47 protein-coding genes and 2 pseudogenes (1 of these 49 only partly in view) are annotated in these 57,671 nt (G+C 58.6%); 37 read left to right on the top strand and 12 right to left on the bottom strand.

The window, feature by feature from the left end; translation table 11 throughout:
- Positions 1-173 precede the first annotated feature (173 nt).
- From rnc to acpS, 5 genes are all read left to right on the top strand, one after another.
- On the top strand, positions 174-854 hold the full coding sequence (gene rnc, locus BWI95_RS00520) for a ribonuclease III (RefSeq protein ID WP_076768826.1): 681 nt from the start codon (positions 174-176) through the stop codon (positions 852-854).
- Positions 851-1,762, top strand: coding sequence for a GTPase Era (gene era, locus BWI95_RS00515; protein ID WP_054804444.1), 912 nt, complete (start codon positions 851-853; stop codon positions 1,760-1,762). Before rnc ends, era begins: the two co-directional genes overlap by 4 nt.
- A 10-nt stretch (positions 1,763-1,772) precedes the next feature.
- The gene (gene recO, locus BWI95_RS00510) at positions 1,773-2,480 is read left to right on the top strand and encodes a DNA repair protein RecO (RefSeq protein ID WP_023481189.1); all 708 of its coding nucleotides are present in this window, start codon (positions 1,773-1,775) and stop codon (positions 2,478-2,480) included.
- A 65-nt stretch (positions 2,481-2,545) separates the two neighbouring features.
- The gene (gene pdxJ, locus BWI95_RS00505) at positions 2,546-3,277 is read left to right on the top strand and encodes a pyridoxine 5'-phosphate synthase (RefSeq protein WP_054804447.1); all 732 of its coding nucleotides are present in this window, start codon (positions 2,546-2,548) and stop codon (positions 3,275-3,277) included.
- Positions 3,277-3,657, top strand: coding sequence for a holo-ACP synthase (acpS, locus tag BWI95_RS00500; RefSeq protein ID WP_054804448.1), 381 nt, complete (start codon positions 3,277-3,279; stop codon positions 3,655-3,657). Before pdxJ ends, acpS begins: the two co-directional genes overlap by 1 nt.
- Here the strand turns inward: acpS and BWI95_RS00495 are convergent.
- From BWI95_RS00495 to BWI95_RS00485, 3 genes are all read right to left on the bottom strand, one after another.
- Complete coding sequence (locus BWI95_RS00495) at positions 3,654-3,914, bottom strand: YfhL family 4Fe-4S dicluster ferredoxin (RefSeq protein WP_042711614.1); 261 nt, start codon at positions 3,912-3,914, stop codon at positions 3,654-3,656. The two genes, acpS and BWI95_RS00495, sit on opposite strands and share 4 nt — an antisense overlap.
- 56 nt (positions 3,915-3,970) lie before the next feature.
- Positions 3,971-4,819 carry a MurR/RpiR family transcriptional regulator gene (locus BWI95_RS00490; RefSeq protein ID WP_023481181.1) on the bottom strand — a complete coding sequence of 283 codons (849 nt, stop codon included), beginning with the start codon at positions 4,817-4,819 and terminating at the stop codon, positions 3,971-3,973.
- 135 nt (positions 4,820-4,954) lie between these two features.
- On the bottom strand, positions 4,955-6,211 hold the full coding sequence (locus tag BWI95_RS00485; RefSeq protein ID WP_076768825.1) for an MFS transporter: 1,257 nt from the start codon (positions 6,209-6,211) through the stop codon (positions 4,955-4,957).
- Between the two features lie 166 nt (positions 6,212-6,377).
- Between BWI95_RS00485 and yfhb the strand changes: the two genes are divergently transcribed.
- Both yfhb and tadA read left to right on the top strand, forming a co-directional pair.
- The gene (gene yfhb / locus BWI95_RS00480) at positions 6,378-7,013 is read left to right on the top strand and encodes a phosphatidylglycerophosphatase C (protein WP_034813854.1); all 636 of its coding nucleotides are present in this window, start codon (positions 6,378-6,380) and stop codon (positions 7,011-7,013) included.
- Positions 7,014-7,073: 60 nt separating this feature from the next.
- Positions 7,074-7,568, top strand: coding sequence for a tRNA adenosine(34) deaminase TadA (gene tadA / locus BWI95_RS00475; RefSeq protein ID WP_054804450.1), 495 nt, complete (start codon positions 7,074-7,076; stop codon positions 7,566-7,568).
- 471 nt (positions 7,569-8,039) lie between these two features.
- On the opposite strand, the gene mltF is transcribed toward tadA, so the two are convergent.
- Positions 8,040-9,590 carry a membrane-bound lytic murein transglycosylase MltF gene (mltF, locus tag BWI95_RS00470; protein ID WP_076768824.1) on the bottom strand — a complete coding sequence of 517 codons (1,551 nt, stop codon included), beginning with the start codon at positions 9,588-9,590 and terminating at the stop codon, positions 8,040-8,042.
- A 301-nt stretch (positions 9,591-9,891) separates the two neighbouring features.
- On the opposite strand from mltF, the gene purL reads away from it, so the two are divergent.
- From purL to glnB, 5 genes are all read left to right on the top strand, one after another.
- Entirely contained in the window at positions 9,892-13,749 is a 3,858-nt protein-coding gene (gene purL, locus BWI95_RS00465; RefSeq protein WP_415859163.1) for a phosphoribosylformylglycinamidine synthase, read from the top strand.
- Between the two features lie 543 nt (positions 13,750-14,292).
- Complete coding sequence (qseE, locus tag BWI95_RS00460) at positions 14,293-15,729, top strand: two component system sensor histidine kinase QseE/GlrK (RefSeq protein ID WP_034813851.1); 1,437 nt, start codon at positions 14,293-14,295, stop codon at positions 15,727-15,729.
- Complete coding sequence (gene qseG, locus BWI95_RS00455) at positions 15,726-16,460, top strand: two-component system QseEF-associated lipoprotein QseG (RefSeq protein ID WP_054803481.1); 735 nt, start codon at positions 15,726-15,728, stop codon at positions 16,458-16,460. Before qseE ends, qseG begins: the two co-directional genes overlap by 4 nt.
- Positions 16,457-17,794, top strand: a complete 1,338-nt coding sequence (glrR, locus tag BWI95_RS00450) for a two-component system response regulator GlrR (RefSeq protein ID WP_023481176.1) — start codon at positions 16,457-16,459, stop codon at positions 17,792-17,794. Before qseG ends, glrR begins: the two co-directional genes overlap by 4 nt.
- A gap of 74 nt (positions 17,795-17,868) precedes the next feature.
- The gene (glnB, locus tag BWI95_RS00445) at positions 17,869-18,207 is read left to right on the top strand and encodes a nitrogen regulatory protein P-II (protein WP_023481188.1); all 339 of its coding nucleotides are present in this window, start codon (positions 17,869-17,871) and stop codon (positions 18,205-18,207) included.
- Positions 18,208-18,244: 37 nt separating this feature from the next.
- Here the strand turns inward: glnB and hmpA are convergent, their stop codons facing one another.
- Positions 18,245-19,435: an NO-inducible flavohemoprotein gene (hmpA, locus tag BWI95_RS00440; protein WP_076768822.1), complete on the bottom strand. Its 1,191-nt coding sequence runs from the start codon at positions 19,433-19,435 to the stop codon at positions 18,245-18,247.
- 316 nt (positions 19,436-19,751) lie between these two features.
- Between hmpA and glyA the strand changes: the two genes are divergently transcribed.
- Both glyA and BWI95_RS00430 read left to right on the top strand, forming a co-directional pair.
- The gene (gene glyA, locus BWI95_RS00435) at positions 19,752-21,005 is read left to right on the top strand and encodes a serine hydroxymethyltransferase (protein WP_023481167.1); all 1,254 of its coding nucleotides are present in this window, start codon (positions 19,752-19,754) and stop codon (positions 21,003-21,005) included.
- Between the two features lie 186 nt (positions 21,006-21,191).
- Complete coding sequence (locus tag BWI95_RS00430; RefSeq protein ID WP_023481229.1) at positions 21,192-22,346, top strand: 3-phenylpropionate MFS transporter; 1,155 nt, start codon at positions 21,192-21,194, stop codon at positions 22,344-22,346.
- Here the strand turns inward: BWI95_RS00430 and csiE are convergent.
- Positions 22,336-23,607, bottom strand: a pseudogene (gene csiE, locus BWI95_RS00425) (stationary phase inducible protein CsiE); the annotation flags it as partial. The gene BWI95_RS00430 and the pseudogene csiE overlap by 11 nt on opposite strands.
- 137 nt (positions 23,608-23,744) lie before the next feature.
- On the opposite strand from csiE, the gene BWI95_RS00420 reads away from it, so the two are divergent.
- Complete coding sequence (locus tag BWI95_RS00420) at positions 23,745-24,383, top strand: DUF1007 family protein (protein ID WP_076768821.1); 639 nt, start codon at positions 23,745-23,747, stop codon at positions 24,381-24,383.
- A complete protein-coding gene (locus tag BWI95_RS00415) occupies positions 24,374-25,354 on the top strand; it encodes a nickel/cobalt transporter (protein ID WP_054803482.1) in 981 nt (326 codons plus the stop codon). Before BWI95_RS00420 ends, BWI95_RS00415 begins: the two co-directional genes overlap by 10 nt.
- 252 nt (positions 25,355-25,606) lie before the next feature.
- Here BWI95_RS00415 and suhB read toward each other — a convergent pair whose 3' ends face one another.
- Complete coding sequence (suhB, locus tag BWI95_RS00410) at positions 25,607-26,410, bottom strand: inositol-1-monophosphatase (protein WP_054803483.1); 804 nt, start codon at positions 26,408-26,410, stop codon at positions 25,607-25,609.
- Positions 26,411-26,527: 117 nt separating this feature from the next.
- On the opposite strand from suhB, the gene trmJ reads away from it, so the two are divergent.
- The 12 genes from trmJ (at position 26,528) to BWI95_RS00350 (ending at position 37,686) form a co-directional block, all read left to right on the top strand.
- On the top strand, positions 26,528-27,259 hold the full coding sequence (gene trmJ / locus BWI95_RS00405; protein ID WP_054803484.1) for a tRNA (cytosine(32)/uridine(32)-2'-O)-methyltransferase TrmJ: 732 nt from the start codon (positions 26,528-26,530) through the stop codon (positions 27,257-27,259).
- Positions 27,260-27,435: 176 nt separating this feature from the next.
- Positions 27,436-27,927 carry a Fe-S cluster assembly transcriptional regulator IscR gene (iscR, locus tag BWI95_RS00400; protein ID WP_054803485.1) on the top strand — a complete coding sequence of 164 codons (492 nt, stop codon included), beginning with the start codon at positions 27,436-27,438 and terminating at the stop codon, positions 27,925-27,927.
- A gap of 119 nt (positions 27,928-28,046) precedes the next feature.
- The gene (gene iscS, locus BWI95_RS00395) at positions 28,047-29,261 is read left to right on the top strand and encodes a cysteine desulfurase (protein WP_023481252.1); all 1,215 of its coding nucleotides are present in this window, start codon (positions 28,047-28,049) and stop codon (positions 29,259-29,261) included.
- A 30-nt stretch (positions 29,262-29,291) separates the two neighbouring features.
- A complete protein-coding gene (gene iscU / locus BWI95_RS00390; RefSeq protein WP_023481244.1) occupies positions 29,292-29,678 on the top strand; it encodes a Fe-S cluster assembly scaffold IscU in 387 nt (128 codons plus the stop codon).
- A 17-nt stretch (positions 29,679-29,695) separates the two neighbouring features.
- The gene (iscA, locus tag BWI95_RS00385) at positions 29,696-30,019 is read left to right on the top strand and encodes an iron-sulfur cluster assembly protein IscA (protein WP_023481184.1); all 324 of its coding nucleotides are present in this window, start codon (positions 29,696-29,698) and stop codon (positions 30,017-30,019) included.
- 72 nt (positions 30,020-30,091) lie between these two features.
- Positions 30,092-30,607, top strand: coding sequence for a co-chaperone HscB (gene hscB, locus BWI95_RS00380; RefSeq protein WP_054803486.1), 516 nt, complete (start codon positions 30,092-30,094; stop codon positions 30,605-30,607).
- 17 nt (positions 30,608-30,624) lie between these two features.
- Positions 30,625-32,475 carry a Fe-S protein assembly chaperone HscA gene (hscA, locus tag BWI95_RS00375; RefSeq protein ID WP_054803487.1) on the top strand — a complete coding sequence of 617 codons (1,851 nt, stop codon included), beginning with the start codon at positions 30,625-30,627 and terminating at the stop codon, positions 32,473-32,475.
- Between the two features lies 1 nt (position 32,476).
- A complete protein-coding gene (gene fdx, locus BWI95_RS00370; protein WP_023481163.1) occupies positions 32,477-32,812 on the top strand; it encodes an ISC system 2Fe-2S type ferredoxin in 336 nt (111 codons plus the stop codon).
- Position 32,813: 1 nt separating this feature from the next.
- The gene (gene iscX, locus BWI95_RS00365) at positions 32,814-33,014 is read left to right on the top strand and encodes a Fe-S cluster assembly protein IscX (protein ID WP_023481246.1); all 201 of its coding nucleotides are present in this window, start codon (positions 32,814-32,816) and stop codon (positions 33,012-33,014) included.
- Positions 33,015-33,113: 99 nt separating this feature from the next.
- Positions 33,114-34,400 (top strand): aminopeptidase PepB, encoded by a 1,287-nt coding sequence (gene pepB, locus BWI95_RS00360; RefSeq protein ID WP_076768820.1) that lies wholly within the window; start codon positions 33,114-33,116, stop codon positions 34,398-34,400.
- A gap of 402 nt (positions 34,401-34,802) precedes the next feature.
- Positions 34,803-35,579, top strand: a complete 777-nt coding sequence (gene sseB / locus BWI95_RS00355; protein ID WP_054803488.1) for an enhanced serine sensitivity protein SseB — start codon at positions 34,803-34,805, stop codon at positions 35,577-35,579.
- Positions 35,580-35,688: 109 nt separating this feature from the next.
- Positions 35,689-37,686: a M48 family metallopeptidase gene (locus BWI95_RS00350; protein WP_054803489.1), complete on the top strand. Its 1,998-nt coding sequence runs from the start codon at positions 35,689-35,691 to the stop codon at positions 37,684-37,686.
- A 126-nt stretch (positions 37,687-37,812) separates the two neighbouring features.
- Here the strand turns inward: BWI95_RS00350 and BWI95_RS23960 are convergent.
- The 5 genes and pseudogenes from BWI95_RS23960 to BWI95_RS00330 form a co-directional block, all read right to left on the bottom strand.
- Positions 37,813-37,923 (bottom strand): annotated as a pseudogene (locus BWI95_RS23960) (hypothetical protein); the annotation flags it as partial.
- A gap of 12 nt (positions 37,924-37,935) precedes the next feature.
- Positions 37,936-38,715 (bottom strand): MurR/RpiR family transcriptional regulator, encoded by a 780-nt coding sequence (locus BWI95_RS00345; RefSeq protein ID WP_023481216.1) that lies wholly within the window; start codon positions 38,713-38,715, stop codon positions 37,936-37,938.
- Positions 38,716-39,558, bottom strand: coding sequence for a 3-mercaptopyruvate sulfurtransferase (gene sseA / locus BWI95_RS00340; RefSeq protein WP_076768819.1), 843 nt, complete (start codon positions 39,556-39,558; stop codon positions 38,716-38,718).
- 95 nt (positions 39,559-39,653) lie between these two features.
- Entirely contained in the window at positions 39,654-41,015 is a 1,362-nt protein-coding gene (locus tag BWI95_RS00335; RefSeq protein WP_054803490.1) for a 6-phospho-alpha-glucosidase, read from the bottom strand.
- Between the two features lie 12 nt (positions 41,016-41,027).
- Positions 41,028-42,572 (bottom strand): PTS transporter subunit EIIC, encoded by a 1,545-nt coding sequence (locus BWI95_RS00330; protein ID WP_054803491.1) that lies wholly within the window; start codon positions 42,570-42,572, stop codon positions 41,028-41,030.
- A gap of 282 nt (positions 42,573-42,854) precedes the next feature.
- Between BWI95_RS00330 and BWI95_RS00325 the strand changes: the two genes are divergently transcribed.
- From BWI95_RS00325 to bamB, 9 genes are all read left to right on the top strand, one after another.
- Positions 42,855-47,819, top strand: a complete 4,965-nt coding sequence (locus BWI95_RS00325; RefSeq protein ID WP_076768818.1) for an alpha-2-macroglobulin family protein — start codon at positions 42,855-42,857, stop codon at positions 47,817-47,819.
- A 1-nt stretch (position 47,820) separates the two neighbouring features.
- Entirely contained in the window at positions 47,821-50,145 is a 2,325-nt protein-coding gene (gene pbpC, locus BWI95_RS00320; RefSeq protein WP_054803492.1) for a peptidoglycan glycosyltransferase PbpC, read from the top strand.
- A gap of 150 nt (positions 50,146-50,295) precedes the next feature.
- Positions 50,296-50,727 (top strand): nucleoside-diphosphate kinase, encoded by a 432-nt coding sequence (gene ndk, locus BWI95_RS00315; protein ID WP_023481239.1) that lies wholly within the window; start codon positions 50,296-50,298, stop codon positions 50,725-50,727.
- Positions 50,728-50,907: 180 nt separating this feature from the next.
- A complete protein-coding gene (gene rlmN, locus BWI95_RS00310) occupies positions 50,908-52,074 on the top strand; it encodes a dual-specificity RNA methyltransferase RlmN (protein ID WP_023481226.1) in 1,167 nt (388 codons plus the stop codon).
- 291 nt (positions 52,075-52,365) lie between these two features.
- Positions 52,366-53,358 carry a cytoskeleton protein RodZ gene (rodZ, locus tag BWI95_RS00305; protein WP_054803493.1) on the top strand — a complete coding sequence of 331 codons (993 nt, stop codon included), beginning with the start codon at positions 52,366-52,368 and terminating at the stop codon, positions 53,356-53,358.
- A gap of 26 nt (positions 53,359-53,384) precedes the next feature.
- On the top strand, positions 53,385-54,503 hold the full coding sequence (ispG, locus tag BWI95_RS00300) for a flavodoxin-dependent (E)-4-hydroxy-3-methylbut-2-enyl-diphosphate synthase (protein WP_023481201.1): 1,119 nt from the start codon (positions 53,385-53,387) through the stop codon (positions 54,501-54,503).
- A gap of 105 nt (positions 54,504-54,608) precedes the next feature.
- Positions 54,609-55,883 carry a histidine--tRNA ligase gene (gene hisS, locus BWI95_RS00295; protein ID WP_076768817.1) on the top strand — a complete coding sequence of 425 codons (1,275 nt, stop codon included), beginning with the start codon at positions 54,609-54,611 and terminating at the stop codon, positions 55,881-55,883.
- Positions 55,884-55,919: 36 nt separating this feature from the next.
- Positions 55,920-56,540 (top strand): YfgM family protein, encoded by a 621-nt coding sequence (locus BWI95_RS00290; RefSeq protein WP_054803495.1) that lies wholly within the window; start codon positions 55,920-55,922, stop codon positions 56,538-56,540.
- A 10-nt stretch (positions 56,541-56,550) separates the two neighbouring features.
- On the top strand, positions 56,551-57,671 hold the 5' portion of the coding sequence (gene bamB, locus BWI95_RS00285) for an outer membrane protein assembly factor BamB (protein ID WP_042713913.1). Its footprint extends 58 nt past the window's final position; only the first 1,121 of its 1,179 coding nucleotides appear in the window; the start codon lies at positions 56,551-56,553; its stop codon lies beyond the right edge, outside the window.

The following is a 57,671-nucleotide window of genomic DNA, read 5'->3' as shown; positions in this document are numbered from 1 at the left end:
ATTATTTCCAGGATTATTCCCTTCTTACTAACGACATCCCTCCTCGTTGCGTATAGAATATTCCCCCGAAGTTTAAGGCTGGCCCTCCGGGTGCCACAGCACACGAAACCGCGTTGGTTCTTCAGGTCGGTTTCGTGTGCTGCATTGTTGACGCATTTATTTATTGGTAACGCATGAACCCCATCGTAATTAATCGGCTTCAGCGGAAGCTGGGCTACACTTTTCAACATCACGATCTGTTGCAGCAGGCTTTAACTCACCGCAGCGCCAGTAGCAAACATAACGAGCGTCTCGAATTTCTCGGCGACTCGATTTTAAGTTTTGTGATCGCCAATGCCCTCTATCACCGTTTTCCACGCGTGGATGAAGGGGATATGAGCCGCATGCGCGCGACGCTGGTACGCGGCAATACGCTGGCGGAAATCGCCCGCGAATTTGAGCTGGGCGAGTGCCTGCGTCTCGGGCCGGGTGAGTTGAAAAGCGGCGGCTTTCGCCGTGAATCGATTTTAGCGGATACCGTAGAGGCATTGATCGGCGGCGTGTTCCTGGATAGTGACATCCAGACCGTTGAGCAATTGATCCTCAGCTGGTATCAGACACGCCTCGACGAAATCAGTCCTGGCGATAAACAAAAAGATCCGAAAACGCGCCTGCAGGAGTTCTTGCAGGGTCGCCATCTGCCGCTGCCCTCCTATCTGGTGGTGCAGGTGCGTGGCGAAGCGCACGATCAGGAATTTACTATCCACTGCCAGGTCAGCGGCCTGAGCGAACCGGTGGTTGGCACGGGTTCCAGCCGTCGCAAGGCGGAGCAGGCTGCCGCCGAACAGGCGCTGAAAAAACTGGAGTTGGAATGAGCACTGAAACTGAAAACACCTACTGCGGATTTATCGCCATCGTTGGACGTCCCAACGTCGGCAAATCCACACTGCTGAACAAGCTGCTCGGGCAGAAGATCTCGATCACCTCCCGTAAAGCGCAAACCACGCGCCACCGTATCGTCGGCATCCATACCGAAGGGGCTTATCAGGCGGTCTACGTCGATACCCCGGGTCTGCATATGGAAGAGAAGCGCGCCATCAACCGCCTGATGAACAAAGCGGCCAGCAGCTCTATCGGCGACGTTGAGCTGGTGATCTTCGTCGTTGAAGGCACACGCTGGACGGCGGATGACGAAATGGTGTTGAACAAGTTGCGTGATGCCCGTGCACCGGTGATCCTTGCGGTGAACAAAGTGGACAACGTGCAGGAGAAGGCGGATCTGCTGCCGCACCTGCAGTTCCTGGCAAGCCAGATGAACTTCCTCGATATCGTGCCGCTCTCTGCGGAAACCGGCATGAACGTTGATACCATCGCCAGCGTCGTGCGCAAGCATCTGCCAGAAGCGATTCACCACTTCCCGGAAGATTACGTCACTGACCGCTCGCAGCGCTTTATGGCCTCTGAAATCATCCGCGAAAAGCTGATGCGTTTCCTTGGCGCAGAACTGCCGTACTCGGTCACCGTAGAGATCGAGCGCTTTATTACCAACGAGCGCGGCGGGTATGACATCAACGGCCTGATCCTCGTTGAGCGCGAAGGGCAGAAGAAGATGGTGATTGGCAACAAAGGCGCCAAAATCAAAACCATCGGTATCGAAGCCCGTAAAGATATGGAAGAGATGTTCGAAGCCAAAGTTCACCTTGAACTGTGGGTCAAAGTGAAATCGGGCTGGGCCGATGACGAGCGCGCGCTGCGCAGTCTCGGTTATGTCGACGATCTCTGAGTAACACCGGATGGAGGGATGGCAGCGTGCCTTCGTTCTTCATAGCCGTCCCTGGAGCGAAACCAGCTTAATGCTGGACGTCTTCACGGAAGAGTCCGGTCGTGTGCGCCTGGTTGCTAAAGGCGCACGCTCCAAACGTTCCAACCTCAAAGGCGCTTTGCAGCCCTTTACCCCTCTGCTGGTGCGCTTTGGCGGGCGTGGTGAAGTCAAAACCCTGCGCAGTGCCGAAGCGGTCTCGCTGGCGCTGCCGTTAAGCGGCATCACCCTCTACAGCGGTCTCTACGTCAATGAACTCATCTCCCGCGTGCTGGAGCATGAGACGCGCTTCTCCGAACTCTTTTTTGATTATCTGCACTGTATCCAGGCGCTGGCTGGCGTAAGTGGTTCGCCGGAGCCGGTGCTGCGCCGCTTTGAGCTGGCGCTGCTTGGCCATCTCGGTTACGGCGTCGATTTTCTGCACTGTGCGGGCAGCGGCGAGGCGGTGGAGGATGGCATGACCTATCGCTACCGCGAAGAGAAGGGCTTTATCGCCAGCGTCGTGGTCGACAACACCACCTTCACCGGGCGACACTTACGCGCGCTCTCCGAGCGGGAGTTTCCGGACAGCGACACGCTGCGTGCCGCAAAGCGCTTTACCCGCATCGCCCTGAAGCCGTATCTTGGAGGCAAGCCGCTCAAAAGCCGGGAGTTATTCCGGCAGTTTGTGCCTAAGCGCTAGCGGCAGGATCACAGACCAGGCGGGGCGAAGACCGCGCCGGAAATTTTGCGAAACTGAGGATTGTCATGGCTGAATTACTGTTGGGCGTAAACATCGATCACATTGCCACTCTGCGCAACGCGCGCGGCACCGCTTACCCGGATCCGGTGCAGGCGGCGTTTATCGCCGAGCAGGCAGGTGCCGATGGGATTACCGTCCATCTGCGTGAAGATCGTCGCCATATTACCGACAGAGATGTGCGTATCCTGCGCCAGACGCTGCACACGCGCATGAACCTTGAAATGGCTGTTACCGACGAGATGCTGGCGATCGCCTGCGAAACGAAGCCGCACTTCTGCTGTCTGGTGCCGGAAAAGCGCCAGGAAGTGACCACTGAAGGCGGGCTGGATGTGGCCGGTCAGCGCGACAAAATGCGCGATGCCTGCCAGCGCCTTGCGCAGGCGGGTATTCTGGTATCGCTGTTTATTGATGCCGACAACGCGCAGATCAAAGCCGCGGCAGAAGTGGGCGCGCCCTATATTGAAATCCACACCGGCTGTTACGCTGATGCTGAAAACGAGGCCGCGCAGGCGAAAGAGCTGGAGCGCATCGCCAACGCCGCGACCTATGCCGCCAGCCTCGGGCTGAAAGTCAATGCCGGTCACGGTCTGACCTACCACAACGTTAAAGCGATCGCCGCGCTGCCAGAGATGCACGAGCTGAATATTGGTCATGCCATTATTGGCCGTGCGGTGATGAGTGGCCTGAAAGAGGCGGTGGCGGAGATGAAACGTTTGATGCTGGAAGCGCGCGCATAATGGCTATCTTAGGACTGGGCACAGATATCGTTGAGATCGCACGCATTGAAGCGGTGGTCGCCCGCAGCGGCGATCGGCTGGCGAAGCGCGTGCTCAGCCCTAATGAATGGGCGCTCTACGAGGCGCACCAGCAGCCGGTGCGCTTTCTCGCCAAACGCTTTGCGGTGAAAGAGGCGGCGGCAAAGGCGCTCGGCACCGGCATTCGCAACGGCCTCGCATTCAATCAATTCGAAGTGTTCAATGATGAGCTTGGGAAACCGAGCCTGCGCCTGTGGGGTGAAGCTGAGCAGCTGGCAGAGCGGATGGGCGTGCGTTCTGTGCACGTCACGCTGGCGGATGAACGCCACTACGCTTGTGCGACGGTGATTATCGAGAGTTAGATTTTGTCAGAGTGGTGCAGCAGCACGAATTTATCCCACAGCTGCTCTTCGCTCTCTTGATGTGCCGGATCTTTCAGGATGGTATTGGGGATCGGGCACACTTTCTGGCAGGTCGGCGTATCGTAATGGCCCACGCACTCGGTGCAGCGGTCGCTGTTAATCTCATAAATGCTCTCGCCGAGCGAAATCGCCTCATTCGGGCACTCCGGCTCGCACATATCGCAGTTGATGCATTTTTTGGTAATTAACAGCGCCATCAGGAAATTCTCAGAAACAACACAAACAGGGCGGGCATTATACGATGATTGCCTGCTCAAACCAGTTTTTTTACCAGCTCCTCGCTGTGGCGAATACGCTCCGGGGCATGCTCCAGATCCTGCTGAACCAGCGCCATAAAGAGCAGATCCGTCAGCATCATCTGGGCGCTGGTGGAGGAGATCGCCGCGCTGCGCGTTGCCTGCTCTTCCGCAATGGTGTAGAGCGAATGGGTCGCGCGCTGCTGTAATGCATTGGGGGTAAAACCGGTGATCGCGAGGATCTTTGCTCCGACGCGTAACGCTTCGTCAGCCGCCAGATTGATCTCGCGGCGTTCGCCCGAGTAGGAGACCGGCAGCAGCAGATCGCCCGGCTCCAGCGCCTGCACCGCCGCCAGCAGCGCGTGCATATCCTGTTCGACAATGGCGTTCAGGCCAATCTTCATCAGCTTCCAGCCAAAATTGCGCGCCACCAGGCCCGACGCGCCGATACCGGTCAGCACGATGCGCCGCGATTCGCGCAGCAGGCGCACGCTCTCCAGCAGCTTCTCTTCGCTGTTCACATCCAGCGAGGCGTGCATCGCGCTCTGATACTCTTTAATCAGCTTCTCGCCGACCACGCGCAGGGCGTCATCGCCGCGAATTTTATTATGCACCGGTACGGAGTAGGGGTTGGGGTTGCTGGCCAGCGCTTCGCTGATCGCCAGCTTCATTGCCGGGAAGCCTTTGAACTCCATCTTCTGCGCGAATTTCACCACGCTCGACTGGCTGACACCCGCTTCCGCCGCCAGCTGCTGCGAGCTTAAATGGCGGGCGCGATCGGGGTTTTCGAGCAGAAATTCCGCCAGCTTTTTATCACTCTGCGCAAGGCCGGGATAGCGCTGGCGAATGCGGATCAAACAGTTCATACGATCTCCGGGGTGTTCACGTAACTCACTGCCTGGTGTATTACGCGGATGAATTAACTATTCCATCCATGGGCGGTGATTATGAATTAAAAATTCTGGCAGCACAAAGTTTCTCCGTGCGGGGTTTGATAGCGATCAACTGGAGAGGCCAGAGCCACTCGCTTTCACCTGTGGCGCGCTCTCAAGACGGCGGATTGCGGGCACCAGACCCGCGCCAATACAGGCGAGGATCACCACCAGCGCCGAGGTGGTTAACACCGTTTCGCTGCCAAAATGCATCGCCAGCGGCCCGGCTGCCAGTTCGCCCACCGGAATGGCAATAAACGATCCCATCGCATCCCAGGCGTAGACCCGCGCCAGCTTCTCCGCCGGGATGTGCGTTTGCAGCGACTGCGCCCACGCCACGCCGAAAAGGCCGAAGACGATCCCGGCGCAAAAGAATGCTGCCATCAGCCAGTGTGCCGGTGCCGCCTGGCCGAGCAGCCAGGTAGGCACGGCGCAGAACGCCATCAGCACCACGCCGATAAAGAGATCGCGTTTAGGCCGCCAGCGCAACGCAAGGAACGAGCCGACAATCAGGCCTATACTCTGCGCGGCGATAATCAGCCCCCACTGGGTTCGCCCAAAAGCGCTGTCGGCAATCACCGGGCCGAGCACCATCACAATTCCGCTGAAAGCGGCGTTAATAAGGGTGAACTGCACCACCACCGACCAGACCCAGGGACGGCTGGCAAACTCTTTCCAGCCGTCGCGCAGATCCTGCAGGATATTGCTGGCCGCCTCTGCGGCCTTAATGGTACCGACGCGAATCGCGTAATAGAGCGGTGCCGAGGCGGCAAAGCCGAGCGCATCAATGGCCAGCCCCCAGCCGGGGCCGACCGCACTGGTCAGGATCCCGCCGAGCGAGGCACCGATGACCGTCCCGCTGTAAATCCCAAGCTGCAGCAGTGCGTTCGCTTCGCGGCGCAGGTGAACGGGCACGGTTTGCGGTACCAGCGCCGAGGAGGCGGGAAGGGCAATGCCCGCCGCCGCGCCATTCAGCGTGCCAAGCAGGGCGAGCAACATGACGCTGGCTGAGCCATCAAGCACCAGCCAGGCGACCGCCCCCTGTGAGAGGGCGGCGACAAGAGAGGAGAGCACCATCACGCGGCTACGGGAGTAGCGATCCGCCAGCACGCCGCCAATCAATAAAAACGCGACGTTAAACAGCGAGCGTGCCGCCACTACAAGGCCAAGATCGGCCGCCGAGCCGCCAATATCGAGCACCGCGAAAGCCAGCGCGATCGGCGCGATACCGTTGCCCAGCACGGTAAGCAGGCGGGCGGAAAAGAGGTAGCGAAAGGCTGGGATCTGTAAGGCGCGTCGCGGCGTTGTGCGGGGTGCTGGAGTCATTGTCACCTGTATTAAGTAGGGGAGAAAACGTGTGGCGCGTATTATTGCAGGTATTGATAACAGGCTGTTACCGGAAAAGTGAGGATCTATCTGTTAGGCTAGTTGTAGTGTAATCGCCAAACGGAGCGTCCCGGCGATGGAGCGTTAACCCACAGAGGAATATCTTTTGGCTACCAGTGAACGCCGCGTTGTATTTTTTGACCTTGATGGAACATTACATCAGCAGGATATGTTCGGCACCTTTTTGCGTTATCTGCTGCGACATCATCCGCTCAATGCGCTGCTTGTGCTGCCGCTGTTACCGGTGATTGGTGCCGGGCTGCTGATAAAGGGCCGCGCCGCGCGATGGCCGATGAGCCTGCTGTTATGGGGCTGCACCTTTGGTCACAGCGAGCGCCATCTCAACGCCCTGCAGCAGAAATTCGCCGACTGGTTCCGCGGGCACGTCACGGCCTTTCCGGTGGTGCAGACGCGGTTAACCAACTATCTGGCCGCCTCGGATGCGGATATCTGGCTCATCACCGGCTCGCCGCAGTCGCTGGTTGAGCAGGTCTATTTCGACACGCCCTGGCTGCCGCGCGTCAATGTCATCGCCAGCCAGATGACCCGCGGCTACGGCGGTTGGGTGCTGACTCTGCGCTGCCTCGGGCATGAGAAAGTCGCGCAATTAGAGCGCAAAATCGGTACGCCGCTGCGTCTCTACAGCGGCTACAGCGACAGTAAACAGGACAACCCGTTGCTCTACTTCTGCCAGCACCGCTGGCGCGTTACGCGCCGTGGCGAACTGCAACAGCTTGAGTAGTGTCGAACGTATTAGGGGTGTGTATAATGCGCCCCGCCTGAATTACTGGAGTTTATACCTTTGTCCAATCCCGAACTGACTCACGAACACTGGATGCGTTATGCGCTGACGCTGGCGAAGCGCGCCTGGGAAGAGGGCGAAGTGCCCGTGGGCGCAGTGCTGGTGCATAACAACCAGGTGATTGGCGAAGGGTGGAACCGCCCGATTGGCCGTCACGATCCCACCGCGCACGCGGAGATTATGGCGCTGCGCCAGGGCGGGCTGGTGCTGCAAAACTACCGGCTGATCGACACCACGCTCTATGTCACGCTGGAGCCCTGCGTGATGTGCGCGGGCGCAATGGTGCATAGCCGCATCGGGCAACTGGTGTTTGGCGCGCGTGATGCGAAAACCGGCGCGGCAGGGTCGTTGATGGATGTGCTCCATCATCCGGGTATGAATCACCGGATCGAGTTTACCGAAGGCGTGCTGCGCGATGAGTGCGCCGCGATGTTAAGCGGTTTCTTCCGCCAGCGTCGGCTGGAGAAGAAAGCCCTGAAAACCGGCAACGCCTGATAGCGGCTCCGCCTTATCAGGCCTACGGGAGCGGTTACAGTTGGTCGGGGTTTTGTAGGCCGGATAAGCGCAGCGCCATCCGGCGGGCAGTGCCTGATGGCGGCTTCGCCTTATCAGGCCTACGGGTGAGGTTACAGTTGGTCGGGGTTTTGTAGGCCGGATAAGCACAGCGCCATCCGGCGGGCAATGCCTGATGGCGGCTCCGCCTTATCAGGCCTACAGAAGTGGTTACAGTTGCTCGGGGTTTTGTAGGCCGGGTAAGCGCAGCGCCATCCGGCGGGCAGTGCCTGATGGCGACTCCGCCTTATCAGGCCTACAGGGTAGTGCGCCTGGTTTTGTAGGCCGGATAAGCGCAGCGCCATCCGGCGGGCAATGCCTGATGGCGGCTCCGCCTTATCAGGCCTACGGGAATGGTTACAGTGGGTCGGGGTTTTGTAGGCCGGGTAAGCGCAGCGCCATCCGGCAACTTAATCAGCGGTTCACTTTCAGTTGCAGCGTATCCTGCGGTAAAACCGAATGGTGACCAAACGCCTCGTCGACGGTCAGCGCGCTGAAGGGCAAGACGCCATAGGTAGGCTGATCAAGCTCGGCGCTCGACACCGCCGGGTAGCTCTGCGCCAGTTTGAGCGTTGTGGCGAGCGCCTTCTCTTTCTCCAGCAGATAACCCACCAGGCTAATCTCATATTTGCGGATATTTTCCACGTAGGCATACGCCTGATACCCGCGGGCATAGCCGTAGCGTAATTTGCTGTAGTAGGCCTTCTGGCTTAACAGCGGCAGGCGCTGTTTCACATCGGCCCAGCTATCCGGATTGCCTTTGGTCTTCACCGTCAGCGCACGGGCATCAAGCATATGCGCATAACCCATGTTGTAGGCCGCCAGCGCATACCAGATCTTCTCATCCTGCGGCACGCTATCCGGCACTTTGCTCATCATATCCTGCAAGTAGCGCGCGCCGCCGCTGATGCTCTGCTCGGCATCGGTTCTGTCGCTCAGCCCGAGGCTCTGCGCCGTATTGCGGGTCAACATCATTAGCCCGCGCACGCCCGTCGGGGAGGTGGCCTGCGTGTCCCAATGGGACTCCTGATAGGAAATTGCCGCTAACAGCTTCCAGTCGATCTGCTGCGCATACTTCTCAAACAGCGGCTGCAACTCTGGCAGCACGCTATCAACGGCGCGTAAAAAGGCGCGGGTATCAACATAATCAAAGCCATCGCCATGCCCGAGATACTTCTCTTCGAGCCTCGCGAGGATCCCCTCGCCATTAATGGTGTTGAAGAAATCGAGCATCGCCGCCGAGAGCGTATTGTCGTCGTCGCGCTTGCTAAACCAGGTGACGGGTTGTTCATCAGAGATATCGAGCGCCACCGCCAGCTCCGGGTGAACGCGCTGGAAGAGGCTGATCGCCACCGAATCGGCGACGGTATAACTCAGTTTGCCGTCGACCACTTGCTGAAGCAGGGAGGTAGTGCCGAGTTTTTCATCCACCTTCCAGCTGAGATTGGGGTACTTCTTCTCTTTTATCTCGCGCAGATCGTCCAGCGCGACATGTCCAGGCGCAATGGTCAACTGGCTCTGATTCACTTCCGCCAGCGTACGTGGGCGATAGCTGCCGACGCGATAGACAAGTTGTTGAGAAACGGAGTAGTAGACCGGCCCGGTCTGGTAGCTTTTGACGCGCTCATTGTTATAGACCAGCCCGGCGGCGAGCATATCGGCGTTGTCGTGATCGAGGTCGTCAAACAGCTGGCTGATGTTCTGGCGCACGGTGATTTTAAGCTTCACGCCGAGGTAGTCGGCAAACTGTTGCGCCAGTTCGTAATCGAGGCCGTAATTTTTGCCGTTGATAGAGGTGAAAGTAAGCGGCGTCGAAATGGTACTGACGCGCAGCTCCCCGCGCGCCTGGATAGCCGCGATGCGGTTATCGGCTTTGCCAAACCAGGGGACTGATGGCCACAGCGCCGCTGCCAGCAGCAGGGTGACAATGCCGATGAGCAGATAATTAATCTGAAATCTTTTCAAGGAGTTAATTCTCTGCGCCGTACTTTGCCTCAAAAGGTTTTCGCAATCACAGCAAGGGGATTGCTGCTGATTTAGCGGCATTCTGCGTAACTAAACGGCAGTTGGCAACAAATTACAGCATTCGGCCACAGCTATTGCTAAAAATCGCCGCCGTTTTTTATTTCCACGCAAACGGTTTCGTCGCGCGTCAGGATTCTCTATAATGACGCCCGTTTTCCCTGGTGCACACTTTAAGCGTCCCCGACGCTTCGTAATCGAAGACGAGAGACTTATGATGGAAATTCTGCGTGGTTCGCCTGCCCTGTCCGCATTCCGTATTAACAAACTGCTGGCGCGGTTTCAGGCCACCAACCTGCCGGTGAGCAATATTTATGCCGAATATACTCACTTTGCCGACCTCAACGCGGCGCTCACCGAAGAAGAGTACGCCCGGCTCCAGCGCCTGCTGAAATATGGCCCAAGCCTTAGCAGCCACACCCCAACCGGAAAATTACTGCTCGTCACTCCTCGTCCCGGCACCATCTCTCCCTGGTCATCCAAAGCTACCGACATCGCCCACAACTGCGGTCTGGAAAAGATCAACCGCCTTGAGCGCGGCGTGGCGTACTACGTTGAAGCCGCCAGCCTGACCGACGCCCAGTGGCAAGAGGTGGCTGCGCAGCTGCATGACCGCATGATGGAGAGCGTATTTAACGCTGAAGCGGACGCCGCGCGCCTGTTTGAACACCACCAGCCCGCGCCGGTACAGAGCGTGGATCTGCTGGGCGAAGGCCGTCAGGCGCTGATCGATGCCAACCTGCGTCTCGGGCTGGCGCTGGCGGAAGATGAGATCGATTACCTGCACGATGCCTTTACGCGCCTGGGGCGCAACCCGAACGATATCGAACTCTATATGTTCGCCCAGGCGAACTCGGAGCACTGCCGTCACAAAATCTTCAACGCCGACTGGGTGATTGACGGGCAGCCGCAGCCGAAGTCGCTGTTCAAAATGATTAAAAACACCTTCGAGAAGACGCCGGACTTTGTGCTCTCTGCCTACAAAGATAACGCGGCAGTGATGGAAGGTTCCGCGGTTGGTCGTTTCTACGCCGATCGCGCTGAAGGTCGCTACGATTTCCACCAGGAGCCGACCCATATTTTGATGAAGGTGGAGACGCACAACCACCCGACCGCCATTTCACCGTGGCCGGGCGCGGCAACCGGCTCCGGCGGCGAGATCCGCGATGAGGGCGCGACCGGGCGCGGCGCGAAGCCGAAAGCGGGCCTGGTCGGCTTCTCCGTCTCCAACCTGCGTATTCCCGGCTTTGAGCAGCCGTGGGAAGAGGATTTCGGCAAGCCGGAGCGCATCGTTACCGCGCTCGATATCATGACCGACGGCCCGCTGGGCGGCGCGGCATTCAACAACGAATTTGGCCGTCCGGCGCTGAATGGCTACTTCCGTACCTATGAAGAGAAGGTCAACAGCCACAACGGCGAAGAGCTGCGCGGCTACCACAAGCCGATCATGCTGGCAGGCGGGATCGGCAACATCCGTGAAGATCATGTGCAGAAAGGCGAGATCGTGGTTGGTGCCAAGCTGATCGTGCTCGGCGGCCCGGCAATGAATATCGGTCTGGGCGGCGGCGCGGCCTCGTCAATGGCATCCGGTCAGTCCGATGCCGATCTCGACTTCGCCTCGGTGCAGCGCGATAACCCGGAGATGGAGCGTCGTTGCCAGGAGGTGATTGACCGCTGCTGGCAGCTGGGCGAAGCCAACCCGATCCTCTTTATTCACGATGTCGGCGCGGGCGGTCTCTCAAACGCCATGCCGGAGCTGGTGAGCGATGGCGGTCGCGGCGGCCGTTTCGAGCTGCGCGATATTCTGAGCGACGAACCGGGCATGAGCCCGCTGGAGATCTGGTGTAACGAATCCCAGGAGCGTTACGTGCTGGCGGTGGCGGCGGATCAACTGCCGCTGTTCGACGAACTCTGCCGCCGCGAGCGCGCGCCTTATGCGGTGATTGGCGACGCGACCGAAGAGCAGCACTTAACGCTGAACGACAGCCACTTCGACAACCAGCCAATCGATATGCCGCTGGATGTGCTGCTTGGCAAGACGCCGAAGATGACGCGCGATGTGGCGACGCGCCAGGCGACCGGCGACAGCTTCAACACTCACGGTATTACCGTGGCTGACGCGGTAAACCGCGTGCTGCACCTGCCGACCGTGGCGGAGAAAACCTTCCTTGTCACCATCGGCGACCGTACGGTTACCGGCATGGTGGCGCGTGACCAGATGGTTGGTCCGTGGCAGATCCCGGTTGCCAACTGCGCGGTCACCACCGCCAGCCTGGATAGCTACTACGGCGAAGCGATGGCGCTCGGCGAACGCGCGCCGGTCGCGCTGCTCGACTTTGCCGCCTCGGCGCGGCTGGCAGTCGGCGAAGCGCTGACTAACATCGCGGCGACGCATATCGGCGATATCAAACGCATCAAACTCTCCGCCAACTGGATGGCCGCAGCTGGTCACCCGGGTGAAGACGCTGGTCTCTATGCGGCGGTGAAAGCGGTGGGCGAAGAGCTCTGTCCGGCGCTCGGTCTGACTATTCCGGTGGGTAAAGACTCGATGTCGATGAAGACCCGCTGGCAGGAGGGGAGCGAGCAGCGCGAAATGACGTCGCCGCTGTCGCTGGTGATCACCGCCTTTGCCCGCGTTGAAGATGTGCGCCACACCGTGACGCCGCAGCTTTCAACCGACGACAACGCCCTGCTGTTAATCGATCTCGGCAAGGGCAGCAACGCGCTCGGCGCAACGGCGCTGGCGCAGGTTTACCGCCAGCTGGGCGACAAACCTGCGGATGTGCGTAACGTCGAGCAGCTGAAAGGCTTCTACGACGCGATTCAGGCGCTGGTGGCAGAGAGAAAACTGCTGGCCTACCACGACCGCTCCGACGGCGGCCTGCTGGTGACGCTGGCAGAGATGGCCTTTACCGGCCACTGCGGCGTGAATGTCGATATCGCCGCGCTGGGCAACGATCGTCTGGCGTCGCTGTTTAATGAAGAGCTGGGCGCGGTGATTCAGGTGCGCGCAGCCGACCGCGAGGCGGTTGAGAGCGTGCTGGCGGCCTACGGTTTAAGCGATGTTGTGCACTATCTTGGCCGTGCGGTCGAAGGCGATCGCTTTGTGATTGAAGCGGACGGTCAGCCGGTGTTCAGTGAAAGCCGCACCACGCTGCGTATGTGGTGGGCGGAAACCACCTGGCAGATGCAGCGCCTGCGCGATAACCCGGAGTGCGCGGATCAGGAGCACGAGGCGAAAGCCAACGACAACGATCCGGGCCTCAACGTCAAACTGACGTTTGATATCAATGACGATATCGCGGCACCGTTTATTGCCACCGGCGCGCGGCCGAAAGTGGCCGTGCTGCGTGAGCAGGGCGTCAACTCCCACGTTGAGATGGCGGCGGCGTTCCACCGCGCCGGGTTTGACGCAGTTGATGTCCACATGAGCGATCTGCTGGCCGGGCGCAGCGGGCTGGATAATGTCCACGCGCTGGTCGCCTGCGGCGGCTTCTCTTATGGCGACGTGCTGGGCGCGGGCGAAGGCTGGGCGAAATCGATCCTCTTTAATGAGCGCGTACGCGACGAGTTTGAAACCTTTTTCCACCGTCCGCAAACCCTGGCGCTGGGTGTCTGTAACGGCTGCCAGATGATGTCGAACCTGCGTGAGCTGATTCCGGGCAGCGAACTGTGGCCGCGTTTTGTGCGTAACCACTCCGATCGCTTCGAGGCGCGTTTCAGCCTGGTGGAAGTAACGCAAAGCCCGTCACTGCTGCTCAATGGCATGGTCGGGTCGCATATGCCTATCGCCGTATCGCACGGTGAAGGGCGTGTCGAAGTGCGTGACGCCGCCCATCTGGCACAGCTCGAAAGCAAAGGGCTGGTGGCGCTGCGCTATGTCGATAACAGCGGCAGCGTGACCGAGCACTACCCGGCGAACCCGAACGGCTCGCCGAACGGTATCACCGCGGTGACCAGCGAAAGCGGGCGCGTCACCATTATGATGCCGCACCCGGAGCGTGTTTTCCGTACCGTTGCCAACTCCTGGCACCCGGAAAACTGGGGCGAAGACAGCCCGTGGATGCGTATCTTCCGCAACGCGCGCAAGCAGCTCGGCTAAGCTCGTAAAGCAGTAAAACAGGCCCTCTTCCTTAACCGGGAAGGGGGCTTTTTTGATCAGGCGCTAAAAGTGTCGGCTTTTCCCGACATCAGAGGATTATCACTGTCTCTAAAAGGAGACATTTATCTGTTTGATTTTAATGGTGATAATTTATGGGCTGATGGAGTGTTGCTAAATAGCGACAGAGCGATGAAATGTTGCGCACTTCACAAAAGCCGAAAATAATAATAAATATGATGATAATCAATGCATTAAAATAATGCGTGGCAACTTGGCATAATACGTGCATAATTATAGCCAGTGGCTCATTCACCCTCTTATGTCAGCCCCTTCGGGACGCGCTACATAAACCTTCGAATGACGCACTTAAAGGTGCCTGCCGTCCACCTGCTGATAATTGCGTAGCTTTATCAGACCTCGGGCGAAACGTCGAGTTAGGCACCGCCTAATTACATAACAAAGCCGGGCTTTTGCCCGGCTTTGTTGTTCTTTACCCCGTCACTCAGCTAGCATCTCTGTACCTTATCCTGCGAGAGTACCGCCTTGAAACGCTGGCCCGCTTTTCCCCGCTCCTTACGCCAACTGGTTATGATGGCGTTCCTGCTTATTTTACTGCCGCTGCTGGTGTTAGCCTGGCAAGCCTGGCAGAGCCTCAATGCGCTCAGTGCCCAGGCACTGCTGACCAACCGCACGACGCTGATTGACGCCCGCCGCAGTGAAGCGATGACCAACGCCGCGCTGGAGATGGAGCGCAGCTACCGCCAGTACTGCGTGCTGGATGACGCTACCCTTGAGCGGGTCTACCAGAATCAGCGCAAGCGCTACAGCGAGATGCTGGAGGCCCATGCCGGTGTTTTACCCGATGACCGACTCTACCAGGCGCTGCGCCAGGATCTGAACGATCTCGCCCAGTTGCAGTGCGCCAACAGCGGCCCCTCACCTGCCGCCTCTGCGCAGCTGGAGGCGTTTGCGGCGGCGAATACGGAGATGGTGCAGTCGACCCGCGCCGTGGTCTTCTCGCGCGGGCAGCAGCTCCAGCTGGAGATCGCCGAGCGCGGTCAGTTCTTCGGCTGGCAGGCGCTGGTGCTCTTTTTAGTCAGCCTGGCGCTGATGCTGCTCTTTACCCGCATGATTATCGGCCCGGTTAAAGGCATTGAGCGGATGATTAACCGGCTGGGGGAGGGGCGGCCACTGGCGCAAAGCGTGGTGTTTAGCGGCCCACGCGAGCTGCGCTACGTCGGCGAGCGTATTATCTGGCTGAGCGAACGGCTGGCGTGGCTTGAGTCGCAGCGCCACCAATTTTTACGCCATATCTCCCATGAGCTGAAAACGCCGCTTGCCAGCATGCGTGAAGGGACCGAACTGCTTGCTGACCAGGTGGTCGGGCCGCTTTCGCCGGAGCAGAAAGAGGTGGTTGAGATCCTCGATGCCAGCAGCCGTAACCTGCAAAAATTGATTGAGCAACTGCTTGATTACAACCGCAAGCTGGCCGGTGGCTCCGTCGAGCTGGAAGCGGTGGAGCTGGCACCGCTGGTGGAGATGGTGCTCTCCGCGCACAGCCTGCCAGCGCGAGCTAAAATGATGCATACCGAAATCGCGCTCGATGCGACGACCTGCCAGGCAGAGCCGATGCTGCTGATGAGCGTGCTGGATAATCTTTACTCCAACGCGGTGCACTATGGGGCTGAATCCGGTACCATTCGTCTCCACAGTTATAGTACCGGCGCACGGTTGCGCATTGACGTAGCGAATACCGGCACCCCAATCCCAGAGGCGGAGCGCGAGATGATTTTTGAGCCCTTCTTTCAGGGAAGCCACCAACGCAAAGGCGCGGTGAAAGGCAGCGGGCTGGGGTTGAGCATCGCCAGAGACTGTATCCGCAGAATGCAGGGTGAACTGCATCTGGTGACGGACAGCAAGGACGATGTCTGTTTCCGTATTGAGCTACCGCTTGTCGCGCCGGAAAAATCAACGCAATGAATATAAATCTGGTGAGTATGTCGCATCTCTTTTCCCGCGTGGTCAACGCGATGACACAGCAATCGGGCTGGCTGCGCGCGCTTCCTTGCCTGCTGCTGGCAGGCTGCGTGACGCAAACGCCGCCAAGCGCCATTCATGACAATAAAAAACCGCAGCTTCCCGATCGCCAACTGGCCGACTTTTTATTAACGGATTGCAACGATATCTGGACACTGTCGGGGCAGAGTGTCGACAGCAACCCGCTGTTCTGGCTGCGCGGCATGGATTGCGCCCAGCGCTTGTCGCCCGCAGCGGCGCGTGCGGAAGCGCGTGCATGGTCCGATAACACCTGGCAGGCGACATTGCGCCGCGGTATTTTGCTCTCGAATGCCAAAATTACCCCCCTTGAGCGCCGTGACTATACCGATCGTCTCGATGCCTTAAGCCCGTCGATCCCGGCGCAGGTGCGCCCGCTGTTTGAGCTCTGGCGCGATGGCGAAAAAGCACAGTTGCAACTAGCCGAAGAGCGCAGCCGCTACACAAAATTGCAGCAGTCCGCCGACAGCGAGCTCGACAAACTGCGTGCCCAGCAGCAATCCCTGCATGAACAGCTTGATACCACCACCCGCAAGCTGGAAAACCTTACCGACATTGAACGGCGTCTCTCCATTCGCAAACCGGCGCCTGCCGATATGCCGGACAGCGCGCATCCGGCGAAAAGCGATACCGATCAGCAGGAGGCGAAACCATGACCAATCGCAAACCGGCGCATCTGTTGCTGGTGGATGACGATCCGGGCCTGCTGAAGCTGCTCGGGCTGCGCCTGACCAGCGAAGGCTACAGCATTGTTACCGCCGAAAGCGGGCAGGAGGGGTTACGCATTCTCGCGCGTGAGAAGGTCGATCTGGTGATAAGCGACCTGCGCATGGATGAGATGGATGGCATGCAGCTCTTCGCCGAGATCCAGCGCCTGCAGCCGGGCATGCCGGTAATTATTCTCACCGCGCACGGCTCGATCCCCGATGCCGTTGCCGCCACGCAGCAGGGCGTCTTCAGCTTTCTCACCAAGCCGGTGGATAAAGACGCGCTCTACAAGGCAATCGATGATGCGCTGGAGCACAGCGGCTCCGCCAGCGACGATCAGTGGCGTGAAACCATTGTCACCCGCAGCCCACTGATGTTGCGCCTGCTTGAACAGGCGCGGATGGTGGCGCAGTCCGACGTCAGCGTGCTGATTAACGGCCAGAGCGGCACCGGTAAAGAGGTGCTGGCGCAGGCGATCCACAACGCCAGCCCGCGCAGTAAAAACGCCTTTATCGCCATCAACTGCGGCGCGCTGCCGGAGCAGCTGCTGGAATCGGAACTCTTCGGTCACGCGCGTGGGGCTTTTACCGGCGCGGTAAGCAGCCGGGAAGGGCTGTTCCAGGCGGCAGAGGGCGGGACGCTGTTTCTTGATGAGATTGGCGATATGCCGATCCCGTTACAGGTCAAACTGCTGCGCGTGTTACAGGAGCGCAAGGTGCGCCCGCTCGGCAGCAACCGCGATATCGATATCAATGTGCGCATTATTTCAGCGACGCACCGCGATCTGCCAAAAGCGATGGCGCGCGGCGAGTTTCGTGAAGATCTCTACTATCGTCTGAACGTGGTCAGCCTGAAGATCCCGGCGCTGGCGGAGCGCGCGGAGGATATTCCGCTGCTTGCCAACCACCTGCTGCGCCAGTCTGCGGACCGCCATAAGCCGTTTGTGCGCGCCTTTTCCACCGATGCGATGAAGCGGTTAATGACCGCCAGCTGGCCCGGTAACGTGCGCCAACTGGTGAACGTGATTGAGCAGTGCGTGGCGCTCACCTCGTCGCCGGTGATCAGCGACGCGCTGGTCGAGCAGGCGCTGGAAGGGGAGAACACCGCGCTGCCGACCTTTGTCGAAGCGCGTAACCAGTTTGAACTCAACTACCTGCGCAAGCTGCTGCAAATCACCAAAGGCAACGTGACGCACGCCGCGCGGATGGCGGGGCGCAACCGCACCGAGTTTTACAAACTCCTCTCCCGCCATGAACTGGATGCCAATGACTTTAAAGAGTAAAGGCGAAATGATTATGGTACTGTGAGCAACCGATTACGATGCAGCAGACTGGCAAGAGCGTGTAAGGAACGACCATGAAAAAGATTGATGCGATTATTAAACCTTTCAAACTGGATGATGTGCGTGAAGCGCTGGCTGAAGTCGGCATCACCGGGATGACGGTAACGGAAGTGAAGGGTTTTGGTCGCCAGAAAGGCCACACCGAACTCTACCGTGGCGCAGAGTATATGGTGGATTTTCTGCCGAAGGTGAAGATTGAGATCGTGGTGGGCGACGACATTGTCGATACCTGCGTCGATACCATTATCCGTACCGCGCAGACCGGTAAAATCGGCGACGGCAAAATCTTCGTCTTTGACGTTGCGCGCGTAGTGCGTATTCGTACCGGCGAAGAAGACGACGCCGCCATCTGATCTTTCGCCCTCACCGCGCACGGTGAGGGCATCCTGCTTACAGCACCTTGTGCGGGCCGAAGCACTCATAGTGAATGCGATCGCGCTCAACGCCAAGCGTCACCAGCTGTTGTGCCGCAAACTGCATAAACGCCACCGGCCCGCAGAGATAAAACTGCATTTCCCCGTCACTCACTCGATCTTTCATCTCCGTAAGCGCCATCAGCCCGGTGCTGTTAAACAACCCGGCCTGCTCATCCGCCGCGTTTGGCTGACGATACCAGACATGTTGATAAAAGTGCGGCAGGTTCGCGCCCAGTTCGCTTACCTCATCGGTAAAGGCATGCACCTCGCCGTTTTCCGCCGCATGGAACCAGTTAACCTGCGCGCGGTGATGTCTGTAGGTTAGATGGTGCAGCATCGCCAGCATCGGCGTCTGACCCACGCCTGCGGAGATGAGCGATACCGGCGTTTGCGGGCTGACATCGAGGAAGAAATCACCGGCCGGTGCGGCAAGATAAACAACATCTCCAGGCTTCGCTTTATCGTGCAGCCAGTTTGAGACCTGGCCGCCCGCTTCACGCTTCACCGCAATTCGGTAGCTTTTGCCGTTCGGCTCGCGGGTGAGAGAGTACTGGCGGATCTCCTGATGGGGAAACCCTTCCGGCTTCAGCCACACGGCAAGGTACTGACCCGGCCGGTAATCGGCGATCGGCTGGCCGTCGACCGGCTCAAACTCAAAACTGGTGATCAGCGCGCTGCGCTGCACTCTCTCTACCAGGCGGAACGCGCGCGTCCCCTCCCAGCCGCCCTTTTTATCGGCGTGCTCGCGGTAAATCTCCGCTTCACGATTGATAAATACACCCGCCAGCACGCCGTAAGCTTTGCCCCACGCGTCCAGCACCTCTTGCCCCGGCTGGAACATCTCATCAATAGTCGCCAGCAGATGTTCGCCGACAATGTCATATTGCTGCGGTTGGATCTGGAAGCTGGTGTGCTTCTGGGCGATTTTTTCCACCGCTGGCAGCAGGGCGGGGAGATTGTCGATATTTGCGGCGTAGGCGGCAATGGCATTGAACAGCGCTTCACGCTGATCGCCATTGCGCTGGTTGCTCATGTTGAAGATCTCTTTCAACTCGGGGTTGTGCTGAAACATCCGATCGTAGAAGTGAGCGGTCAGTTTCGGGCCGGTAGCGGCGAGCAACGGGAGGGTGGATTTAACGGTGGCGATGGTCTGAGCGTCGAGCATGATGGCTTCCTTCTAAACGTGCATTTTTAAAGTTGTATTTTATATGCATCTTATAACCGCCAGCCTAAGATTGTAAAGGGCGCAATGAAAGAGGGGTTATCTAACATGAAGAAGTTGCATCACAAAGCTGAAAAGAAATCCCTTTCCCGACCGAAGCCCGTTATTGCTCAAAGCCTTGTGTGACGGGCAGCCAATCGTTTGCGCAAAAACCTTTGTCAAGACCTGTTCTCAGAATTTTAATCAGTTATACTGTCAGCCGTTCCCGAATTCGGGCCCTCATTGAGAGTTGTTTTGTTAGCTGAGTCAGGAGATGCGGATGTTAAAGCGTGAAATGAACATTGCCGATTATGATGCCGAATTGTGGCAGGCTATGGAGCAGGAGAAAGTACGTCAGGAAGAGCACATTGAACTGATCGCCTCCGAAAACTACACCAGCCCGCGCGTTATGCAGGCGCAGGGATCTCAGCTGACGAACAAATATGCCGAGGGTTACCCTGGCAAGCGTTACTACGGCGGCTGTGAATATGTCGATATCGTTGAACAGCTGGCGATTGACCGCGCGAAAGAGCTGTTTGGCGCCGATTACGCCAACGTTCAGCCGCACTCTGGCTCACAGGCTAACTTCGCCGTCTACACCACGCTGCTGGAGCCGGGCGATACCGTTCTCGGTATGAACCTGGCGCACGGCGGCCACCTGACTCACGGCTCCCCGGTTAACTTCTCCGGCAAACTCTACAACATCGTCCCTTACGGCATCGATGAAACGGGCCACATTGATTACAACGAACTCAATGAGCAGGCGCAAAAACATAAGCCGAAAATGATCATCGGCGGCTTCTCTGCTTACTCCGGCGTGGTTGACTGGGCCAAAATGCGCGAAATCGCTGACAGCATCGGCGCGTACCTGTTTGTCGATATGGCACACGTTGCCGGTCTGATTGCCGCAGGCGTCTACCCGAACCCGGTTCCGCATGCTCACGTTGTTACCACCACCACCCACAAAACCCTGGCGGGTCCGCGCGGCGGCCTGATCCTGGCGAAGGGCGGCAGCGAAGAGCTGTACAAAAAACTGAACTCTGCCGTCTTCCCTGGCGGCCAGGGCGGCCCGCTGATGCACGTTATCGCCGGTAAAGCGGTGGCGCTGAAAGAGGCGATGGAGCCGGAGTTCAAAACCTACCAGCAGCAGGTTGCGAAAAACGCCAAAGCGATGGTGGAAGTGTTCCTTGCGCGCGGCTACAACGTCGTTTCTGGCGGTACCGATAACCACCTGTTCCTGCTGGATCTGGTTGATAAAAACCTGACCGGTAAAGAAGCGGACGCCGCGCTGGGCCGTGCCAACATCACGGTTAACAAAAACAGCGTGCCGAACGATCCGAAGAGCCCGTTTGTGACCTCCGGTATCCGCGTCGGTACGCCGGCTGTGACCCGTCGCGGCTTCAAAGAAGCGGAAGTCAAAGAGCTGGCAGGCTGGATGTGTGACGTGCTGGACAGCATCAATGACGAAGCGGTAATCGAGCGCACCAAACAGAAAGTGCTGGATATCTGCGCCCGTTTCCCGGTTTACGCATAAGTTTCCAAAATCAAACAAGCCCGCTTCCTGTGAAGCGGGCTTTTTTTTGCCTGCTCGCCAGTGCTGCATTCCGCCCGGCGCGTTTTAATGTTGCAAAACCTGCGCTTAGGCAAATTTGTTACCTGATTGTTGCTTGCCAGGCCTGGCGTTTGCCGCCAGACTAACGCTTCGATTCAGGAGGAAATCATGGTTCTGCAGTCAACGCGCTGGCTGGCGCTCGCTTATTTCACCTACTTTTTCAGTTACGGCATCTTCTTACCCTTCTGGGGCGTCTGGCTCAAAGGCGTCGGGTTAACCCCCGAAATCATCGGTATGCTGCTTGGCGCCGGTCTCGTCGCCCGTTTTCTCGGTAGCCTGTTGATTGCCCCGCGCGTAAGCGACCCCTCCCGATTAATCACCGCCCTGCGCGTGCTGGCGCTGGCTACGCTTATCTTTGCGATGGCCTTTTACGCCGGAAGCCATGTCGCCTGGCTGGCGGTGGTGATTGTCGGCTTTAACCTCTTCTTCTCGCCGCTGGTGCCGCTGACAGATGCGCTGGCGGGCACGTGGCAAAAACAGTTTCCGATGGATTATGGCCGCGTCAGGGTGTGGGGATCGATCGCCTTTGTGATTGGCTCGGCGCTGACCGGCAAACTGGTAAGCCTTTACGACTACCGGGCGATTCTGGTGATGCTGTCGATCGGTACCGCCTCAATGCTGCTCGGCATGCTGCTGCGCCCGTCGATTATGCCACAGGGTGAAAACCGCCAGCAGGAGGGTGCAGGCTGGCCCGCCTGGCGCACCTTGATTGTGCAGAACTGGCGCTTTCTCGCCTGCGTTTCGTTGTTACAGGGCGCGCACGCCGCATATTACGGCTTCAGCGCGATTTACTGGCAGTCGGTGGGCTACTCCGCCTCAACGGTGGGCTATTTGTGGTCACTGGGCGTGGTGGCGGAAGTGGTGATTTTTACGCTCAGCAACCGTCTGTTCCGCCGCTTCAGCGCGCGCGATCTGCTGCTGCTCTCGGCGGTGTGCGGTCTGGTTCGCTGGAGTCTGATGGGCTGGACCATTGCGCTGCCGTGGCTGGTTGTCGCGCAGATCCTGCACTGCGGCACCTTCACGGTGTGTCACCTGGCGGCCATGCGTTATATCTCCGCCCGGCAGGGCAGTGAGGTGATCCGGTTACAGGCGGTCTACTCCGCCGTGGCGATGGGCGGAAGTATTGCCCTGATGACGATGATCGCTGGTTTCCTCTTCGAACATCTGCATCAGGGGCTGTTCTTTATTATGGCGTTGCTGGCACTGCCAGCGCTGGTCCTGCGTCCAACGGTCGCCGCGCAGAAGGGGAGCCCTCAAGCATAATGCGAATATGCTCCTGCTGCTGGTCGCTCAGCAGCCCGTCGGTGTGGATCAGCGGTGCAGAGAAGAGCGGCAGCGGCGTGGTGTAAGGGGTGATGATAAGCGTCACATCTTTTGGCGCACCCTCTTCGCGGAAGCTCTCCAGCGGCAAGTAACGAATGGTGAGCGGTAGCAGCGTTAACTCGCGCAGCTGCTGCTCAATCTCCTGCTCTCTGGCGCTATCGTCGCCGGTAATCAGCACCAGCTGCTTCTCATGCAGATCGCTCTCCTGCATCAGCCAGGCACCGAAAATCACCGCCACCAGACCCGCTTCCTCATCGCTAAAGCGCAGCCCATACTCCGTCTCCAGCCCCTCTAACGCCGTGCGCGTGGTGCGCATCAGGCGCGGGTAGAGCTGATTAATTTCCGCCGGCAATGCGTTATCGATACCAATGCCAAACAAACTGCGATCCAGCGCCTGGGCAAGGTGGATATAGAGCTGATTGGTCAGCCCCTGCTCGTCGCTGAAATACATGCCGGAGAGCTGGTGGAAGTGGGCAATCATCTGGCTGATGGCCAGGCGCAGGCGGTGATCCTGCTGATGATCGTCCTGGCTGGGATCGGGTGTACGCACCAGCATAAACAGCAGGGTTAAAAAGAGGTGCTCATTCTCATGAGCCGTAGCGGCAACGCGACGCTGCCAGTGGCGGACAATATCCTGCGCCACCAGATACTCGGCGCGCATCTGCGCCCACGCCTGCTGAACCGGGTTAAATTCCGGCGAGTGGCCGCTATGATGCTGCAACAGGCAGTACTGCAAATAGAGACCCAAAAACTGGCGATCGCGACACTCAAACGAGCGTTTAAGGCGGCGCGAGCAGAGGTTGATCAACGCATGCAGATTAATATCGTCATAGAGTGTGCGCGCAATGCCCTGCTGTTTAAGCGCCGTTTTTAAAGCGGGCGTAAAGTGTTCAGTAATAAATTCCGGGCAGAGGCGCAGGGCGCGGCGCAGCCAGTGGAGCAGGCACAGGCGCTGATCGAGCGGCGTGCCTTCGATGCGGTAACCGCCATCACCGTAGGGAACGATGGAAAGCCGGTGGTAAAGTTGGATCTCGCTTTGCGTCTCCGCGATATCCTGCAGGGCTACGGTATCATCCACGCCATTAATGGCGCTGATGTTTTTCATGGTGATACCTTGTCCCGGCAGGGCAAGCAGCAGTAGCACCTGGCAGCGACGCTGCGGGCTGGAGAGCACAGATGGTGGGGTCAGCGTCATGGTCATCTGTCAGGGTCCAGTTAGGGTTGGAAAAAGGGCTATTTGATAAGCGTAGTTAAAGGTATCTTGAGCGACAGCGCAGCCGCCGCATTTTCGACCAGGAATGCCGGGGAGCATCACAGAATTTTTCACGTGAGGAAGAGATGCAATTAGTTAAACAGTGGGTATTGGGGCTTTTTCTCGCGCTTTTATCGTTTTCTCTTATGGCGCACCCGCACAGCTTTATCGTGATGAAGACGCAACTGGTTAGCGAAAACGGTCAGTTTACCGGCCTGAAAATGCGCTGGACGATGGATGAGATCACCTCCGCAGACCTGCTCTATGACGCCGGTAATGCAAAGCCTGGCGAAGAGATCTGGAAAAAGCTGGCGGCGGAGGTGATGGCAAACGTGCTCGGCCAGCACTACTTCACCGAAGTGTGGCATAACGGGCAGAAGGTGAAGTTCCTCAACCGCCCGAGCGAGTATGGCCTCTCGCGTGAGGCGCACCAGGCGGTGCTGACCTTTGTGCTGCCGCTGGCGGAGCCGCAGCCGCTGAAGGGGCAGAAATACACCTTCTCGACCTTCGATCCCACCTATTACGTGGATATGCGCTACGACAAAGAGAGCGATGTCACGCTGCCCGCGGCGCTGCAATCGAGCTGTAAAACCACGCTACATACACCGAAACCCGGCGAAGAGGTGCTGAGTTACGCGCAGTCGCTGGATAAGACCGACGCCCCGGAGGAGGATATGGAACTGGGTAAACAGTTTGCTCAAACGGTGACGCTGCTATGTCAGTAATCAGCCAACAGATGGCGCGCAAACGGCGCGTACTGCAGTGGTGGCCGCTGCTGCTGTTTATGGTGGTTGCCGTGTTCGGCGGACTCTGGCTCTGGCAGGCGTGGCCGCAGGTGGTGATGAGAAGCGCGCTCTGGCAGCGTGAAGTGAATATACAGATGAGCACGCTGCTGAAGGCGGTGGCCGAAAATCCGACCAAAGCGGGCGGCACGCTACTGCTGTTTAGCTTTGTCTATGGCGTGCTGCATGCGCTGGGGCCAGGGCATGGCAAAGTAGTGATCACCACCTGGCTTGCGACCCACCCCTCAAAATTGAGACCCGCTATTGGCCTGACGCTGGCATCCTCTCTGTTACAGGGGCTGGTGGCGATTTTACTGGTGGTTGTGGTGCTGAGCCTGCTGGCGCTGCCCGCCCGGCAGTTGCACCTTAGCGGTTACTGGCTGGAGAAGGGGAGTTATCTGCTGGTCGGCGTGCTGGGGCTGCTGCTCTGCTGGCGCGCGCTGAAACGCCTGCGTCAGCTGCTACAAGCGCCAAAGTTTCGCGCGTTCACGCCGCATCATGTTCATCACGATAATTGCGGATGCGGTCATCAGCACCTGCCAACGCAGTCACAGTTGCAGAACGGCGGCGACTGGCGCGCACGGCTGGTGATTGTCTTATCGATGGGTATGCGGCCCTGTTCCGGCGCCATTATGGTGCTGCTGTTCAGTAAAGTGATTGGCGTCTTCGCCTGGGGCGTGGCTTCTGCGCTGGCGATGGCTGCCGGAACCTCGCTGACCATCAGCGGGCTGGCGTTGCTGGTACACGGTTTTCGCCAGTTGGCGGTGAAGTTAAGCGGTAAGCGTGCGCCGGTGCTGTGGCGGCAGATTGGCTGGACGACATTAGCGTTAGCGGGTGGCGTGGTGCTGGTCAGTGCGGCGGTGGTGATGTGGATGAGCGCGCTCCCGCCGGGCGGCGGATTACGCCCCTTTTAATCGAGGACGGATACGAAGTGCGGCATTTGTTGCCGGATGGCGGCGAAACGCCTTATCCGGCCTACGTGTGGCGGGGTACTGCATTTGTTGCCGGATGGCGGCGAAACGCCTTATCCGGCCTACGAACTGCAGGGTGCAGCTTTTGTTGCCGGATGGCGGCGCAAGGCCTTATCCGGCCTGATGGGCCTGCTTTTGTAGGCCTGATAAGCGTAGCGCCATCAGGCAATTCACAAAACCCGGCCAGCGAGAGGATTAACGCTTCAGCGCGTCGCTCAGCTCTTCACGCATATTTGCCAGCATCGCTTTCACCACGCGCGGGTTACCGGCGACGAGGTTACCGGTCAGCATGTAGTTATGACCGCCGGTGAAATCGCACACCAGACCGCCTGCTTCGCGAACGAGCAGTTCACCTGCGGCGAAATCCCACGGCTTCAGGCCAATCTCAAAGAAACCATCAACGCGACCGGCGGCAACATAGGCCAGATCCAGCGCGGCAGAACCGGTGCGGCGGAAGTCCGCGCATTCGGTAAAGAGTTTGCCAATGATGTTGATATAGGTGGTTGCGTGCTGCTTCGCCTTGAACGGGAAGCCGGTCGCCAGAATGGTGCCGTCCAGATCGCGAGCGGTGCTGCCGCGCAGGCGGTAACCGTTGAGCTGTGCGCCCTGGCCACGAGTTGCAGTGAAGAGTTCGTTACGCATCGGATCGTAAACGACCGCGACTTCGGTGCGACCTTTAATACGAACGGCGATAGATACCGCGAAGTGCGGCAGGCGTTTAATGAAGTTAGTGGTGCCATCCAGAGGATCGATAACCCATTGTACATCCGGGTCGGTGCCTTCGTGCTCGCCACTCTCTTCGGTGATGATGGTGTGTTGCGGGTAAGATTTGCGGATGGTGTCGATAATTACCGCTTCAGCAGCTTTATCAACGTTGGTCACGAAATCATTGCTGCCTTTCTGGCTGGTCTCTACGGTGTCAGGTGTTTCGTAGTTTTTGGCAATTAAATTACCCGCCTTGCGCGCAGCACGCACGGCGATATTCAGCATCGGATGCATCGATATCTCTCACTGGATGTTAAAGAACGGAAAACGGCGCGTATCATACCAGCCAATTCGAATTATGTCTCAGCTTTATGATAGTATCCGGCAATATTCTTTAGCCGTAGAAAACCTATGCTGCAAAATATTCGTATTGTCTTAGTTGAAACCTCCCATACCGGCAACATGGGCTCCGTTGCCCGTGCCATGAAAACCATGGGCTTAACCAATCTCTGGCTGGTTAATCCGCTGGTCAAACCCGATTCGCAAGCCATCGCGTTGGCCGCAGGTGCCAGCGATGTGATTGGCAATGCACAGATCGTCGATACCTTAGATGAAGCCTTAGCCGGTTGTAGCCTGGTGGTTGGCACCAGCGCACGTTCACGCACGCTGCCGTGGCCAATGCTCGATCCGCGCGAATGCGGTCTGAAAAGTATTGCCGAAGCGGAACATGCACCGGTAGCACTGGTGTTTGGCCGCGAGCGCGTCGGTCTTACCAATGAAGAGTTGCAGAAGTGCCACTATCACGTGGCGATTGCCGCCAACCCGGAGTACAGCTCGCTGAACCTGGCGATGGCGGTGCAGGTGATCGCCTATGAAGTGCGCATGGCGTGGCTGGCTAAGCAGGAGAGCGATGCGCCGACCACAGAGCAGGAAGAGACGCCTTACCCGCTGGTCGACGATCTCGAGCGCTTCTACGGTCACCTGGAGCAGACGCTGCTCTCCACCGGTTTTATCCGTGAAAGCCACCCCGGCCAGGTGATGAATAAACTGCGTCGCCTCTTCACGCGTGCCCGGCCGGAGAGCCAGGAATTGAACATTCTGCGCGGCATTCTGGCGTCAATTGAGCAGAAGCAAAAAGGGTAATTCAGGCAACAAACCCTGTCCTGGCGGGCGGTTAAGCGAAGCGGTGAATACTTGACTAAAACAGTCAACTAAATAGTTGACCATTTTAGTCAGGAATGTCAGACTTGCGTCTGCTATGCAACGTTAACATTTTAATAATAAACCCCGGGCAGGGGCGAGTTTGAGGCTTGTAAGACATGAGACTGACATCTAAAGGGCGTTATGCCGTGACCGCAATGCTGGACGTTGCGCTCAACTCCGAATCGGGCCCGGTGCCGTTGGCTGATATTTCCGAGCGTCAGGGAATTTCCCTCTCCTACCTGGAGCAGCTCTTTTCCCGCCTGCGTAAAAATGGCCTGGTTTCCAGCGTACGTGGTCCCGGCGGTGGTTATCTGCTGGGCAAAGATGCGAACAGCATCGCCGTCGGCGAAGTGATTAGCGCCGTTGACGAATCTGTCGATGCGACCCGTTGCCAGGGTAAAGGTGGCTGCCAGGGCGGCGATAAGTGCCTGACCCACGCGCTGTGGCGCGATCTGAGCGATCGCCTGACCGGTTTCCTGAACAACATCACCCTCGGTGAGCTGGTGAATAATCAGGAAATCCTCGACGTCTCCGACCGTCAGCACAGCAACGAATCCCATCGTAACACCCGTGGCAAGGACGCAATCGACGTTAAGCTGCGCGCATAATAATTAAACTGAATTCAGAATCGGGCCAGGGCATCGTCTGATGCCCTGTTAACACGGTCGTACATCCAGCCGGTTGCCTGATTCCTTGCATTAGAGCGATGTACGGAGTTTAAAGAGCAATGAAATTACCGATCTATCTCGACTACTCCGCAACCACGCCGGTGGATCCGCGTGTTGCCGAGAAAATGATGCAGTTTCTCACCCTGGACGGGACCTTTGGTAACCCTGCTTCCCGTTCGCACCGTTTCGGCTGGCAGGCTGAAGAGGCGGTAGATATCGCCCGCAACCAGATTGCTGAACTGGTTGGCGCTGACCCGCGCGAAATCGTCTTCACCTCCGGTGCAACCGAATCCGACAACCTGGCGATTAAAGGCGCTGCCAATTTCTACCAGAAAAAAGGCAAGCACATCATCACCAGCAAAACCGAACACAAAGCCGTGCTGGACACCTGTCGCCAGCTTGAGCGCGAAGGGTTTGAAGTGACTTACCTCGCCCCGCAGCGTAACGGCATTATCGATCTGAAAGAACTCGAAGCGGCGATGCGTGATGACACCATCATCGTCTCTATCATGCACGTGAATAACGAAATCGGCGTGGTGCAGGATATCGCGGCTATCGGCGAAATGTGCCGTGCGCGTGGCATTATCTACCACGTTGACGCCACCCAGAGCGTCGGCAAACTGCCGATCGATCTGAGCCAGCTGAAGGTCGATCTGATGTCCTTCTCCGGTCACAAAATCTACGGCCCGAAAGGTATCGGCGCACTCTACGTACAGCGTAAACCGCGTATCCGTATCGAAGCGCAGATGCACGGCGGCGGTCACGAGCGCGGCATGCGTTCCGGCACTCTGCCTGTTCACCAGATCGTTGGCATGGGCGAAGCTTACCGTATCGCGAAAGAAGAGATGGAGAGCGAAATGGCGCGTCTGCGCGTGCTGCGCAACCGTCTGTGGAACGGCATCAACGATATCGAAGAAGTCTATCTGAACGGCGATCTTGAGCACGGCGCACCGAACATCCTCAACGTCAGCTTTAACTACGTTGAAGGCGAGTCGCTGATCATGGCGCTGAAAGATCTGGCTGTCTCTTCTGGTTCAGCCTGTACCTCTGCAAGCCTGGAACCGTCCTACGTGCTGCGCGCGTTGGGCATGAATGATGAACTGGCGCACAGCTCCATCCGTTTCTCTTTAGGGCGTTTCACCACTGAAGAAGAGATTGACTACACCATCGAGCTGGTCCGCAAATCCATCGGCCGTCTGCGCGATCTCTCTCCGTTGTGGGAGATGTTCAAGCAGGGCGTGGATCTCGAATCCATCGAATGGGCTCATCATTAATTTTAGGTTGCGCAAACAGGAGAATAAAAAATGGCTTATAGCGAAAAAGTAATCGATCACTACGAAAACCCGCGCAACGTTGGCTCGTTCGACAACGGCGACAACAGCATCGGCAGCGGCATGGTTGGCGCACCGGCGTGTGGCGACGTAATGAAACTGCAGATCAAAGTTAACGATAAAGGCATTATCGAAGACGCGCGTTTCAAAACTTACGGCTGTGGCTCTGCCATCGCGTCCAGCTCGCTGGTCACCGAGTGGGTGAAGGGCAAGTCTCTGGACGAAGCGCAGGCGATCAAGAACACCGATATCGCCGAAGAGCTGGAACTGCCGCCGGTTAAAATCCACTGCTCTATCCTGGCAGAAGATGCGATTAAAGCCGCGATTGCGGATTACAAAAGTAAACAAGACGCGAAATAAGGCAGGAGGTTGTTGTCATGTCCATTAGCCTCAGCGACAGTGCCGCCGCGCGAGTAAATGCCTTTCTGGCCAACCGTGGTAAAGGGTTTGGCCTGCGCCTGGGGGTGAGAACCTCCGGTTGTTCTGGTATGGCTTACGTGCTGGAATTTGTCGACGCACCGAACGATGAAGATACGGTGTTCGAAGACAAAGGCGTGAAGGTAGTGGTTGACGGCAAAAGCCTGCAGTTCCTCGACGGCACTCAGCTGGACTTCGTAAAAGAAGGCCTCAACGAAGGGTTTAAGTTCACCAACCCGAACGTGAAAGATGAGTGCGGTTGCGGCGAAAGCTTCCACGTCTAATCGCCTCTGACGATGACCCCACCGCAGTCGCCTGCGCGTGGGGTTTGTTACGATTGCATACCCGGAATTGTTATGGATTACTTCACCCTCTTTGGGTTGCCGGCCCAGTACCCACTCGACACCCAGGCGCTGGCCACGCGTTTCCAGGATCTGCAACGGCAGTTCCACCCCGATCGCTTTGCCAGCCAGCCGCAGTCTGAGCAACTGGCCGCCGTACAGCACTCCGCGACCATCAACCAGGCATGGCAAACCCTGCGCAATCCGTTGACGCGCGCAGAGTATCTGCTCTCGCTGCACGGCTTCGATCTGGCCTCGGAACAGCACACTGTGCGCGACACCGCTTTCCTGATGGAACAGCTGGAGCTGCGCGAAGAGCTGGATGAGATTGCCCAGGCTGAAGACGCCGCCCGTCTGGAAGCTTTTCAGGCGCGCATCAAAGGCATGTATGACGCCCGTCACCAGCAGATGGTTGAACAACTTGATGCACAAGCGTGGGAGACGGCGGCGGATACCGTGCGTAAACTACGTTTTCTCGATAAACTGCGCAGCTCAACAGAACAACTCGAAGAAAAACTGCTCGGTTTTTAAATTTCTGGAAGCACATCATGGCCTTATTACAAATCAGTGAACCGGGTCTGAGCGCCGCACCGCACCAGCGTCGGCTGGCGGCAGGCATCGACCTCGGGACCACCAACTCGCTGGTGGCGACGGTACGTAGCGGCCAGGCGGAAACGCTGGCCGACAGCGCCGGGCGCCATCTGCTCCCTTCTGTCGTCCACTATCAGGCCGAAAGCCACGTGGTTGGCTTTGATGCGCGCAACAACGCTGCGCTCGATTCGGTCAACACCATCAGCTCGGTAAAACGCCTGATGGGCCGCAGCCTTGCCGATATCCAGGCGCGTTATCCGCACCTGCCGTGGCAGTTCCAGGCGAGCGAAAACGGCCTGCCGATGATTGTCACCCGCGCCGGTCTGGTTAACCCGATCCGCGTTTCTGCCGATATCCTCAAAGCCCTGGCTGCCCGCGCGCAAGAATCGCTGGCTGGCGAGCTGGATGGCGTAGTGATCACCGTGCCTGCCTATTTCGATGACGCTCAGCGCCAGGGCACCAAAGACGCCGCGCGTCTGGCGGGCCTGCATGTGCTGCGCCTGCTGAACGAACCGACGGCGGCGGCGATCGCCTACGGTCTCGACTCCGGTAAAGAGGGTGTCATTGCCGTCTACGATCTCGGCGGCGGCACCTTTGATATCTCGATCCTGCGCCTGAGCCGCGGGGTGTTTGAAGTGCTGGCCACCGGTGGTGATTCCGCTCTCGGCGGCGACGATTTCGACCACCTGCTGGCGGACTTTATCTGCGAGCAGGCGGGCATCTCCGAACGCAGCGACGCCCGCCAGCAGCGCGAACTGCTGGATGCGGCGATTGCCGCCAAAATCGCCCTGAGCGATGCCGACCGCGTGGCGGTCAATGTGGCGGGCTGGCAGGGTGAAATCACCCGTGAACAGTTCGACGCATTAATCGCGCCGCTGGTAAAACGCACGCTGCTCTCCTGCCGCCGCGCCCTGAAAGATGCGGGCGTTGAAGCTGACGAGGTGCTGGAAGTGGTAATGGTCGGCGGTTCGACCCGCGTGCCGCTGGTGCGCGAACGCGTGGGCGAGTTTTTTGGCCGCACGCCGCTGACCTCCATCGACCCGGATAAAGTGGTCGCCATTGGCGCGGCTATCCAGGCCGATATTCTGGTCGGCAACAAGCCGGACAGCGAAATGCTGCTGCTGGATGTCATCCCGCTGTCGTTAGGGCTGGAGACGATGGGTGGCCTGGTCGAGAAGGTGATCCCGCGTAACACCACCATTCCGGTGGCGCGCGCGCAGGAGTTCACCACCTTCAAAGATGGGCAGACCGCGATGTCGATCCACGTGATGCAGGGCGAGCGTGAACTGGTGAGCGACTGCCGCTCGCTGGCGCGTTTCTCTCTGCGCGGCATCCCGGCAATGCCGGCGGGCGGGGCGCATATTCGCGTCACCTTCCAGGTGGATGCCGATGGCCTGCTGAGCGTCACGGCGATGGAAAAATCGACCGGCGTGGAAGCCTCCATCCAGGTGAAACCCTCCTACGGGCTGACCGACGGCGAAATCGCCGACATGATTAAAGACTCCATGAGTTTCGCCGAGCAGGACGTGAAAGCGCGCATGCTGGCGGAGCAGAAAGTGGAAGCCGCGCGCGTGCTGGAGAGTGTCACCAGCGCGATCGCCGCGGACGCCGCGCTGCTAAGCGCCGCAGAGCGGGCGGAGATCGACGAGGCAGTCGCACAGTTGCGCGCGGTTGCCGAAACCGATGATACCGACGCCATCGAACACGCCATTAAAAATGTAGATAAACAAACCCAGGAATTCGCCGCGCGTCGTATGGACCAGTCCGTACGCAGCGCATTAAAAGGCCATTCCGTCGACGAGGTTTAATATGCCTAAAATTGTTTTTCTGCCTCATCAGGACCTCTGTCCGGATGGCGCAGTTCTGGAAGCAAAGAGCGGTGAAACGATTCTGGATGTCGCTCTGCGCGGCGGCATTGAGATTGAACACGCCTGTGAAAAATCCTGCGCCTGCACCACTTGCCACTGCGTGGTGCGTGAAGGGTTTGACTCGCTGCCGGAAAGCAGCGAAGACGAAGATGACATGCTGGATAAAGCCTGGGGTCTGGAGCCGGAGAGCCGTTTAGGCTGCCAGGCACGCATCACCGATGAAGATCTGGTGGTCGAGATCCCGCGTTACACCATCAACCACGCGCGGGAGCACTAAGATGGGGCTGAAGTGGACCGACAGCCGTGAAATCGGCGAAGCGCTGTATGACAGCCGCCCGGACGTTGACCCGACCACCGTACGTTTCACCGATATGCATCAGTGGATCTGCGAGCTGGAAGAGTTTGATGACGATCCGGCTGCATCGAATGAAAAAATTCTTGAAGCGATTCTGCTAGTCTGGTTAGACGAAGCAGCATAATCATCAAACGGGCTGCCTTCGGGTGGCCCGTTTTTATGGACACAACCGTTGGCCGGAGAAGGCGTCTGCCCTCCGGCGATTGTGAAAAGGATAAAAAGAATGACAGAAGCTATGAAAGTCACCCTCACCACGCAGCCCGCTGATGCGCGCTGGGGTGAAAAAGCAGCCTACAGCATCAACAACGACGGCATCGCACTGCACTTAACCGGCAAAGACGATCTTGGCCTTATTCAGCGCGCGGCGCGCAAAATCGACGGCCTCGGCATCAAACATGTCGCCCTGAGCGGCGAAGGGTGGGACGCGGATCGCAGCTGGGCGTTCTGGTCTGGCTATAAAGGGCCGAAAGGGACGCGTAAAGTCGAGTGGGCACAGCTTGATGAAGCTCAGCAGAAAGAGCTGGATAGCCGCCTGAAGGTGATCGACTGGGTGCGCGACACCATCAATGCCTCGGCGGAAGAGGTAGGGCCGGAGCAGCTGGCACAGCGCGCGGTCGATCTGCTCTTCAGCGTTGGCGGCGACAATGTCTCTTACCGCATCACTAAAGGTGAAGATCTGCGCGAGCAGAATTACATGGGGCTGCATACCGTAGGGCGTGGCTCCGAGCGTCCGCCGGTGCTGCTGGCACTCGATTACAACCCGACCGGTAACCCGGATGCGCCGGTCTACGCCGCGCTGGTGGGCAAAGGCATCACCTTTGATACCGGCGGTTACAGCCTGAAGCAGAGCGCGTTTATGGATTCGATGAAATCCGATATGGGCGGTGCGGCGCTGGTGACCGGTGCGCTGGCGTTTGCCATCAACCGTGGTCTGAACAAGCGCGTTAAGCTGTGGCTCTGCTGCGCTGACAATATGGTCAGCGGCAATGCGTTTAAGCTGGGCGATATTATTCACTACCGCAATGGTAAAAAAGTTGAGGTGATGAACACCGACGCGGAAGGGCGTCTGGTGCTGGCAGACGGCCTGATTGACGCCTCTGCGCAAAAACCGCAGCTGATTATCGATGCCGCGACGCTGACCGGTGCAGCGAAAACCGCGTTGGGCAATGATTACCATGCGCTGTTCAGCTTTGATGACGCGCTGGCGGGCCGCCTGCTTAACAGCGCAGCGGCGGAAAACGAGCCGTTCTGGCGTCTGCCGCTGGCAGAGTTCCACCGTCACCAGTTGCCGTCCAACTTTGCCGAGCTGAACAACACCGCCAGCGCGGCCTTCCCGGCAGGGGCGAGCACCGCCGCCGGTTTCCTCTCGCACTTTGTGGAAAACTATCAGCAGGGCTGGCTGCATATCGACTGCTCGGCAACCTACCGTAAATCGGCGGTTGAGCAGTGGGCCGCCGGTGCGACAGGGTTGGGTGTGCGCACCGTTGCCAATCTGTTGACCGCCGAGTAAGCGTTGTGCCTGATGGCGCTGCGCTTATCAGGCCTACAAAAGCGACCCGTAGGCCGGATAAGGCGTTTACGACGCCATCCGGCAATAAAGCGCCCCGTAGCCACGGGTTGCGCCTGAAAACGTAGGCCGGATAAGGCGTTTCGCCGCCATCCGGCAATAAAGCGCCTCGTAGCCACGGGTTGCGCCCGTAAACGTAGGCCGGATAAGGCGTTTACGACGCCATCCGGCAATAAAGCGCCCCGTAGCAACGGGTTGCGCCCGTAAACGTAGGCCGGATAAGGCGTTTCGCCGCCATCCGGCAATAAAGTGGTACTGAACCCGTAGGCCGGATAAGGCAACGCCGCCATCCGGCAATGCGCAAAACCTGGGCGCGATGACGCACGAAAACGAACCAGAGATCCTATGTCCGAAACGAAAAACGAATTAGAAACCCTGCTTGAGCAGGCGGCGACCGAACCCGCTTACCGTCCGGCCTTTTTCCGCACGCTGCTCGACTCTACCGTCTGGGTGCCAGGCAATGCCGCAGAAGGCGAAGCGGTGGTGGAAGAGAGCGCGCTCGATATCCAGCACTGGGAAAAAGATGACGGAACCTCAGTGATCCCCTTTTTCACCTCCCTTGCCGCACTGCAACAGGCAATCGACGACGAGCAGGCCTTTGTGGTGATGCCCGCGCGCACGCTGTTTGAAATGACGCTCGGCGAAACCCTGTTCCTTAACGCTAAACTTCCGACCGGGAAAGAGTTCACCCCGCGTGAAATCAGCCATCTGGTTGGTGAAGAGGGCAGCCCGCTCAGCCAGCAAGAGGTGCTTGAAGGCGGTACCGCGCTGCTGCTCTCGGAAGTTGCCGAGCCGCCCGCACAGATGGTCGACTCCCTGACCACGCTGTTCAAAAGCATTAAAACCGTCAAACGCGCCTTTATCTGCTCCATTAAAGAGCAGGCCGACGCGCAGGCAAACCTGTTAATTGGCATTGAAGCCGAAGGCGATATCGAAGAGATCATCCATGCCGCGGGCAGCGTGGCGACCGATACGCTGCCGGGCGATGAGCCAGTTGATATCTGCCAGGTCGCCGAAGGCGAGAAGGGCATCAGCCACTTTATGCTGGCGCACATCACCCCGTTCTACGAGCGCCGCTGGGGCAGCTTCCTGCGCGATTTCAAAACCAACCGCATTATCTAACGTCTCAGGCGGTACGCCCCGTACCGCTTACCCCCCTAAATTCGTGGGGAATGTATTCAGCCCATCCCTGTGGTAGGGTGCGCTTTTACGTTTCTTTACGGTTAAGGTTATGGACAGAAAAACTCTGCTCTACTGCTTCGGCGTGCCCCTCTTATTGCTTGTTTATGCCTGCTGGCAAAACATTCGCATCGATGATGGCTATGTCTACCAGGTCACGCGATATGGCACCGTCGGGCACAGCGCGGCGGCCGATCTGCTGCGCCACTTTCTGTCGAAAGCCGGTATCTTTCTGTCACTGATGGCGCTGCTTGCCAGCGCCAGCGCGGTGGCGCTCTGTTTCTACAGCGTGCGCAGGGCGCGCATCTCTGCCGATCACCTGATTGTCGCCTTTAACCTCTGTCGCAAACTGCTGCCTTTTATCATGGTCACCGTGATGTCCTGCATCGGTTTTGCGCTGATCGCGGTCTTCTTGTATGAAATCTGCTGGCTCTACACCCTGGGGCCAGCGAGCGCGTTAAACATCAAGCTGGTGCTCTTCATCCTGCTGGTGATTGGCTCCCTGCTGATTATGGTGTTGAAGAGCCTCTTCCTGCTGAAAAAATGTTTCACCCTGTTTGAGCCGCAGGATATGGAGGTGCATGGCACCGCCGTGCGCGAAAACGATGCGCCGGAACTCTGGCGCTGGGTCAGGGAGCTTGCGCAGCGCGGGCAGGCGATCGTGCCGGATAATATTGTGGTGGGCCTGTTCGAAGGCTTCTATGTCACCGCAAGCCCGGTGCAGATCGAGAAGGGCGAACGGCTCACCGGCAACACCCTCTACTTCCCGCTCAGCTATGCGGCGTTTATGAATAAAGAGGAGGTGGCAGCGGTCATCGGTCATGAACTGGGGCACTTCTCCGGTAATGACACGCTCTATACGCTGCACTTTGCCGGGCTTTACGCCGGGATGGAGAACAGCCTCAACTACTTCTATCGTGATGTTGGCGGCAGCGGCTGGCTGGAGCGCCTGGCGTTGAACCCGACCATCCATCTTGGCATGTGGTTTTTCCGCCAGTTCCACGAAACGGTGAGTGGCTGGAGCCGCGTGCGTGAGCTTGCAGCGGATGCCGCCGGGGCGCGCACCAGTTCATCGATGGCGCTTGCCGCGTCGCTGCTGCGTTTCTCCGCCCTCAATGAGCGTTTTCAGGGGCCGATGGAGCAGTTCTTCCAGCGCAAACTGGCGACTGACGATCTGGTGCATAGCCTCTTTACTGAACTGCGCAGCGGCGACCGCTTCGATCTCTCCGCATCACTGGAAGAGGCGCTGGCGCACCCGACCGACAGCCATCCGCCGACCCGTGCGCGTATTGAACAGCTAAACGTCGCGCTGGATGACGCGCTGATGGCGCAAGCGTCGCGCCCGGTCGAGGAGGCAGATTATCTCTGGATGCGTAGCCTGTTTCGCGATGCTTCTGCACTCTCTAAGGCGCTGACCAGCGGCATGGCCAGCGAAGTTGACGCCCATTACGAGGCTTATCAGTCTGAGCTTAAGGATCTCGCTTCCCGCGCCACCGATACGCTGGTGGTCTCCCTGCGCAAGAAAAATTTGTGGATCTTCGTTGGGCTGACGGTGCTCTGTGCGGCGGCTGCGGTGATGGTGTTCACGCTGAGCATTCAGTGGAACTCTTCGGCCAACAGCCCGATGGATATGATTACCTTCGGCCTTGTGGCTGGTTCACTGCTCTTTGCGCTGGCAAGCTGGACGATGTACACCCGCGTGCGCCAGCCGCTCTTTACGTTGACGGCGCAGGGGATTGAGAGCTATCAGCTCAGCGCGCCGTTTATGCTCGACGCGATCGAGAATATTGGCATTCGCAGCATTAACGATTGGGTATTTATCGATCTTTTCTGGCGCGAAGGCTATCAGCCGCCGAAGCTGCTTGTCAGCCGGCTGGTGCGCAACTTCATCTTTGAGCCGAAAAACCGCAAAGTGGTGCTGAGCCTGCCCGGCGGCCTGTTGAAAGGCGAGCAGCGCGAGAAGTTGTCCATCGAGGAGTTTTACGTCGCGCTCAATGAATACGCGGAAAGCGCATGGGCACGCCGGGAGTTGTCGAAACATTCGGCGTGATATTACCGAGGGCGATTCACGGTTTCGGCGCCGTGTGAATGCCGGATGGCGGCGTAAACGCCTTATCCGGCCTACGTTTTTGGTGCCGTGTTAATGCCGGCTGGCGGCGTAAATGCCTTATCCGGCCTACGTTTTTGGTGCCGTGTTAATGCCGGATGGCGGCGTAAACGCCTTATCCGGCCCAGGGATCGCATGGGCTGCCTTTGTAGGCCTGATAAGCGCAGCGCCATCAGGCATTTCTCCGCACAGCTACCCGGCCTGCGTCGCTTCCAGCAATAGCAGATCCATCAGCAGCACCAGATTGGACTCAAACGAGGTGATCCCCGCCGCTTCGGCGGCGAAATGCACCGCCTCGTCGTAAAGGGCGAAATGGACATCCGCCAGCGCCGCCAGCGAATTGGCCGACGCGCGGGTAAAGGCCACCACCGTCATTCCCACCGTTCGCGCAATCCGCGCCTTATCCAGCACCTGCTCGGTCTCGCCGCTGCGCGAAACGGCGATAAACACCTGATAACGCGCGGCGTTGCTGAGAAAGATATTGCGGCTGTCGCCAGGGCCGGAGATAAACGCCGTCTTGCCCAGCACCTGTAACTTTTTGGTCAGGTACTCGGCAAACAGATAGGAGAACCCCGCGCCGTAGAGAAAAAAGCTCTCCCGCTCGCGCAGCAGGCTGGCAAACTGCCGCCGCTTCTCCTCGGTCACCCACTGAAAGGTGTGCTGATAATTGACCATAAACTGCTGGAACAGAGCGGGCAGCTCACCGACGCCGTCATGGTGCTGCTCCGCCAGGTGCGGCGTATCCGCCAGCAACTGCTTGCAGTGCCAGATAAACTCGCTAAAACCGCTAAATCCCAGCTTCTGACAGAGGCGAATAATCGTCGCTGTCGAAACATAAGTCGCCTGCGCCAGCGCGCGCACGGTAATATTGCCCACCAGCAGCGGGTGCTCCGTAAGATGAGCCAGCACGCGGTATTCAGCGCGGGAGAGTGACTCCCCGCGCGTCAGCAAAGGCGCAAGTCGGTTATCCATCTACGCGGTTTCGACAGGCAGATCGTCGCGCGCCCCCCATTCACTCCACGAGCCGTCATAGAGCGTTGCCGTATTGACGCCGAGCGTCTCCAGCGCCAGCAGCACCACTGTGGCGGTCACGCCGGAGCCGCAGCTGGCGATAATCGGCTTATGCAGATCGACGCCCTGGCGCTGGAAAATGCGCAGCAGTTCATCGGTAGTTTTCAGCTCACCATCCGCCACCAGATCGACCCACGGCACATTCAGCGCGCCGGGAATATGGCCACGCTTAAGTCCAGGGCGCGGCTCATCCACCTCGCCACTGAAACGCGGCGCCGGGCGGGCATCGACCAGCTGCGCGGTGCCTTCGTGGCTCGCCAGCAGCACATCGGTCACTTTTTTCACTACAGAAGGATCGAAATTGGCGGTGAAATCAGACTCCGGCAGCGCAACATCGCCCTGCTGTAACGGCAGGGCATCACGCTGCCAGCCCGCCAGGCCACCGGCGAGAATGGAGATCTTCTCAACGCCAACCTTGCGCAGCATCCACCAGGCACGCGGCGCGGAGAAGAGGTTACCTTCGTCATACACCACCAGGTGTTTATCCTGACAGACGCCTAACTCGCGCATGGCGACAGCAAACGTCTCCGGGCGAGAGAGCATATGGGGCAGGGGAGAGGTGTGATCGGAGAGGGCTTCAATATCAAAAAAGACCGCACCGGGCAGGTGTCCGGCGCGGTACTCCGCTTTCATATCGCGATGCTCCTGGCCAACCGGCGCCATTCTGGCGTCAATTAGCTGGATTTCAGGGTCATCGCTGTGTTCTATCAGCCAGTCGGCCGCGACAAAAAAAGAGGTGGACATGGTGCCTCCGGGTCATCAACAGTTATCTGAATTGTTAACGTTTTTTCACTACCCGACAAGCTACCATCTCTCGCGTCGCGAGCCACCTCGGAAAATTACACCGCTTTGCCGTTTTCCCAGGCTTTTTGCAGCGCTGGCCAGTAATCCTGGTTGGCGGTAATCATCTCATCAAGGATCGCCTTGGCATGCTGCATGGTCGGCACGGTGCGGTTAAGGGTAAAGGCCTGCAATGCCTTCTCGTAACTCCCCTCCATCGTCGCTTCCACCAGCAGCTGCTCTGAGGCCAGCTGCTGCATTAGCAGCGTCTGGTGGAACAGCGGCACTGCGCCCATGCGCACTGGCTCCGGCCCGTTACTGGTGATGTAAGCCGGCACTTCCACCATTGCGTCGTAAGGCAGGTTGGCAATCGCGCCCTTGTTTTCAACAATCACCAGGTGACGCTGGCGCAAGTTGAAGGCCAGCGAGCAGGCGACATCGACAATAAACGCCCCGTGAACGCCGACGTGGAATGCATCAGGCAGAATACCGGTCTGCTTATACTCAGCCGCCGCAGCGAAGAGTTTTTTCTCGCGCCCGTCCATCACCTCATTGGCACGGGTGTAGTTGGGATCCTGATGATCAACTATCTCGTTCGGCATCAGGTAGTACTGTAAATAGGGGTTCGGCAGATATTCCGGGAAGTGATCCATAATCGGCTTGATATTGCGCCAGGTTTTCACCCATGACGGATCGGCGTGCTGCGGATCGGTCTGGGCGGCATCTTCCGTCAGCAGGCCAAAGCGCGCGACGTGCTCGCGCAGGGCGGGGAGGCGATCTTCGCCATCGACGCGCACCTGGGTAAACCAGCCGAAGTGGTTAAGGCCAAAATAGTCGACCTCAAGCTGGTGGCGATCGACCCCAAGGATCGCGCCCATATTGCGCATCGCCGCCACCGGCATATCGCAAATATTGAGCACCCGCGCGTGCGGGCGCAGACGGCGTACCCCTTCAGCGACAATCGCTGCCGGGTTGGAGTAGTTAACGATCCAGGCTTTTTTATCCGCGTAGCGCTCGACCAGGTCGATCAGCTCGACCATCGGCAAAATGGTGCGCAGGCCGTAGGCCAGCCCGCCTGGTCCGCAGGTCTCCTGGCCGACCACGCCGTGGCGCAGCGGGATCTTCTCGTCCTGCTCGCGCATCTTGTACTGGCCAACGCGCATCTGGGCGAAGACGAAGTGCGCACCGCGAAAGGCAGTTTCGGCATCATTGGTGACGGTAAATTTGATGCTCTCGCTGTGATCGCGAATCACCTTCTCGACCACCGGCGCAATGGTGTTCTGCCGCTCGGCATCGATGTCGTAGAGGCGAATTTCCGCCAGCGGGAAATCCTCCAGCCGCACCATCAGGCTTTTGACGATGCCCGGCGTATACGTGCTGCCACCACCGGCAATGGATAAGATAAACGGGGGGTTAACCATTTCTGGACTCCTTCAGAGAAACATCTCAACAGCTTCTCGCATTTTTTTGACATGCAGCCCGTAGACCACCTGAACGTTATTACCTTGTTTAATCACGCCTTTCGCGCCGGTAGCTTTCAGTTGCGGCTCATTGATAGCCGCCACATCTTTTACCGTTACGCGCAGACGGGTGTAGCAGTTGTCCACCACCTCGATATTTTCGCGCCCGCCGAGGCCATTAATAATCGCTTCGCCCACCGCGTCGTTATTCCCCTTCGCCTGGTACTCCTGTTTGCTGTAGAGGCGCGTCTCTTCGCTCTCCTCCTCGCGTCCCGGCGTTTTCATGTTGAAGCGCAAAATAAGGAAGCGGAAGGTGACGAAGTAGAGGGCGAACATAATCAACCCGACCAGCAGATACATCGGCCAGTTGGACTTTTCGGTGCCGAGCGGCAGGTTGTAGAGAATGAAGTCGATAATGCCGTTCGCGCCGATGGCATGAACGCCGAAGAGTGAGAAGAGCATCATGCCGATGCCGGTCAGCACCGCATGCACCACGAACAGCAGCGGGGCGATAAAGAGGAAAGAGAACTCAATCGGCTCGGTGACGCCAACCAGCAGCGAGGTGAGCGCGGCGGGGATCAAAATCGCTTTTGCCGCGGCTTTGCGCTCCGGTTTCGCCGTCACATACATCGCCAGCGCCGCTGCGGGCAGGCCAAACATCTTGCTGATGCCGCGCGCATCCCACACCACGGTGCTGCTCAGTTTGGTCACACCTGGGCAGGCCATTTCGGCAAAGTAGATGTTGCGCGCGCCCTGATAGCTGCTGCCGCACACTTCAGCCGTGCCGCCCAGTTCGGTATACAAAAACGGCGTATAGACCAGATGATGCAGCCCGGTCGGCACCAGAATGCGCTCCAGGAAACCGTACACCGCCACGCCAAACGGGCCTGCGCCTTTAATCGCCAGCGCCAGCGCGCTGATGCCGTGCTGGGCGAAGGGCCACAGTTCGCTCATCACCACGCCGAGCACCATTGAGACCGGCAACATAATGATGGCGACAAAGCAGTGCCCGGAGTAGATCGCCATCGCGCCGGAAAACTGCACGCGGGAGTAGCGGTCGTAGAGATAGCCCGACAGCGCACCGGTGAGGATCCCGGCGAAAACGCCCATCTCCAGCACCTGCACGCCCAGCACCATCCCCTGGCCTGCGGCTTTCATCTGATCGGCCGGTGCCAGCGCGCCCTGCAATTGCAGCGTGACGTTCATGGCATTAATGAAAACGATAAAGGTCACCAGACCAATCAGCGCGGCATAGCCTTTATCACGCGAGGCCAGACCGACCGGGATGCCGACGGCAAACACCAGCGCAAGGTTGGCGAGCACCGAAACGGCGGATTTGGCGATCAACTGACCCGTATGCTGAATAAGAGGGTGACCAAGAAAGGGAAGGTATTCGGCCAGATTGCCATTGCCGAAGATATTACCGAAGGCAATAAACAGGCCAACGATCGGCAAAATGAGCACCGGGCCAAAAAGGGACTTACCAAAATTTTGTAGGGCATTCACGGCTCTGGACATAGTGTTCTCGCTTATTAGCACCGCGTAGTAAGGGACACAGACCGCATAACGTTAGCAGCCGGTCGGGTGTTGTCGCTATCTATCTTATTGTTTTAAAAACAAATGACGCGCAACGTAACATGTTACGTCACGGGGTGTGATCGGCCTAACATCACGGGCGTCGCGCAAAAAATGCGCTTTGCGAGATGCTTTCCAGAATCCATCAGATATTTTGTATTTCTAACCGTTGCGAATGATAATGACGACGCCTCTCACAACGGGTCAATCACTCAGGGATACAGAATGAAACCGCTACGTTACGCGGCGCTGACTTTCGCGCTCCTCACAGCCTTCACGCTTGCAGGCTGTGACAATAACGATAAACCGAAGAGCGCCAGCGCGCCTGAACCCGCGTCCGCCTCATCCGCCGCGCAAACGCCTGCGGCAGCAGCCATGCCGGATAAAGCCAAACGCGATGAACTTGCCGCGCGTAGCGAAGGCAAGCCCTTAAACTTGCTGGATGCGTCCGAAGTGCAGCTCGACGGCAGCGCCACGCTGGTGCTGACCTTCTCGGTGCCGCTCGATCCGGATCAGAATTTTGCCCAGGTGGTGCATCTGGTCGATAAGAAGAGCGGCAAAGTCGATGGTGCCTGGGAACTGGCACCGAACCTGAAAGAGCTGCGCCTGCGCCACCTTGAGCCGAACCGCGAACTGCTGGTGTCGGTGGAGAGCGGGCTGGTAGCGCTTAATAAAGCCACCTTCGGCAAGAGCTTCGAGAAATCGATCACCACCCAGGATATTCAGCCCAGCGTTGGCTTCGCCAGCCGTGGCTCGCTGCTGCCGGGCAAAGTGGTTGAAGGGCTGCCGGTGATGGCGCTCAACGTCGAAAATGTCGACATCAACTTTTACCGCGTGAAGCCGGAATCGCTGGCCTCATTCATTAGCCAGTGGGAGTACCGCAGTTCGCTCTCCAACTGGGAGTCCGATACGCTGCTGAAGATGGCGGATCTGGTCTATACCGGGCGCTTCGACCTCAACCCGGCGCGCAACACCCGCGAAAAGCTGATGCTGCCGCTGAGCAGCATCAAACCGCTACAGCAGGCGGGCGTCTATATCGCCGTGATGAACCAGGCGGGGCATTACAACTACAGCAATGCCGCGACGCTCTTCACGCTCAGCAACATTGGCCTCTCTGCGCACCGTTACCATAACCGCCTGGATATCTTCACCCAGGGGCTGGAAAGCGGCGCGGCGCTCGGCGGTATCGATGTGATGCTGCTCAATGAGAAGGGGCAGAGCCTGGCGCAGGCGAAGACCGACAGCGATGGTCACGCCACGTTAAGTACCGATAAAGAGGGCGCGTTGCTGCTGGCGCGTAAAGAGGGCGAAACCACGCTGCTCGACCTTAACCTCCCGGCGCTGGATCTCGCTGAGTTCGCCATTACCGGCGAGCCAGGCTACAGCAAACAGTTCTTTATGTTTGGCCCGCGCGATCTCTATCGCCCTGGCGAAACGGTGATCCTCAACGGCCTGCTGCGCGACAGCGACGGCAAGCCGATTGCCGCACAGCCGGTCAAGCTGGAAGTGGTAAAACCGGACGGGCAGGTGGTTCGCTCGGTGGTGAGCCAGCCGCAGAACGGCCTCTATCACTTCACTTATGCGCTGGACGCCAGCGCGCAGACCGGCATGTGGCATGTTCGCGCCAATACCGGCGACAACCTGTCGCGCGAGTGGAGCTTCCACGTCGAAGACTTTATGCCGGAGCGCATGGCGCTGAATGTTACGCCGCAGCCGACGCCGCTGGCACCTGCCGCTGACGTGGTGTTTAGCATTGAAGGCCACTATCTCTACGGTGCACCTGCAAGCGGCAACGCCCTGCAGGGTCAGCTGTTCCTGCGCCCGCTGCGTGAAGCGGTTGCCGCGCTGCCAGGTTTCCAGTTTGGCGATATCGCCGAAGAGAACCTGAGCCGCAGCCTCGATGAAACCCATCTGACCCTTGATGATGAGGGCAAAGGCGAAGTGACCACGCCGAGCCAGTGGCAGGATTCACACTCGCCGCTGGAAGTGATTCTGCAGGCCAGCCTGCTCGAATCGGGCGGCCGTCCGGTGACCCGCCGCGCGGAGCAGGCAATCTGGCCTGCGCCCGCTCTGCCGGGTATTCGCCCGCAGTTCGCCTCAAAAGCGGTCTATGACTACCGCACCGACACCACCGTCAATCAGCCGATTGTCGATGAGGGCGGTAACGCCGCGTTCGATATTGTCTATGCCGACGCGCAGGGCAACAAAAAAGCGGTCAGCGATCTGCAGGTGCGCCTGATCCGCGAGCGCCGCGACTACTTCTGGAACTGGTCGGAAAATGACGGCTGGCAGTCGCAGTTCAACCAGAAAGATCTGGTGGAAGGCGAGCAGAGCCTGACGCTGAAAGCCGATGAGACCGGCAAAGTCACCTTCCCGGTGGACTGGGGCTCCTATCGTCTGGAGGTCAAAGGCCCGGATGAGACCGTCAGCAGCGTGCGTTTCTGGGCTGGCTACAGCTGGCAGGATAACAGCGACGGCGCCGGTGCGGCACGCCCGGATCGCGTCACCATGAAGCTCGATAAACCCTCTTACAAAGCGGGCGATACCGTTAAGCTGCACGTCACCGCACCTGCCGCCGGTAAAGGCTATGCGATGATCGAGTCCAGCGAAGGTCCGCTGTGGTGGCAGGAGATTGATGTCCCGGCTGACGGGCTGGATCTCTCGATCCCGGTCGATCAGAAGTGGCAGCGCCACGATCTCTATATCAGCACGCTGGTGGTGCGCCCTGGCGATAAGTCGAAATCCGCCACGCCAAAACGCGCGGTCGGCCTGCTGCATCTACCGATGGGTGATGAGAACCGTCGCCTGGAGATTGCCCTCGACGCCCCGCAAAAAATGCGTCCTAACCAGCCGCTGAAGGTCAAAGTTAAAGCCTCGATGAAAGATGGCGCGACGCCGAAACAGGTTAACGTCCTGCTCTCCGCTGTCGACAGCGGGGTGCTGAATATTACCGATTACGTAACGCCAGATCCGTGGCAGGCCTTCTTCGGCCAGAAACGCTATGGCGCAGATATCTATGATATCTACGGCCAGGTGATTGAAGGCCAGGGTCGTCTTGCGGCGCTGCGCTTCGGCGGTGACGGTGATGAGATGAACCGCGGCGGCAAACCGCCGGTTAACCACGTCACCATCATTGCCCAGCAGGCGCAGCCGGTGACGCTGGATGAAAACGGCGAAGGCACCGTGACGATGCCGATTGGCGACTTCAATGGTGAGCTGCGCGTCATGGCGCAGGCCTGGACGGCAGACGATTTTGGCAGCAGCGAAAGCAAAGTGGTAGTCGCAGCCCCGGTGATTGCCGAGCTGAACACGCCACGCTTCCTCGGCAGCGGTGACACCTCTCGCCTGACGCTGGATCTCAGCAACCTGACGGACAAGCCGCAAACCCTGAATGTCGATCTGACGGCAAGCGGTCTGCTCTCACTTGAAGGTGCCGCCACCCAGAGCGTGACGCTCGGGGCCGGTAAACGCACCACGCTCTTTATTCCGGTGCGCGCGCTGGATGGCTTCGGCGATGGCGAGATTGCCGCGCAAATCAGCGGCCTTGCGCTGCCGGGCGAAACCTTCGCGCCGCAGCAGAAGCAGTGGAAGATTGGCGTACGCCCCCCTTTCGCCGCGCAGACCATCAACACCGGTGCGATGCTCAATCCGGGCGAAAGCTGGCAGGTGCCGGGCCAGCATCTGGCGGGCATCTCGCCTGCTACGCTGCAGGGTCGCTTGCTGCTGAGCGGCAAACCGCCACTCAATATCGCCCGTTATATTCAGGAGCTGCGCGCTTACCCTTACGGCTGCCTGGAGCAGACCGCCAGCGGGCTCTTCCCGTCGCTCTACACCAACGCTGCACAGCTTAAAGCGCTGGGCATCAAAGGCGAGAGCGATGAGCAGCGCCGCGCGGCGGTGGATATCGGCATCTCTCGTCTGCTGCAGATGCAGCGTGACGACGGCGGCTTCTCCCTGTGGGATAATAGCGGCTCGGAAGAGTACTGGCTGACCGCCTACGTGACCGATTTCCTCGTCAGCGCCTCGGCGCAGGGCTACAGCGTTCCGGCTGAAGCGCTGAACAACGCCAACAACCGCTTGCTGCGCTACCTGCAGGATCCGGCGGCGATGGCGGTGCGCTACAGCGACGATCTGCCAGCGACGAAATTTGCCGTGCAGAGCTACGCCGGTCTGGTGCTGGCGCGTCAGCAGAAAGCGCCGCTGGGTGCGCTGCGTGAAATCTGGCAGCGCCACGAGCAGGCGAAAGCCGGGCTGCCGTTAATGCAGCTTGGCGTTGCGCTGAAGCTGATGGGCGATGCCCAGCGCGGCGATCAGGCTATCGCGCTGGCGCTGAAAACCGATCGCATTGCGGAAAACCGCTGGCTGGCGGATTACGGCAGCAACCTGCGTGATAACGCGCTGATGCTGGCGCTGCTGGAGGACAACAAGCTGCTGCCAGATGCGCAGGCGCACCTGCTGGCTACGCTCTCCGAGCAGGCATACAGCCCGCGCTGGCTCTCAACCCAGGAGAGCAACGCGCTGTTTATGGCAGGCCGCAACCTGCAAAACAGCACCGGTAACTGGCAGGCGCAAACCTCGCTTGATACCGCGATGCTGGCCGGTAACACCGCGCAGAGCCGTAACCTTGAGTCGGATCAGCTTGGTGCACTGCAAGTGACTAACAGCGGCACCACACCGCTGTGGCTGCGTCTCGATACTACAGGCTACCCAGAGCAGGCTCCGGCGCCTTCGGGCAAAGTTCTGCATATCGAACGCAACGTGCTCGGCACCGACGGGCGCAGCAAGCCGCTCTCTTCCCTGAAGAGCGGTGAGCTGGTGCTGGTGTGGCTGGAAGTGACGGCCAGCCAGAACGTTCCGGATGCGCTGGTGGTCGATCTGCTGCCTGCGGGTCTGGAGCTGGAAAACCAGAACCTGGCCAGCAGCAGTGCCAGCCTGCAGGAGAGCGGTAGCGAAGTGCAGGAGCTGCTCAACCGCATGCAGCAGGCCGATATTCAGCATATGGAGTTCCGTGACGATCGCTTTGTCGCCGCCGTACCGGTGAGCGAAGGGCAGCCTGTCACGCTGGTCTATCTGGCGCGTGCAGTGACGCCTGGCACCTACCAGGTTCCGGCTCCGCAGGTGGAATCAATGTATGTTCCGCAGTGGCGGGCAACCGGCGCGGCCAGCGGCCCGTTGATCATCACGCCATAACGTGAAGATCGTCTCTCTGATACGCACCCGCTGGCGCTGGCTGGCGGGTGTGCCTCTTCTCTTCGTGCTGCTGATTATCGCCGCCGATAAAATCTGGCCACTGCCCCTGAACGAGGTGTCACCCGCGCGGGTGGTCGTGGCCGAAGATGGCACGCCGCTATGGCGTTTTGCTGATGCCGACGGCATCTGGCGCTATCCGGTCACTATTGAAGAGGTCTCGCCGCGCTATTTACAGGCGCTTATCCAGTATGAAGATCGCTGGTTCTGGGACCATCCCGGCGTTAACCCCTTCTCAATTGCGCGCGCGGCCTGGCAGGATCTGCGCTACGGGCGCGTGGTTTCCGGCGGCAGTACGCTCACCATGCAGGTGGCACGTCTGCTTGACCCGCATCCGCGCACCTTTGGCGGCAAAGTTCGCCAGCTGTGGCGGGCGATGCAGCTGGAGTGGCATCTCTCCAAGCGCGACATTTTGACCATTTACCTCAACCGCGCGCCCTTTGGTGGGACTCTGCAAGGTGTCGGTGCGGCGAGCTGGGCCTATCTCGGCAAACCGCCCTCAAAGCTGAGCTATGCGGAAGCGGCACTGCTCGCCGTGCTGCCACAAGCGCCGAGCCGTTTACGCCCGGACCGCTGGCCACAGCGCGCGCAGGCAGCGCGCGATAAGGTGCTGGATCGCATGGTGACGCAGCAGGTGTGGCCGGTGGCACAGGTGAAAGAGTCGCGTGAAGAGCCGGTGTGGTTAGCGCCACGGCAGATGCCGCAGCTGGCCCCGCTCTTTGCCCGCCGCATGCTGGGCGCTAACAAAAAGCTGAAGGTGACCACCACGCTGGACGCCAGCCTGCAACGACAGCTGGAGGAGCTGGCGCTGAGCGTCAAATCCCGGCTGCCGATGCGCAGTTCGCTGGCGATCATCGTGGTCGACCATACGGATATGAAAGTGCGCGGCTGGGTGGGGTCGGTGGATATTAACGACGACAGCCGTTTCAGCCATGTCGATATGGTCAGCGCCGTGCGCTCACCGGGATCGGTGCTGAAACCCTTTATCTACGGCCTGGCGCTGGACGAAGGGCTGATCCACCCCGCATCGCTTCTGCAGGATGTGCCGCGGCGCGTCGGGGATTATCGCCCCGGTAACTTCGACAGCGGTTTTCATGGCCCGGTGAGCATGAACGAGGCGCTGGTACGCTCGCTCAATCTGCCTGCGGTTCAGGTGCTGGAGGCTTACGGGCCGAAAAAGTTTGCCGGTAATCTGCGTAATATCGGGCTGCCGCTAATGCTGCCCGCCGGTGCGGAGCCAAACCTGTCGCTGATCCTCGGCGGAGCTGGCGCGCGGCTGGAGGATATCGCTGCCGCCTACAGCGCTTTTGCCCGTGAAGGTAAAGCGGGCAAGTTAAGGCTGACGCCCGATGAGCCGCTGGCTGAACGCCGCCTGATGTCGCCGGGCGCGGCGTGGATTATCCGCCGAATCCTGGCGAATGAAGCGCAGCCGGTGCCGGACAGCGCGCTGCCGCAGGTGGTGCCGCTGGCATGGAAAACCGGCACCAGCTACGGCTATCGCGATGCCTGGGCCATCGGCCTCAACTCCCGGTATGTGATCGGTATCTGGACCGGCCGCCCGGACGGCACGCCGGTTGCCGGGCAGTTTGGTTTTGCCAGCGCCGTGCCGCTACTCAACCAGGTAAACAATCTGCTGCAACCGCGCTCTGCGCTGGATCAGGCGCGCTTACCGCGCGACCCGCGCCCGGCGTCGGTGAGCAGCGGGGTGATCTGCTGGCCGGGCGGGCAGAGCCTGCCTGCCGGAGACAGCAACTGCCGCCGCCGCCTTGCCACCTGGTTACTTGATGGCAGCCAGCCGCCGACGCTGTTAATGCCGGAGCAGGAAGGGCTGCACGGCATCAGTTTTCCGCTGTGGCTGAACCATCAGGGGCGGCGCGTGGCGGCGGATTGTCCGGATGCGCAGCAGAAAAACTGGATCGTCTGGCCGCTGCCGCTAGAGCCGTGGCTGCCGCCCGGCGAGCGTCGCGCCGCGCGCTTACCGCCTGCGGACCGCATTTGCCCGCCGCGGGATGAGAACGCCCCGCCGCCGCTGTTGTTAAATGGCGTGCGCGAAGGGGCGGTGATTAAGCGCGTACCCGGCCAGGATTTTGCGATTCTTCCTCTGCAAAGCAGCGGCGGGGAAGGGGGGCGCTGGTGGTTTTTGAACGGTGAACCGTTGACGGCGCGCGGTACTCTATTGAGCCTGAAGCTCGATAAAGCCGGCGATTATCAACTGGTGGTAATGGATGAGGCGGGGCAGGTCGCCGCGGTGCAGTTTACGGTGCAATAGGGTGAGAAAGGGCGCATTCAGGTGTTGGTGTTGCTCAAACTCGTCTTATTTTAAAAAAATGTTACCTTAATCCATAGGCAAGACCGGTGTTGCTCTTTATAATCCGCGCCACACCTATTCAGGGCAACAGAACAACTTACTGAGGTAATCATGGCTATTGAACGTACTTTTTCCATCATCAAGCCGAACGCGGTGGCAAAAAACGTTATTGGTAACATCTTCTCTCGCTTTGAAGCGGCAGGTTTTAAAATCGTTGGCACCAAAATGCTGCACCTGACCGTTGAGCAGGCGCGCGGTTTCTACGCTGAGCACGAAGGTCGCCCGTTCTTTGATGGCCTGGTTGAGTTCATGACCTCCGGCCCGATCGTGGTTTCCGTACTGGAAGGCGAAAACGCCGTTCAGCGTCACCGCGATCTGCTGGGCGCAACCAACCCGGACAACGCACTGGCCGGTACTCTGCGCGCAGATTACGCAGACAGCTTCACCGAGAACGGCACCCACGGTTCCGACTCCGTTGAATCTGCCGCTCGCGAAATCGCTTACTTCTTCGCTGAAGGCGAAGTTTGCCCGCGCACCCGTTAATTTCCGGTTAACTGTGTAAAGAGATTTACACTTTAATTGGTAAATGCCGCGTCCAGGCGTGGTATCTGTGCGACAGAATTTGTACAATGTTGCGCCCCAGGATGAGCTGAAGCTTGCCTGGGGCGCTTCTTTTTAACCCTCCACGGGCCACAACGTGTAATAACGAGGCCGGAATAAAATATGTCTGAACAAATTGCCATGTCTGAGAGCGACGCTCTCACGGTTCCAAACAAAGATGCAAAAATTAATCTGCTGGATCTCAACCGTCAGCAGATGCGTGAGTTTTTCAAAAACTTAGGCGAAAAACCGTTTCGCGCCGACCAGGTGATGAAGTGGATGTATCACTACTGCTGCGACGACTTTGATGAGATGACCGACATCAACAAAGTGCTGCGCGGCAAGTTAAAAGAGGTTGCGGAGATCCGCGCCCCTGAAGTCGTCGAGGAGCAACGCTCTTCTGATGGCACCATCAAATGGGCTATCGCCGTCGGCGATCAGCGCGTTGAAACCGTCTATATTCCGGAAGAAGATCGCGCGACGCTCTGCGTCTCCTCCCAGGTCGGTTGTGCGCTGGAGTGTAAATTCTGCTCCACGGCGCAGCAGGGCTTCAACCGCAACCTGCGCGTATCGGAAATTATCGGCCAGGTGTGGCGCGCCGCGAAAATCATTGGCGCTGCCCGTGTGACCGGCAACCGCCCGATCACCAACGTGGTGATGATGGGCATGGGCGAACCGCTGCTCAACCTCACCAACGTGGTGCCGGCGATGGAGATCATGCTGGATGACTTCGGCTTTGGTCTCTCCAAACGCCGCGTGACGCTCTCTACCTCCGGCGTTGTTCCGGCGCTCGATAAACTCGGCGATATGATTGACGTTGCGCTGGCGATCTCGCTGCATGCGCCGAATGACGCCATTCGCGACGAAATTGTACCGATCAACAAAAAGTACAATATCGAAACCTTCCTCGGGTCGGTTCGCCGCTACCTGGAGAAGTCCAACGCCAACCAGGGCCGCGTGACCATTGAGTATGTGATGCTGGATCACGTCAATGACGGCACTGAACACGCCCATGAGCTGGCCGAATTGCTGAAAGATACGCCGTGCAAGATTAACCTGATCCCGTGGAACCCCTTCCCGGGCGCGCCGTATGGCCGCAGCTCCAACAGCCGTATTGACCGTTTCTGCAAGGTGCTGATGAGCTACGGTTTCACCACCATTGTGCGTAAAACCCGTGGCGACGATATCGATGCCGCCTGTGGTCAGCTGGCGGGCGAGGTCATCGACCGTACCAAGCGCACCATGCGTAAACGCCTGCAGGGCGAGCCGATCGCGGTTAAAGCGGTGTAAGCGTGACTGCGGCGCGAAGTTGGCGCCGCAGGTTTGGAATATGTTGAATATTTGGCCTGCTTATATAGAGGCCGTTAATAATTACGGTGCGTTTCCTCTTACTTTGAGGCAGTATGTAATGCTGGAACAACGGCTTAGCAAATAGTGCTGAAAGCCGTCCTGTTATCACGAACCTGACAGTCTTATACTGTGGGTCTACGTTTAACTGACCCGGATTTTTCGCGGCGTGTGTAGGTTATGCGGTTACGCGCGCCTGTGTGTTTACTTTTCACGTACCAGTAGTTGTAGCGAATGAATACTGAAGCCACTCAAGACCAAAACGAAGCACAATCCACGGGCGTTCGTCTGCGCAATGCTCGTGAGCAACTTGGACTCAGCCAGCAAGCGGTTGCCGAACGCTTGTGCCTGAAGGTCTCCACGGTACGCGATATCGAAGAGGACAGGTCGCCTGCCGATCTGGCATCCACCTTTGTGCGCGGTTATATCCGCTCCTATGCTCGCCTGGTACACATTCCAGAAGAAGAGCTGCTGCCGATTCTTGAGAAACAAGCGCCGATCCGCGCGGCAAAAGTCGCACCGATGCAGGGCTTTGCGCTGGGTAAACCGCGCAAAAAACGCGACGGCTGGCTGATGAGCGTCACCTGGCTGGTGCTGTTTGTGGTCGTCGGCCTGACGGGCGCATGGTGGTGGCAAAACCACAAAGCGCAGCAGGAAGAGATCAGCACCATGGCCGATCAATCCTCCGCCGAGCTTAATGCCAGCAACGGCCAGAGCGTGCCGCTGGATAACCAGGCTGCCTCAACCCCGGTGGACAACGGTTCCACCCCGGTTGAAACCCCGGCCCCGACCAACAGCACGCAGGCACCTGCAACCACCTCACCTGCCACGACCGCTAACCAGAACAGCGTGGTTCCGCCTTCACAGGCGAACGTTGAACCCACTTCCCAGCAGCCTGCTGCTACCGCCAATAACGCCTCTCAGCTGCCAACCGATCAGGCGGGCGTAGCGGGCGCATCTGCCGACGCGAACGCGCTGGTAATGAACTTTAATGCCGACTGCTGGCTGGAAGTGAGCGACGCGACCGGTAAGAAACTCTTTAGCGGTATGCAGCGTAAAGATGCCACGCTGAATCTCACTGGCCAGGCGCCCTATAAACTGAAAATTGGCGCGCCGTCGGCTGTCCAGATCCAGTTCCAGGGGAAACCTGTCGATCTGAGTCGTTTTATCAGAACTAACCAGGTTGCGCGTCTGACCCTCAATGCCGAACAATCAGCAGCACAGTAACAGACGGGCAACGCGGGAGATCATTCATGCATAACCAGTCGCCGATCCAACGGCGGAAATCAAAACGGATTTATGTTGGTAATGTGCCGATCGGCGATGGGGCTCCCATCGCCGTGCAGTCTATGACAAACACCCGCACCACGGATGTTGAAGCAACGGTCAACCAAATCAAAGCATTAGAGCGCGTCGGCGCAGACATCGTGCGTGTCTCGGTACCGACGATGGACGCGGCAGAAGCGTTCAGGCTTATCAAACAGCAGGTGAGTGTCCCGCTGGTGGCGGACATCCACTTTGACTATCGCATCGCGCTGAAAGTCGCCGAGTACGGCGTCGATTGCCTGCGCATCAACCCCGGCAATATCGGTAACGAAGAGCGTATTCGCAGCGTTGTCGACTGCGCGCGCGATAAAAACATCCCAATCCGCATCGGCGTCAACGCCGGTTCGCTGGAAAAAGATCTGCAGGAGAAGTATGGCGAGCCGACGCCGCAGGCGCTGCTCGAATCGGCCATGCGCCATGTGGATCATCTCGATCGTCTCAACTTCGATCAGTTCAAAGTGAGCGTGAAAGCCTCTGACGTGTTCCTTGCCGTTGAGTCCTATCGTCTGCTGGCGAAGCAGATCGATCAGCCGCTGCATCTTGGGATCACCGAAGCGGGTGGTGCGCGCGCAGGCTCGGTGAAATCGGCGATTGGCTTAGGCCTGCTGCTCTCGGAAGGGATTGGCGATACGCTGCGCATTTCGCTGGCGGCGGATCCGGTTGAAGAGATTAAAGTCGGTTTCGATATCCTCAAATCCCTGCGCATCCGCGCGCGTGGCATCAACTTTATCGCCTGCCCGACCTGCTCCCGTCAGGAGTTTGACGTGATTGGTACGGTCAACGCGCTGGAGCAGCGGCTGGAAGATATCATCACCCCGATGGATGTTTCGATTATCGGCTGCGTGGTGAACGGGCCGGGCGAAGCGCTGGTCTCGACCCTGGGCGTGACCGGCGGGAATAAGAAAAGCGGCCTGTATGAAGATGGCGTACGTAAAGATCGCCTCGATAACGGCGATATGATCAGCCAGCTTGAGGCGCGTATTCGTGCGAAAGCCGCGATGTTGGATGAAACGCGCCGTATCGACGTCATGCAGGTAGAAAAATAAGGGTGCCGCCAAGGCTGGCATCCCGTGTATCATGAGCCCGCCCGGCGCGACCGCTTTTGTCGCCGCCCTGAGGGTTCATTTTTTGTATTAATAAAGAGAATAAACGTGGCAAAAAATATTCAAGCCATTCGCGGCATGAACGATTATCTGCCTGGCGAGACCGCCATCTGGCAGCGCATTGAAAGCAGCCTGAAGAACGTGCTCGGCAGCTACGGTTACAGTGAAATCCGTTTGCCGATTGTAGAGCAGACCCCGTTATTCAAACGCGCGATCGGCGAAGTGACCGACGTGGTTGAAAAAGAGATGTATACCTTCGACGACCGTAACGGCGACAGCCTGACGCTGCGTCCGGAAGGTACCGCGGGCTGCGTACGCGCCGGCATCGAACATGGTCTTCTGTACAATCAGGAACAGCGCTTGTGGTACGTCGGGCCGATGTTCCGCTACGAGCGTCCGCAGAAAGGGCGCTACCGTCAGTTCCATCAGCTGGGTGTAGAAGTGTTTGGCCTGCAGGGGCCGGATATCGACGCCGAGCTGATTATGCTCACCGCGCGCTGGTGGCGCGAGCTGGGTATCGCTTCTCACGTTGCGCTTGAGCTTAACTCCATCGGCTCGCTGGAGGCCCGCGCGACCTATCGCGACGCGCTGGTGGCGTTCCTGGAGCAGCATAAAGATAAGCTCGACGAAGATTGCCTGCGCCGCATGTACAGCAACCCGCTGCGCGTGCTGGACACCAAAAACCCGGATATTCAGGCGCTGCTGAACGATGCGCCGAAGCTGGGCGATTATCTTGATGACGACTCACGCGAGCACTTTGCCGGCCTCTGCGCTTTCCTTGACGCCGCGGGCATCGCTTACACCGTCAACCAGCGCCTGGTGCGCGGTCTCGATTACTACAACCGCACCGTGTTTGAGTGGGTGACCAGCAGCCTCGGCGCGCAGGGCACCGTCTGCGCCGGTGGCCGTTACGATGGCCTGGTTGAGCAACTCGGCGGTCGCGCAACGCCAGCGGTTGGCTTCGCGATGGGTCTTGAGCGACTTGTTTTGTTGGTTCAGGCAGTTAATCCGGAATTTAAAGCCGAATCCGTTGTCGATATTTACCTGGTGGCCTCTGGCGCTAACACGCAATCCGCAGCGATGCTGCTGGGTGAGCAGGTGCGCGATGCGCTGCCTGGCGTGCGGCTGATGATGAACCACGGCGGCGGCAACTTTAAGAAGCAGTTTGCCCGGGCAGATAAGTGGGGCGCTCGCGTCGCGCTGGTGCTCGGCGAGTCTGAAATTGCCGACGGGAATGTTGTGGTGAAGGATTTACGCTCTGGTGAGCAGAGTACGGTAACGCAGGATAGCGTTGCGGCGCATTTGCGCACACTACTGGGCTAATCTCCCCGGTGATTTATCGTTAAGGAGAAGGACTGCGTGGAAATTTACGAAAACGAAAACGACCAGGTAGACGCGATTAAGCGCTTCTTTGCCGACAATGGCAAAGCGCTGGCCGTTGGGGTAGTACTGGGTATCGGCGCGCTGGTGGGCTGGCGTTTCTGGAACAGCCATCAGGCGGACAATGCGCGCGAGATTTCGCAGGCGTATGAGAGCGCGATAAGCGCGCTGCAGGCCGGCAAACAGGACTCCTATGCCGCAGCGGAAAAATTCGCTGCTGATAACAAAAACAGCTACGGTGCGCTGGCCTCCCTTGAGCTGGCACAGCGTTACGTTGAGAAGAACGATCTGCAAAAAGCCGCTGCACAGCTGCAGCAGGGCCTGGCCGCGACCGACGATGAGAATCTGAAGTCGATGATCAATGTCCGTCTGGCGCGCATTCAGGTACAACTGAAGCAGCAGGACGCGGCGCTGAAAACGCTGGATGCCGTGAAAGGCGAAAGCTGGTCAGCCATCGTTGCGGATCTGCGCGGCGAAGCGTTGCTGAGCAAAGGCGACAAAAAAGGTGCGCGCACCGCATGGGAAAACGGCATTAAAAACAATGCTTCTCCTGCGCTGAGTGAAATGATGCAGATGAAAATTAATAATTTGTCCATCTAAGAGGGACCCGATGCAATTGCGTAAATTACTACTGCCAGGGCTGCTTTCCGTCACGTTATTGAGCGGCTGTTCCCTCTTCAACAGCGAAGAAGATGTTGTCAAAATGTCGCCGCTGCCGGTGGTTGAAAACCAGTTCACGCCGACAACGTCGTGGAGCACTTCCGTCGGTAACGGTATCGGCAAGTACTACTCCACCCTGCACCCGGCCTTTGCCGATGGCGTGGTTTACGCCGCCGATCGTCATGGCGTGGTGAAAGCGCTCAGCATTGATGATGGCCGTGAAATCTGGTCGGTAAACCTGGCTGAGAAAGATGGCTGGTTCTCCACCCGCGCCGCGCTGCTCTCCGGCGGTGTGACCGTTTCCGGCGGTAAAGTCTACATCGGTACCGAGCAGGCGCAGGTGTATGCGCTTAATGCTAGCGATGGTTCCGTTGCCTGGAAAACCGGCGTGGTGGGTGAAGCCCTCTCTCGCCCGGTAGTCAGCGATGGTCTGGTGCTGATTCACACCAGCAACGGTCAGTTGCAGGCGCTGAACGAAGCGGATGGCGCGGTGAAATGGACCGTGAACCTCGATATGCCGTCGCTCTCCCTGCGCGGTGAATCTGCGCCGACCACCGCGTTTGGCGCTGCCATTGTCGGCGGTGATAACGGACGCGTCAGCGCCGTGCTGATGCAGCAGGGCCAGTTAATCTGGCAGCAGCGCATCTCCCAGGCGAATGGCCCGACCGAAATCGATCGCCTGAGCGACGTCGATACCACGCCGGTAGTGGTAAATGGTGTGGTTTACGCGCTGGCGTATAACGGTAATATGACGGCGCTGGATCTGCGCAGCGGCCAGATCATGTGGAAACGCGATCTTGGCTCGGTAAGCGATTTTGTGATTGATGGCAACCGTATCTACATCATCGATCAGAACGATCGCGTGCTGGCCCTGAGCACCGACGGCGGCGTGACGCTGTGGACGCAGAGCGATCTGCTGCACCGCAACCTGACCTCTCCGGCGCTCTATAATGGTTATATTGTGACCGGAGATAGCGAAGGCTATCTCCACTGGATTAACGTCGAAGATGGTCGTTTTGTTGCCCAGCAGAAAGTCGATAGTTCCGGCTTCCTGACCGAGCCGGTCGTGGC

Origin of the sequence: Kosakonia cowanii JCM 10956 = DSM 18146, assembly GCF_001975225.1 — a bacterium.
In the GTDB taxonomy this organism is placed as follows: domain Bacteria; phylum Pseudomonadota; class Gammaproteobacteria; order Enterobacterales; family Enterobacteriaceae; genus Kosakonia; species Kosakonia cowanii.
This window is presented reverse-complemented; position numbering and strand designations above follow the sequence as displayed.

Excerpts from the sequence above, each read along its gene's own strand:
- rnc (WP_076768826.1), top strand. The coding sequence starts at position 174 with ATGAACCCCATCGTAATTAATCGGCTTCAGCGGAAGCTGGGCTACACT.
- era (WP_054804444.1), top strand. The coding sequence starts at position 851 with ATGAGCACTGAAACTGAAAACACCTACTGCGGATTTATCGCCATCGTT.
- recO (WP_023481189.1), top strand. The coding sequence starts at position 1,773 with ATGGAGGGATGGCAGCGTGCCTTCGTTCTTCATAGCCGTCCCTGGAGC.
- pdxJ (WP_054804447.1), top strand. The coding sequence starts at position 2,546 with ATGGCTGAATTACTGTTGGGCGTAAACATCGATCACATTGCCACTCTG.
- acpS (WP_054804448.1), top strand. The coding sequence starts at position 3,277 with ATGGCTATCTTAGGACTGGGCACAGATATCGTTGAGATCGCACGCATT.
- BWI95_RS00495 (WP_042711614.1), bottom strand. The coding sequence starts at position 3,914 with ATGGCGCTGTTAATTACCAAAAAATGCATCAACTGCGATATGTGCGAG.
- BWI95_RS00490 (WP_023481181.1), bottom strand. The coding sequence starts at position 4,819 with ATGAACTGTTTGATCCGCATTCGCCAGCGCTATCCCGGCCTTGCGCAG.
- BWI95_RS00485 (WP_076768825.1), bottom strand. The coding sequence starts at position 6,211 with ATGACTCCAGCACCCCGCACAACGCCGCGACGCGCCTTACAGATCCCA.
- qseG (WP_054803481.1), top strand. The coding sequence starts at position 15,726 with ATGAATATAAATCTGGTGAGTATGTCGCATCTCTTTTCCCGCGTGGTC.
- glrR (WP_023481176.1), top strand. The coding sequence starts at position 16,457 with ATGACCAATCGCAAACCGGCGCATCTGTTGCTGGTGGATGACGATCCG.
- glnB (WP_023481188.1), top strand. The coding sequence starts at position 17,869 with ATGAAAAAGATTGATGCGATTATTAAACCTTTCAAACTGGATGATGTG.
- hmpA (WP_076768822.1), bottom strand. The coding sequence starts at position 19,435 with ATGCTCGACGCTCAGACCATCGCCACCGTTAAATCCACCCTCCCGTTG.
- glyA (WP_023481167.1), top strand. The coding sequence starts at position 19,752 with ATGTTAAAGCGTGAAATGAACATTGCCGATTATGATGCCGAATTGTGG.
- BWI95_RS00430 (WP_023481229.1), top strand. The coding sequence starts at position 21,192 with ATGGTTCTGCAGTCAACGCGCTGGCTGGCGCTCGCTTATTTCACCTAC.
- BWI95_RS00420 (WP_076768821.1), top strand. The coding sequence starts at position 23,745 with ATGCAATTAGTTAAACAGTGGGTATTGGGGCTTTTTCTCGCGCTTTTA.
- BWI95_RS00415 (WP_054803482.1), top strand. The coding sequence starts at position 24,374 with ATGTCAGTAATCAGCCAACAGATGGCGCGCAAACGGCGCGTACTGCAG.
- suhB (WP_054803483.1), bottom strand. The coding sequence starts at position 26,410 with ATGCATCCGATGCTGAATATCGCCGTGCGTGCTGCGCGCAAGGCGGGT.
- trmJ (WP_054803484.1), top strand. The coding sequence starts at position 26,528 with ATGCTGCAAAATATTCGTATTGTCTTAGTTGAAACCTCCCATACCGGC.
- iscR (WP_054803485.1), top strand. The coding sequence starts at position 27,436 with ATGAGACTGACATCTAAAGGGCGTTATGCCGTGACCGCAATGCTGGAC.
- iscS (WP_023481252.1), top strand. The coding sequence starts at position 28,047 with ATGAAATTACCGATCTATCTCGACTACTCCGCAACCACGCCGGTGGAT.
- iscU (WP_023481244.1), top strand. The coding sequence starts at position 29,292 with ATGGCTTATAGCGAAAAAGTAATCGATCACTACGAAAACCCGCGCAAC.
- iscA (WP_023481184.1), top strand. The coding sequence starts at position 29,696 with ATGTCCATTAGCCTCAGCGACAGTGCCGCCGCGCGAGTAAATGCCTTT.
- hscB (WP_054803486.1), top strand. The coding sequence starts at position 30,092 with ATGGATTACTTCACCCTCTTTGGGTTGCCGGCCCAGTACCCACTCGAC.
- hscA (WP_054803487.1), top strand. The coding sequence starts at position 30,625 with ATGGCCTTATTACAAATCAGTGAACCGGGTCTGAGCGCCGCACCGCAC.
- fdx (WP_023481163.1), top strand. The coding sequence starts at position 32,477 with ATGCCTAAAATTGTTTTTCTGCCTCATCAGGACCTCTGTCCGGATGGC.
- iscX (WP_023481246.1), top strand. The coding sequence starts at position 32,814 with ATGGGGCTGAAGTGGACCGACAGCCGTGAAATCGGCGAAGCGCTGTAT.
- pepB (WP_076768820.1), top strand. The coding sequence starts at position 33,114 with ATGACAGAAGCTATGAAAGTCACCCTCACCACGCAGCCCGCTGATGCG.
- sseB (WP_054803488.1), top strand. The coding sequence starts at position 34,803 with ATGTCCGAAACGAAAAACGAATTAGAAACCCTGCTTGAGCAGGCGGCG.
- BWI95_RS00350 (WP_054803489.1), top strand. The coding sequence starts at position 35,689 with ATGGACAGAAAAACTCTGCTCTACTGCTTCGGCGTGCCCCTCTTATTG.
- BWI95_RS00345 (WP_023481216.1), bottom strand. The coding sequence starts at position 38,715 with ATGGATAACCGACTTGCGCCTTTGCTGACGCGCGGGGAGTCACTCTCC.
- sseA (WP_076768819.1), bottom strand. The coding sequence starts at position 39,558 with ATGTCCACCTCTTTTTTTGTCGCGGCCGACTGGCTGATAGAACACAGC.
- BWI95_RS00335 (WP_054803490.1), bottom strand. The coding sequence starts at position 41,015 with ATGGTTAACCCCCCGTTTATCTTATCCATTGCCGGTGGTGGCAGCACG.
- BWI95_RS00330 (WP_054803491.1), bottom strand. The coding sequence starts at position 42,572 with ATGTCCAGAGCCGTGAATGCCCTACAAAATTTTGGTAAGTCCCTTTTT.
- BWI95_RS00325 (WP_076768818.1), top strand. The coding sequence starts at position 42,855 with ATGAAACCGCTACGTTACGCGGCGCTGACTTTCGCGCTCCTCACAGCC.
- ndk (WP_023481239.1), top strand. The coding sequence starts at position 50,296 with ATGGCTATTGAACGTACTTTTTCCATCATCAAGCCGAACGCGGTGGCA.
- rlmN (WP_023481226.1), top strand. The coding sequence starts at position 50,908 with ATGTCTGAACAAATTGCCATGTCTGAGAGCGACGCTCTCACGGTTCCA.
- rodZ (WP_054803493.1), top strand. The coding sequence starts at position 52,366 with ATGAATACTGAAGCCACTCAAGACCAAAACGAAGCACAATCCACGGGC.
- ispG (WP_023481201.1), top strand. The coding sequence starts at position 53,385 with ATGCATAACCAGTCGCCGATCCAACGGCGGAAATCAAAACGGATTTAT.